Annotated in this window: 52 protein-coding genes (2 of these 52 cut by a window edge); 34 read left to right on the forward strand and 18 right to left on the reverse strand. The window is 72.8% G+C overall.

Going from position 1 to position 56,329, the window contains the following annotated elements; translation table 11 throughout:
- The 3 genes from sigJ to PUR56_RS31800 form a co-directional block, all read right to left on the reverse strand.
- Window positions 1–367, reverse strand: partial view of an RNA polymerase sigma factor SigJ gene (gene sigJ / locus PUR56_RS31790; RefSeq protein WP_329951499.1) — the 5' portion only. It extends 572 nt beyond the left edge of the window; the window shows 367 of its 939 coding nt (coding positions 1–367); its start codon is at window positions 365–367; the stop codon falls past the left edge of the window.
- A 203-nt stretch (window positions 368–570) separates the two neighbouring features.
- Window positions 571–2,469 (reverse strand): ABC transporter ATP-binding protein, encoded by a 1,899-nt coding sequence (locus PUR56_RS31795; RefSeq protein ID WP_329951650.1) that lies wholly within the window; start codon window positions 2,467–2,469, stop codon window positions 571–573.
- A gap of 215 nt (window positions 2,470–2,684) precedes the next feature.
- Window positions 2,685–4,418 (reverse strand): ABC transporter ATP-binding protein, encoded by a 1,734-nt coding sequence (locus PUR56_RS31800; RefSeq protein WP_329885172.1) that lies wholly within the window; start codon window positions 4,416–4,418, stop codon window positions 2,685–2,687.
- A 339-nt stretch (window positions 4,419–4,757) separates the two neighbouring features.
- On the opposite strand from PUR56_RS31800, the gene PUR56_RS31805 reads away from it, so the two are divergent.
- Window positions 4,758–6,680 carry an AMP-dependent synthetase/ligase gene (locus tag PUR56_RS31805; RefSeq protein WP_329951500.1) on the forward strand — a complete coding sequence of 641 codons (1,923 nt, stop codon included), beginning with the start codon at window positions 4,758–4,760 and terminating at the stop codon, window positions 6,678–6,680.
- Window positions 6,681–6,737: 57 nt separating this feature from the next.
- Window positions 6,738–7,967: a radical SAM family heme chaperone HemW gene (gene hemW / locus PUR56_RS31810; RefSeq protein WP_329885174.1), complete on the forward strand. Its 1,230-nt coding sequence runs from the start codon at window positions 6,738–6,740 to the stop codon at window positions 7,965–7,967.
- Window positions 7,968–8,018: 51 nt separating this feature from the next.
- On the opposite strand, the gene PUR56_RS31815 is transcribed toward hemW, so the two are convergent.
- The 3 genes from PUR56_RS31815 to htpX are packed head-to-tail and all read right to left on the reverse strand — an operon-like array spanning window position 8,019 to window position 10,412.
- A complete protein-coding gene (locus tag PUR56_RS31815; RefSeq protein WP_329951501.1) occupies window positions 8,019–8,846 on the reverse strand; it encodes a DUF3097 domain-containing protein in 828 nt (275 codons plus the stop codon).
- 30 nt (window positions 8,847–8,876) lie between these two features.
- A complete protein-coding gene (gene pspAB, locus PUR56_RS31820) occupies window positions 8,877–9,461 on the reverse strand; it encodes a PspA-associated protein PspAB (RefSeq protein ID WP_329885177.1) in 585 nt (194 codons plus the stop codon).
- A gap of 30 nt (window positions 9,462–9,491) precedes the next feature.
- Window positions 9,492–10,412, reverse strand: a complete 921-nt coding sequence (gene htpX, locus PUR56_RS31825) for a zinc metalloprotease HtpX (RefSeq protein ID WP_329885178.1) — start codon at window positions 10,410–10,412, stop codon at window positions 9,492–9,494.
- A gap of 259 nt (window positions 10,413–10,671) precedes the next feature.
- On the opposite strand from htpX, the gene hrcA reads away from it, so the two are divergent.
- From hrcA to PUR56_RS31900, 15 genes are all read left to right on the forward strand, one after another.
- Entirely contained in the window at window positions 10,672–11,706 is a 1,035-nt protein-coding gene (hrcA, locus tag PUR56_RS31830; RefSeq protein ID WP_329885179.1) for a heat-inducible transcriptional repressor HrcA, read from the forward strand.
- Window positions 11,707–11,774: 68 nt separating this feature from the next.
- Window positions 11,775–12,911 (forward strand): molecular chaperone DnaJ, encoded by a 1,137-nt coding sequence (dnaJ, locus tag PUR56_RS31835; RefSeq protein ID WP_329885180.1) that lies wholly within the window; start codon window positions 11,775–11,777, stop codon window positions 12,909–12,911.
- A gap of 89 nt (window positions 12,912–13,000) precedes the next feature.
- Window positions 13,001–13,750 (forward strand): 16S rRNA (uracil(1498)-N(3))-methyltransferase, encoded by a 750-nt coding sequence (locus PUR56_RS31840; RefSeq protein WP_329951502.1) that lies wholly within the window; start codon window positions 13,001–13,003, stop codon window positions 13,748–13,750.
- Between the two features lie 136 nt (window positions 13,751–13,886).
- Window positions 13,887–17,162 carry a S41 family peptidase gene (locus PUR56_RS31845; protein WP_329951503.1) on the forward strand — a complete coding sequence of 1,092 codons (3,276 nt, stop codon included), beginning with the start codon at window positions 13,887–13,889 and terminating at the stop codon, window positions 17,160–17,162.
- A 325-nt stretch (window positions 17,163–17,487) separates the two neighbouring features.
- Window positions 17,488–17,841: a histidine triad nucleotide-binding protein gene (locus PUR56_RS31850; protein WP_329885184.1), complete on the forward strand. Its 354-nt coding sequence runs from the start codon at window positions 17,488–17,490 to the stop codon at window positions 17,839–17,841.
- 4 nt (window positions 17,842–17,845) lie between these two features.
- On the forward strand, window positions 17,846–18,769 hold the full coding sequence (locus PUR56_RS31855; protein ID WP_329885185.1) for a ribonuclease Z: 924 nt from the start codon (window positions 17,846–17,848) through the stop codon (window positions 18,767–18,769).
- Window positions 18,770–18,999: 230 nt separating this feature from the next.
- Window positions 19,000–20,118 carry a PhoH family protein gene (locus PUR56_RS31860; RefSeq protein ID WP_380353965.1) on the forward strand — a complete coding sequence of 373 codons (1,119 nt, stop codon included), beginning with the start codon at window positions 19,000–19,002 and terminating at the stop codon, window positions 20,116–20,118.
- A gap of 14 nt (window positions 20,119–20,132) precedes the next feature.
- Window positions 20,133–20,627, forward strand: coding sequence for an rRNA maturation RNase YbeY (ybeY, locus tag PUR56_RS31865; protein ID WP_238741059.1), 495 nt, complete (start codon window positions 20,133–20,135; stop codon window positions 20,625–20,627).
- Between the two features lie 19 nt (window positions 20,628–20,646).
- Entirely contained in the window at window positions 20,647–21,972 is a 1,326-nt protein-coding gene (locus PUR56_RS31870) for a hemolysin family protein (RefSeq protein WP_329951504.1), read from the forward strand.
- Between the two features lie 33 nt (window positions 21,973–22,005).
- The gene (locus PUR56_RS31875; RefSeq protein ID WP_329885187.1) at window positions 22,006–22,242 is read left to right on the forward strand and encodes a hypothetical protein; all 237 of its coding nucleotides are present in this window, start codon (window positions 22,006–22,008) and stop codon (window positions 22,240–22,242) included.
- A gap of 12 nt (window positions 22,243–22,254) precedes the next feature.
- Window positions 22,255–22,794 carry a DUF4383 domain-containing protein gene (locus PUR56_RS31880; protein WP_329885188.1) on the forward strand — a complete coding sequence of 180 codons (540 nt, stop codon included), beginning with the start codon at window positions 22,255–22,257 and terminating at the stop codon, window positions 22,792–22,794.
- 35 nt (window positions 22,795–22,829) lie between these two features.
- Window positions 22,830–23,183, forward strand: coding sequence for a cytidine deaminase (locus PUR56_RS31885; RefSeq protein ID WP_329885189.1), 354 nt, complete (start codon window positions 22,830–22,832; stop codon window positions 23,181–23,183).
- A gap of 207 nt (window positions 23,184–23,390) precedes the next feature.
- Window positions 23,391–23,552: a hypothetical protein gene (locus PUR56_RS31890; protein WP_329951505.1), complete on the forward strand. Its 162-nt coding sequence runs from the start codon at window positions 23,391–23,393 to the stop codon at window positions 23,550–23,552.
- A 55-nt stretch (window positions 23,553–23,607) separates the two neighbouring features.
- Entirely contained in the window at window positions 23,608–24,537 is a 930-nt protein-coding gene (gene era / locus PUR56_RS31895; protein WP_329885191.1) for a GTPase Era, read from the forward strand.
- A gap of 46 nt (window positions 24,538–24,583) precedes the next feature.
- Window positions 24,584–25,297, forward strand: coding sequence for an alpha/beta fold hydrolase (locus tag PUR56_RS31900; protein ID WP_329951506.1), 714 nt, complete (start codon window positions 24,584–24,586; stop codon window positions 25,295–25,297).
- A 132-nt stretch (window positions 25,298–25,429) separates the two neighbouring features.
- Here the strand turns inward: PUR56_RS31900 and PUR56_RS31905 are convergent, their stop codons facing one another.
- Window positions 25,430–25,696 carry a protealysin inhibitor emfourin gene (locus tag PUR56_RS31905; RefSeq protein WP_329885193.1) on the reverse strand — a complete coding sequence of 89 codons (267 nt, stop codon included), beginning with the start codon at window positions 25,694–25,696 and terminating at the stop codon, window positions 25,430–25,432.
- Between the two features lie 67 nt (window positions 25,697–25,763).
- Window positions 25,764–26,783 (reverse strand): M4 family metallopeptidase, encoded by a 1,020-nt coding sequence (locus PUR56_RS31910; RefSeq protein ID WP_329885194.1) that lies wholly within the window; start codon window positions 26,781–26,783, stop codon window positions 25,764–25,766.
- Window positions 26,784–27,117: 334 nt separating this feature from the next.
- Between PUR56_RS31910 and leuA the strand changes: the two genes are divergently transcribed.
- The 4 genes from leuA (at window position 27,118) to PUR56_RS31930 (ending at window position 31,828) form a co-directional block, all read left to right on the forward strand.
- Window positions 27,118–28,914, forward strand: a complete 1,797-nt coding sequence (leuA, locus tag PUR56_RS31915; protein ID WP_329951507.1) for a 2-isopropylmalate synthase — start codon at window positions 27,118–27,120, stop codon at window positions 28,912–28,914.
- Window positions 28,915–29,205: 291 nt separating this feature from the next.
- Window positions 29,206–29,889, forward strand: coding sequence for a TerB family tellurite resistance protein (locus tag PUR56_RS31920; protein ID WP_329885202.1), 684 nt, complete (start codon window positions 29,206–29,208; stop codon window positions 29,887–29,889).
- A 318-nt stretch (window positions 29,890–30,207) separates the two neighbouring features.
- Window positions 30,208–30,954 (forward strand): DNA repair protein RecO, encoded by a 747-nt coding sequence (gene recO / locus PUR56_RS31925; protein ID WP_329951508.1) that lies wholly within the window; start codon window positions 30,208–30,210, stop codon window positions 30,952–30,954.
- Window positions 30,955–30,958: 4 nt separating this feature from the next.
- A complete protein-coding gene (locus PUR56_RS31930) occupies window positions 30,959–31,828 on the forward strand; it encodes an isoprenyl transferase (protein WP_329885197.1) in 870 nt (289 codons plus the stop codon).
- 98 nt (window positions 31,829–31,926) lie between these two features.
- Here the strand turns inward: PUR56_RS31930 and PUR56_RS31935 are convergent, their stop codons facing one another.
- From PUR56_RS31935 to PUR56_RS31950, 4 genes are read right to left on the reverse strand one after another with little or no spacing between them, the layout of a single operon-like run.
- The gene (locus PUR56_RS31935; protein ID WP_327676752.1) at window positions 31,927–32,337 is read right to left on the reverse strand and encodes a Fur family transcriptional regulator; all 411 of its coding nucleotides are present in this window, start codon (window positions 32,335–32,337) and stop codon (window positions 31,927–31,929) included.
- A 35-nt stretch (window positions 32,338–32,372) separates the two neighbouring features.
- Window positions 32,373–33,293, reverse strand: coding sequence for a metal ABC transporter permease (locus tag PUR56_RS31940; protein WP_329951509.1), 921 nt, complete (start codon window positions 33,291–33,293; stop codon window positions 32,373–32,375).
- The gene (locus PUR56_RS31945) at window positions 33,290–34,057 is read right to left on the reverse strand and encodes a metal ABC transporter ATP-binding protein (protein WP_329879026.1); all 768 of its coding nucleotides are present in this window, start codon (window positions 34,055–34,057) and stop codon (window positions 33,290–33,292) included. Before PUR56_RS31945 ends, PUR56_RS31940 begins: the two co-directional genes overlap by 4 nt.
- A gap of 17 nt (window positions 34,058–34,074) precedes the next feature.
- On the reverse strand, window positions 34,075–35,037 hold the full coding sequence (locus PUR56_RS31950) for a metal ABC transporter substrate-binding protein (RefSeq protein ID WP_329951510.1): 963 nt from the start codon (window positions 35,035–35,037) through the stop codon (window positions 34,075–34,077).
- 191 nt (window positions 35,038–35,228) lie between these two features.
- On the opposite strand from PUR56_RS31950, the gene PUR56_RS31955 reads away from it, so the two are divergent.
- Window positions 35,229–36,611, forward strand: a complete 1,383-nt coding sequence (locus PUR56_RS31955; RefSeq protein ID WP_329879024.1) for a glycine--tRNA ligase — start codon at window positions 35,229–35,231, stop codon at window positions 36,609–36,611.
- Window positions 36,612–36,764: 153 nt separating this feature from the next.
- Here the strand turns inward: PUR56_RS31955 and PUR56_RS31960 are convergent, their stop codons facing one another.
- Together PUR56_RS31960 and PUR56_RS31965 are read right to left on the reverse strand one after the other, a co-directional pair.
- Complete coding sequence (locus tag PUR56_RS31960) at window positions 36,765–38,186, reverse strand: hypothetical protein (RefSeq protein ID WP_329951511.1); 1,422 nt, start codon at window positions 38,184–38,186, stop codon at window positions 36,765–36,767.
- Between the two features lie 201 nt (window positions 38,187–38,387).
- On the reverse strand, window positions 38,388–38,969 hold the full coding sequence (locus PUR56_RS31965; protein WP_329951512.1) for an NADAR family protein: 582 nt from the start codon (window positions 38,967–38,969) through the stop codon (window positions 38,388–38,390).
- 203 nt (window positions 38,970–39,172) lie between these two features.
- Between PUR56_RS31965 and PUR56_RS31970 the strand changes: the two genes are divergently transcribed.
- Window positions 39,173–39,580 carry a VOC family protein gene (locus PUR56_RS31970; protein ID WP_329951513.1) on the forward strand — a complete coding sequence of 136 codons (408 nt, stop codon included), beginning with the start codon at window positions 39,173–39,175 and terminating at the stop codon, window positions 39,578–39,580.
- 39 nt (window positions 39,581–39,619) lie between these two features.
- On the opposite strand, the gene PUR56_RS31975 is transcribed toward PUR56_RS31970, so the two are convergent.
- Both PUR56_RS31975 and PUR56_RS31980 read right to left on the reverse strand, forming a co-directional pair.
- Window positions 39,620–40,402: an SMI1/KNR4 family protein gene (locus tag PUR56_RS31975; RefSeq protein WP_329951514.1), complete on the reverse strand. Its 783-nt coding sequence runs from the start codon at window positions 40,400–40,402 to the stop codon at window positions 39,620–39,622.
- 146 nt (window positions 40,403–40,548) lie between these two features.
- Window positions 40,549–41,907: a hypothetical protein gene (locus PUR56_RS31980; RefSeq protein WP_329951515.1), complete on the reverse strand. Its 1,359-nt coding sequence runs from the start codon at window positions 41,905–41,907 to the stop codon at window positions 40,549–40,551.
- A gap of 174 nt (window positions 41,908–42,081) precedes the next feature.
- On the opposite strand from PUR56_RS31980, the gene PUR56_RS31985 reads away from it, so the two are divergent.
- From PUR56_RS31985 to PUR56_RS31995, 3 genes are all read left to right on the forward strand, one after another.
- Window positions 42,082–42,519, forward strand: a complete 438-nt coding sequence (locus tag PUR56_RS31985; protein WP_329879018.1) for an ATP-binding protein — start codon at window positions 42,082–42,084, stop codon at window positions 42,517–42,519.
- A 277-nt stretch (window positions 42,520–42,796) separates the two neighbouring features.
- Window positions 42,797–43,360: an RNA polymerase sigma factor gene (locus PUR56_RS31990; protein ID WP_329879017.1), complete on the forward strand. Its 564-nt coding sequence runs from the start codon at window positions 42,797–42,799 to the stop codon at window positions 43,358–43,360.
- Window positions 43,353–43,619, forward strand: a complete 267-nt coding sequence (locus tag PUR56_RS31995) for a hypothetical protein (RefSeq protein ID WP_329951516.1) — start codon at window positions 43,353–43,355, stop codon at window positions 43,617–43,619. Before PUR56_RS31990 ends, PUR56_RS31995 begins: the two co-directional genes overlap by 8 nt.
- Before the next feature lie 190 nt (window positions 43,620–43,809).
- On the opposite strand, the gene PUR56_RS32000 is transcribed toward PUR56_RS31995, so the two are convergent.
- Entirely contained in the window at window positions 43,810–45,315 is a 1,506-nt protein-coding gene (locus PUR56_RS32000; RefSeq protein WP_443034601.1) for an MFS transporter, read from the reverse strand.
- 101 nt (window positions 45,316–45,416) lie between these two features.
- Here PUR56_RS32000 and PUR56_RS32005 point away from each other — a divergent pair, with 101 nt between their 5' ends.
- Window positions 45,417–46,364: a helix-turn-helix transcriptional regulator gene (locus tag PUR56_RS32005; RefSeq protein WP_329951517.1), complete on the forward strand. Its 948-nt coding sequence runs from the start codon at window positions 45,417–45,419 to the stop codon at window positions 46,362–46,364.
- A gap of 407 nt (window positions 46,365–46,771) precedes the next feature.
- On the opposite strand, the gene PUR56_RS32010 is transcribed toward PUR56_RS32005, so the two are convergent.
- Window positions 46,772–47,422 (reverse strand): hypothetical protein, encoded by a 651-nt coding sequence (locus tag PUR56_RS32010; RefSeq protein WP_329951518.1) that lies wholly within the window; start codon window positions 47,420–47,422, stop codon window positions 46,772–46,774.
- A gap of 134 nt (window positions 47,423–47,556) precedes the next feature.
- On the opposite strand from PUR56_RS32010, the gene PUR56_RS32015 reads away from it, so the two are divergent.
- The 7 genes from PUR56_RS32015 to PUR56_RS32045 all read left to right on the forward strand — a co-directional run.
- The gene (locus PUR56_RS32015) at window positions 47,557–48,786 is read left to right on the forward strand and encodes a sensor histidine kinase (RefSeq protein ID WP_329951519.1); all 1,230 of its coding nucleotides are present in this window, start codon (window positions 47,557–47,559) and stop codon (window positions 48,784–48,786) included.
- The gene (locus PUR56_RS32020) at window positions 48,774–49,418 is read left to right on the forward strand and encodes a response regulator transcription factor (protein WP_329879012.1); all 645 of its coding nucleotides are present in this window, start codon (window positions 48,774–48,776) and stop codon (window positions 49,416–49,418) included. The genes PUR56_RS32015 and PUR56_RS32020 overlap by 13 nt, the downstream gene beginning before the upstream one ends.
- 3 nt (window positions 49,419–49,421) lie before the next feature.
- A complete protein-coding gene (locus PUR56_RS32025) occupies window positions 49,422–50,306 on the forward strand; it encodes a DUF4097 family beta strand repeat-containing protein (RefSeq protein ID WP_329951520.1) in 885 nt (294 codons plus the stop codon).
- A 203-nt stretch (window positions 50,307–50,509) separates the two neighbouring features.
- The gene (dusB, locus tag PUR56_RS32030; protein WP_329951521.1) at window positions 50,510–51,679 is read left to right on the forward strand and encodes a tRNA dihydrouridine synthase DusB; all 1,170 of its coding nucleotides are present in this window, start codon (window positions 50,510–50,512) and stop codon (window positions 51,677–51,679) included.
- 563 nt (window positions 51,680–52,242) lie between these two features.
- Complete coding sequence (ppdK, locus tag PUR56_RS32035) at window positions 52,243–54,951, forward strand: pyruvate, phosphate dikinase (RefSeq protein WP_329879009.1); 2,709 nt, start codon at window positions 52,243–52,245, stop codon at window positions 54,949–54,951.
- A 364-nt stretch (window positions 54,952–55,315) separates the two neighbouring features.
- Window positions 55,316–55,867, forward strand: a complete 552-nt coding sequence (locus PUR56_RS32040; RefSeq protein WP_329951522.1) for a ribonuclease domain-containing protein — start codon at window positions 55,316–55,318, stop codon at window positions 55,865–55,867.
- Between the two features lie 157 nt (window positions 55,868–56,024).
- On the forward strand, window positions 56,025–56,329 hold the 5' portion of the coding sequence (locus tag PUR56_RS32045; RefSeq protein ID WP_329879007.1) for a hypothetical protein. 172 nt of this gene lie beyond the right edge of the window; only the first 305 of its 477 coding nucleotides appear in the window; the start codon lies at window positions 56,025–56,027; the stop codon falls past the right edge of the window.

A 56,329-nucleotide genomic window follows, 5' to 3' on the forward strand; every position in this document is an offset into this window, starting at 1 on the left:
CGGACTCGCCGAGTTCGGCGACCTCGGCGGGGGAGGCGGGGGCGTCCTGGTACGAGACGGCCGGTTCGGGCAGCCACTCGCCGAAGTAGGCCTCCCGGCGGGCGCGGGCGGAGCCGAGCTGGTCGTAGCAGAGGCGGGTGACGACCGTGGTGAGGAAGGCGCGGGGGTCGGCGACGGCGGAGCGGTCGACCGAGCGCCAGCGGAGCCAGGCTTCCTGGAGGACGTCCTCGGCGTCGGTGAACGAGCCCAGCAGCCGGTAGGCGACCGACCCGAGGTAGCGCCGGTTCACCTCGAAGGGGTCGGACAGCGGTTGGTCGGGCCCGGTGGCCGGGGCGTGCACGGTCGCGGTCGACGGGTCGTCACTCACGGGCCCTACCGTAGCGCCGGTCGTCGCGATCATGAAGACCCGACCGGGGCGGGAAACGTCGGCCCGGCCGTCCGGACGCGCGGCCACCGGGTCAGCCCGGACACCCGGACACCCGGACACCCGGACGCGCAGACGCGTGGGAGCCCGGGGCGGTACGGCCGTCGGGCCGTCCTCCCCGGGCTCCCGCCCGGCGTCCGCCGGGGTCATTCCCGCTCGGCGACCGCTTCGGCGAACTGCGCCTTGTAGAGGCGTCCGTACGCCGCGTCGGCGGCGATCAGCTCGTCGTGCGTGCCCTGCTCGACGATCGAGCCGTTCTCCATCACCAGGATCACGTCGGCGTCCCGGATGGTGGAGAGCCGGTGGGCGATCACGAAGCTGGTGCGGCCGCTGCGCAGCCGGGCCATGGCGCGCTGGATGAGCACCTCGGTCCGGGTGTCGACCGAGCTGGTCGCCTCGTCGAGGACGAGGATCGACGGCTGGGCGAGGAAGGCCCGGGCGATGGTGATCAGCTGCTTCTCGCCGGTGCTGACGCCGGCGCCGTCGTCGTCGATGACGGTCTCGTAGCCGTCCGGCAGGGTGCGGACGAAGCGGTCCACGTGTGCGGCCCGGGCGGCCTCGACGACCTGTTCGCGGGTGGCGCCGTCGGCGCCGTAGGCGATGTTGTCGGCGATGGTGCCACCGAACAGCCAGGTGTCCTGGAGGACCATGCCGATGCCGGAGCGCAGGTCCTCGCGGGACATGGCGGCGATGTCCACCCCGTCGAGGGTGATCCGGCCGGAGCTCACCTCGTAGAACCGCATCAGCAGGTTGACCAGGGTGGTCTTGCCGGCGCCGGTCGGGCCGACGATGGCGACGGTCTGACCGGGTTCGACCTTGAGCGAGAGGTCCTCGATGAGCGGCTTGCCCGGGTCGTAGCGGAACGCGACGTCCTGGAAGACGACCCGGCCGCGCAGGGCGTCGGGGCGTTCCGGCATGGCCGGCTCGGGGGTCTGCTCGGGCGAGTCGAGGAGTTCGAAGATGCGCTCGGCGGAGGCGACGCCGGACTGCACCAGGTTGGCCATGCTGGCGACCTGGGTGAGCGGCTGGCTGAACTGCCGGGAGTACTGGATGAACGCCTGGACGTCGCCGATGGACAGCGCGCCGGTGGCCACCCGCAGACCGCCGACCACGGCGATCAGCACGTACTGCAGGTTGCCGATGAGCATCATCGCGGGCTGGATGATGCCGGAGATGAACTGGGCCTTGAAGCTGGCGGCGTACAGGGCCTCGTTGTGCTCGCGGAAGGTGGCCGCGGACTCCTTCTGCCGGCCGAAGACCCTGACCAGGGTGTGGCCGGTGTACATCTCCTCGATGTGGGCGTTGAGCTGCCCGGTGGACCTCCACTGCTGGACGAACTGCGGCTGGGCGCGCTTGCCGACCCGGGTGGCGACGACGACGGAGAGCGGTACGGCGATCAGTGCGATCAGCGCGAGCAGCCAGGAGATCCAGAACATCATGGCGAGCACGCCGACGACGGTGAGCAGCGAGTTGATCACCTGGCCGGTGGTCTGCTGCATGGTCTGGCTGATGTTGTCGATGTCGTTGGTGACCCGGCTGAGCACCTCGCCGCGCGGCTGCTTGTCGAAGTAGCTGAGCGGCAGCCGGGCGAGCTTGGCCTCGGCGCTCTGGCGCAGCCGGTAGCCGGCCCTCTGGATGGCACGCGCGGCGAGCCGGCCCTGGACGACGCCGAAGACGGAGGACGCGACGTAGATCGCCAGGACCCAGAGCAGGATGCTGCCGATGGCGTCGAAGTCCATGCCCTGGCCGGGGGTGAAGTCGACCGAGGAGAGCAGGTCGGAGATGTCGGTGTCGCCGCGTCCGCGCATGGCGTCGACGACCTCCTGCTTGGAGGCCCCGGCGGGGAAGCGGCCGCTGACGACGCCGGCGAAGATCAGGTCGGTGGCGTGGCCGAGGATCTTGGGGCCGATGACGGCGCAGCCGATGCTGAGCACGCCGAGGGCGAGGACGCCGGCGATCAGGGCGCGCTCCGGGCGGAGCAGTTTGAGCAGGCGTTTGCCGGAGCCCTTGAAGTCCATGGACTTCTCGGCGCCCTGGCCGCCCATGAAGCGTCCGGGGCCGGCCGGGCCGCGGCGGGCGGCGGCGGCCTGGGAGTCGCCGGCGGCCTTCGGGGGCCCGCCGGGGCCGCCCCTGCCGGGGCCACCAGCGCCACCAGGACCGCCGGGACCGCCGAAGCCCCCGGGACCACCAGGGCCTCCGGGACCTCCCGGGCCGCCGGCGGGCGACTTCTTCGGGTCCGGCGCGGGCTTGTCGGGCGTGGTCACGCCGCCTCCTGCTCGGTGAGCTGGGAGAGCACGATCTCCCGGTACGTCGGGTTGCCGGCCATGAGTTCGCCGTGGGTGCCGCTGCCGACCACGGCGCCTTCGTCGAGGACGATGATCCGGTCGGCGTCGCGGATGGTGGAGACGCGCTGGGCGACGATCACCACGGTGGCGTCGGCGGTCTCGCGTGCGAGGGCCTTGCGCAGCCGGGCGTCGGTGGCGTAGTCGAGCGCGGAGAAGGAGTCGTCGAAGAGGTAGATGTCGGGCCGCCGGACCAGGGTGCGGGCGATGGCCAGGCGCTGGCGCTGGCCGCCGGAGACGTTGCCGCCGCCCTGGGCGATCGGCGCGTCCAGACCTTCGGCGAGCTGTTCGACGAACTCCTTGGCCTGGGCGATCTCCAGGGCCTTCCAGAGTTCCTCGTCGGTGGCGTCCGGCCGGCCGTAGCGGAGGTTGCTGGCCACGGTGCCGGAGAACAGGTAGGGCTTCTGCGGGACCAGTCCGACACTGTCGGCGATGGTCTCGGGGGCGAGTTCGCGGACGTCGACGCCGTTGAGCAGGACCTGGCCCGTGGTGGCGTCGAAGAGCCGGGGGACGAGGCCGAGCAGGGTGGACTTCCCGCTGCCGGTGGAACCGATGACGGCCGTGGTCTCGCCCGGGCGGGCGGCGATGTCGATGCCCCGCAGGACGGAGGCCTCGGCACCGGGGTAGCGGAACTCGACGTCGCGCAGTTCGAGGTGGCCGCGGCGGAGCACCTCGGTGACGGGCTCGGACGGCGGGACGACGCTGGAGCTGGTGGTGAGCACCTCCTGGATCCGTTCGGCGCACACCTCGGCGCGCGGCACCATCATGAACATGAAGGTGGCCATCATGACGCTCATCAGGATCTGCAGCAGGTAGGAGAGGAAGGCCGTGAGAGCGCCGATCTCCATGTCGCCGCTGTCGATCCGGTGGGCGCCGAACCAGAGCACGGCGACGCTGGAGACGTTCACGACCAGCATCACGCTGGGGAACAGGTAGGCCATCAGCTTGCCGACCTGGAGCGAGACCCCGGTGAGGTCCTCGTTGGCGCCGGCGAACCGGGCCTGCTCGTGGTCGTCCTTGACGAAGGCCCGGATGACCCGGATACCGGTGATCTGCTCGCGCAGCACCCGGTTCACGGTGTCGATCTTCTCCTGCATGCTGCGGAAGCGCGGGCGGAGTGCCCGCACCAGCACGATGACGACCGCGCCGAGGGTGGGCACGACGGCGAGCAGCAGGCCGGAGAGCGGTACGTCCTGGTTGAGAGCCATGATGATGCCGCCGATGCACATGATCGGCGCGGCCACCATCATGGTGAAGGACATCAGGACCAGCATCTGGACCTGCTGGACGTCGTTGGTGGTCCGGGTGATCAGCGAGGGGGCGCCGAACTGGCCCATCTCGCGGGAGGAGAAGCTCTGCACGCGGTCGAAGATGTCGGCCCGGACGTCCCGGCCGACTGCCATCGCGGTGCGTGCGCCGTAGTAGACGGCGCTGATGGCGCAGAGGGTCTGGAGCACGGTGATGCCGATCATCACCGCGCCCACGCGCAGGATGTATCCGGTGTCACCCTTCACCACGCCGTCGTCGATGATGTCGGCGTTGAGCGTCGGCAGGTAGAGCAGGCCGAGGGTGGAAATCAGCTGGAGCAGCACCAGCAGGGTGATCGGTCGGGTGTACGGGCGAAGGTACGCCCTGAGCAGTCTGATCAGCACTGGCTCACTCTTGTCGTCGGCGGCGGCTTTGGCATCCCAATTCTCGTTCTTCGGCGGGCTCGTTCAGGCCATTCCCGCCAAGCGAGCCGGATCTTTGTCCAGCCCTTTGCCGAACGTTCCGGTGGGCGGGGTGGTGCCGTGCACCGGGGGATCGGGAGGGTGCCAGCTGGCCGCTCCCTCTTACGGAATGACCGGTTTCCCCCTAGGCTGCTGATTGCCCCCTTGTTACTCACCGGTACCGGCCTGGTTGCCGAAGGGGGTCGGTGACCGCCCCCACGGACGCCGCGACAATCCCTCAGAGCCTTCCCTCAGACGGCCACCCGCTCCCGGAGGTCCTCGTTGAGTTCCGCGCACTCCCTGATCGACTCCGGCCGCGCCGACATCGTCGCCGGGCGTCCTGCCTCCGTCGCCCACCTGTTCCTGGAGCGGGTCGCCGCCACCCCGGGCGCCGAGGCCTACCGTTACCCGGCCCCGGTGGACGAGCAGGCGGCGGACAGTGCCCCGGGCGCCGAGCAGTGGCGTTCGGTGACCTGGGCGCAGGCCGCGGCCCGGGTGTACGCGGTGGCGGCCGGCCTGCTGTCGCTGGGCATCCGTTCGGAGGACCGGGTCGCCCTGTCCTCCTCCACCCGGCTGGAATGGATCCTCGCCGACCTCGGCAACATGTGCGCGGGTGCGGCGACCACCGCCGTCTACCCGAGCACCAACGCCGACGAGACCGCGTTCATCCTCTCCGACTCGGGCTCCCGGGCGATGTTCGCGGAGAACGCCGTGCAGCTGGCCAAGGTGGTCGCCGAGCGTGAGCGGCTGCCCGAGCTGCAGACCGTGATCCTGTTCGACGCGCCGGCCGAGACCCCCGACGCCGTCGGGCTCAAGATCGTCACCCTCGCCGAGCTGGAGCAGCTCGGGGCCGACTACCTGGCCGAGCACCCGGGCGTCGTCGAGCGGACCGTCGCCGCGCTCGACAAGGAGCAGCTGGCCACCCTCATCTACACCTCCGGCACCACCGGCCGTCCGAAGGGCGTGCGCCTGGTGCACGACTGCTGGGCGTACGAGGGGAGAGCGCAGGAGGCGAGCGGGCTGCTGGCCGCCGACGACGTGCAGTTCATGTGGCTGCCGCTGTCGCACGTCTTCGGCAAGACGCTGATCTCGGGGCAGATCGCCACCGGCCACGTGATGGCCGTGGACGGCCGGGTCGAGCGGATCATCCACAACCTGCCGGTCATCCGGCCGACCATCATGGCCTCGGCGCCGCGCATCTTCGAGAAGGTCTACAACGGCATCGCCGGCAAGGCCCGGGCCGCGGGCGGCGCCAAGTACAGGATCTTCCTGTGGGCCGCCCGGACCGCCCGCGAGTACGCCCGGACCGCCCAGGCCAACCGGATCGCCACCGGCAGCGACCGCGTCCCGTTCGCCCTCGGCCTGAAGCACTCGCTGGCCGACCGGCTGGTGTACGCGAAGATCCGGGCGGCGTTCGGCGGGCGGCTGCGCGGTGCGGTCTCCGGCAGCGCCGCGCTCGCACCCGAGATCGGGTACTTCTTCGTCGGCGCCGGGGTGCCGATCCTGGAGGGCTACGGCCTGAGCGAGACCAGCGCCGGTTCGAGCGTCAACCGGGCGGAGGACATCCGGGTCGGCACGGTCGGCCGCCCGCTGCCCGGCACCGAGGTCAGGATCGCCGAGGACGGCGAGATCCTGCTGCGCGGCCCCGGCATCATGCGCGGCTACCACAACCTGCCGGAGAAGACCGCCGAGGTGCTGGAGGCCGACGGCTGGTTCCACACCGAGGACATCGGAGAGCTGTCGGCGGACGGCTTCCTGCGGATCACCGACCGCAAGAAGGACATGTTCAAGACCTCCGGCGGCAAGTACGTCGCGCCCAGCGAGGTGGAGGGCAAGTTCAAGGCGGTCTGTCCGTTCGTCAGCAACATCCTGGTCATCGGCAACGGCCGCAACTACTGCACCGCGCTGATCGGCCTGGACGAGTCGGCGATCATGCCGTGGGCCGCCGAGCGCGGCCTGGCCGGCAGGTCCTACACCGAGGTGGTCGCCGACCCGCAGGTCCACCAGCTGATCGACGGGTTCGTGCAGCGGCTCAACGCCGACCTCCAGCGCTGGCAGACGGTGAAGAAGTTCCACCTTCTGCCGCGCGACCTGGACGTCGAGCACGGTGAGCTCACCCCGAGCCTGAAGATCAAGCGGCCCGTGGTCGAGCGCGAGTACGCGGACGCCGTCACCGCGATGTACGCGGGCAGCAACGAGGCCTGACCGCCGCCGTCCCGTACGGACCGGAGGACCACCCGGGCCGTACGGGACAATGGGGTCATGCCCTCCGCACTCCCCGACGGCGAACCGGTGCCGTCCGACGGTTCCCTGCCCGCATCCGCGCTCGACGGACTCGGCTCCCGGCCGTTCGGCTTCTACCTGCACGTGCCCTACTGCGCGAGCCGCTGCGGCTACTGCGACTTCAACACCTACACCGCCACCGAGCTGCGCGCCTCGGGCACCGTCGCCTCCCAGGAGACGTACGCCGACAACGTGGTGGCCGAGATCCGCCACGCCCGGAAGGTGCTGGGCGGTGCCGACCTGCCGGTGCGCACCGTCTTCCTCGGCGGCGGCACCCCCACGCTCCTGCCCGCCGGCGACCTGGTGCGGATGCTCGCCGCGATCCGGGAGGAGTTCGGGCTCGCCGACGGCGCCGAGGTGACCACCGAGGCCAACCCGGAGTCGGTCGACCCGGCCTACCTCGCCGAACTGCGCGCGGGCGGCTATAACCGGGTCTCCTTCGGCATGCAGAGCGCGCGGCCGCACGTCCTCCAGCTGCTCGACCGCCACCACACCCCCGGCCGCCCCGAGGCGTGCGTCGCCGAGGCCCGCGCCGCCGGCTTCGAGCACGTGAACCTCGACCTGATCTACGGCACCCCCGGCGAGTCCGACGACGACTGGCGGGCCTCCCTGGACGCCGCGATCGGCGCCGGGCCGGACCACGTCTCCGCGTACTCGCTGATCGTCGAGGACGGCACGAAGCTCGCCGCCCGGGTCAAGCGCGGCGAGCTGCCGATGATCGACGACGACGTGCACGCCGACCGCTACCTGATCGCCGAGGAAGCGCTCACCGCCGCTGGCTACTCCTGGTACGAGGTCTCCAACTGGTCCACCACCCCGGAGGGCCGCTGCCGTCACAACGAGCTCTACTGGACCGGCGGCGACTGGTGGGGCGCCGGCCCCGGCGCCCACAGCCACGTCGGCGGCGTCCGCTGGTGGAACGCCAAGCACCCCGCCGCCTACGCGCAGGCCCTCACCGGGCACCGCAGCCCCGCCCAGGGCCGCGAGCGGCTCACCGCCGAGGACCGCCGGGTCGAGCGGATCCTCCTGGAGCTGCGCCTCGCCGAGGGCATCCCGCTGGACCTGCTGACGGACACCGGCCTGAAGGCCGCCCGGCAGCACCTCGCCGACGGCCTCCTCGACGCCGGATCCCACTCCGCGGGCCGCGCCACCCTGACCCTCCGGGGCCGCCTGCTGGCCGACGCGGTCGTGCGTGACCTGGTGGACTGATCTTCGCTGGCGCCGGACACCGCCGACTTCCGGACGTACGCCTGACGCGCCTCAGTCCGGCAGGGTGACGAAGTCGATCAGCTCCTCGACCCGGCCGAGCAGCTCCGGCTCCAGGTCCCTGTAGGAGTCCACCGAGGCGAGGATCCGCTTCCAGGCGGCGGGGGTGTCCACCGGCCAGCCGAGACGGCGGCAGACGCCCTCCTTCCACTCCTCGCCGCGCGGGACGGCGGGCCAGCCGGGGATGCCGACACTGGACGGCTTCACGGCCTGCCAGACGTCCACGTAGGGGTGTCCCACCACGAGCACGGCCTCGCCGGTGACCCGGGCGGCGATCCGGTGCTCCTTGGTGCCGGGCAGCAGGTGGTCCACCAGGACGCCGAGACGCCGGCCGGGGCCGGGGGCGAAGTCGGCGACGATCGCGGGCAGGTCGTCGATGCCCTCCAGGTACTCGACCACCACGCCCTCGACCCGCAGGTCGTCGCCCCAGACCCGTTCGACCAGCTCGGCGTCGTGCCGGCCCTCGACGTAGATCCGGGACCCGCGGGCCACCCGGGCGCGGGCGCCGGGCACCGCGACCGAGCCGGAGGCGGTCCGGCCGGGCGTGCGCGCGGGGGCCGGCCCGGTGGGCCGGACCAGGGTGACCACACGCCCCTCCAGCAGGAAGCCGCGCGGGACCAGCGGGAAGACCCGGTGCTTGCCGAACCGGTCCTCCAGGGTGACGGTGAACCCCTCGGCGGTCTTCTCGCAGCGCACCACCGCCCCGCAGAAGCCGGTTTCCGCCTCCTCGACCACGAGGTCCCGCTCGGCGGGCACCTCGGGGGCGGGCTGCTGCCGCTTCCACGGCGGGGTCAGGTCGGGTCCGTACCCGCGGCTGTGCATGCAGCGACTATAGGGAAGACGGACGGAGGGTCAGAGCCCTGGCGCGCCCCAGACCGGGAACCAGCGGGTGAGGTCCTTCTCCAGCCGCAGGTCGTTCCCGAGCAGGGCGTTGACCTGCAGTTCCAGCGGGCTGTCGCGCTTCTCCCCGCCGCCCGCCGCCGGCGCGAAGGGGTAGAAGGTGCCGCGCTTGTACAGGTAGACCAGCGCCAGCGGCCGGCCCCCCTCGTCGCGGAAGGCGACGAGCGAGCAGAGCAGCTGCGGCCCGAAGCCGTTCGCCTCCAGCTCGCTGTTGACCGCGTGCAGGTCGTTGACCAGCTCCGGCAGTTCCCCGGGAGCGTGCCGGGCCAGCAGCCAGGAGTAGCCGTACGCGTCCTTGGACGCCTCGACGGGGACGCCGCCGCGCTCGGTGTCGGCGTCCAGGAGGGCCCGGACCTGCCGTTCGACCTCGCCGAAGGCCCCGCCCTCCACGGAGGCGAAGCAGACCGACCCGACCCCGGTGGGCCGGAAACCGGCCGCGGCCTCCAGGGTGATCGCGGCGGACGGCACGCCGAACAGCTGGTCGAGGTCGGGCCGCACGGGCTTGGTGCGGCCGAACAGGGCGTCCAGGATTCCCACGGTGGTCCCTTTCCCGGAGGAGGAGGCGGTTCAGTGGCCGAGCCGGGTGGAGATCTCGGCCAGCTGCTCCAGCCGCTGCTCCAGCGTCGGGTGGGTGGAGAGCAGCCGGCCGGCGGTCTCCCGGGCGCTCAGCGCGGGGGCGAAGTAGAAGGCGTTGTAGGCCTGCGCCTGGCGCAGGTCCCTGGTCGGGATGGCGGCGATCTGGCCGGTCACCTTGGTGAGCGCCGAGGCCAGCGCGCTGGGACGGCCGGTGAGCTGGGCGGCGGCCCGGTCGGCCGCCAGCTCCCGGTAGCGGGAGAGCAGCCGGGTCAGCAGGAAGCTGATCGCGTACACGACCACCGACACCAGCGGGACGATCAGGGCGGCGATCGCGGCGTTGGAGTCGTTGCTGTTGCGGCCGCCGCCCATGAACCCGCCGTACATGGCGATCCGGGTCATGGCTCCGGCGAGGACACCGAGGAACCCGGCGACGGTCATCACCGCGACGTCCCGGTGGGCGACGTGGGACAGCTCGTGGGCGAGCACGCCCTCCAGTTCCTCCGGCTCCAGCCGGCGCAGCAGCCCGGTGGTGACGCAGACCACCGCGTTCTTCGGGTTGCGGCCGGTGGCGAAGGCGTTCGGCATGTCGTTGTCGGCGACCGCCACCCGGGGTTTGGGCATGTCGGCCAGCGCGCAGAGCCGGTCGACGGTGCCGTGCAGCTGCGGGTACTGCTCGGGGGTGACCCGGTGCGCCCCCATGGCCCGTTCGGTGATCTTGTCGCTGAACCAGAACTGGGCGACGAACAGGCCGCCCGAGATCAGGACGACGATCGGCCAGGCGCCGCGCAGCAGCACGATCAACAGCCCGGTGAATCCGACGTACAGCAGCCCGATCACGAACATCGTGCCGACCATCCGGCCGGTCAGGCCGCGGTCCGGCGCGAAACGGGAGTGCTGGCCCGAGGTCGACATCGCTGGTCCTCCGTTCGCCGTCCGCTTCCGATGCTGCCACCAGGCCGGGCCCGCGGCATCACCCGCGCGCCGCGAACTGCGGGCAGGATCACTCCGGCCGGGCCGTTCCTGCCGTCGGACCCGGGCCTTACACTGGCAGGTAGGGTCCTGGCACTCGTATGTTCCGAGTGCCAAGCCCGGTTCCTCCCGGAACGGGCGAAGCGGCTCGAAACGGACACATGTCATATCGGACAACGCGTGAAGACGGAGGTGCGTGCCCATGGCCGGTGAGGTCCGCCAGCTGGACGACCGCAAACTCGCGGTGCTTCGCGCCATCGTCCAGGACTACGTGGGGACGGAGGAGCCGGTCGGCTCCAAGGCCCTCGTGGAGCGGCACAACCTCGGGGTCTCCCCGGCGACCGTCCGCAACGACATGGCCGCGCTGGAGGAGGACGGTTACATCCACCAGCCGCACACCAGCGCCGGGCGCATCCCCACCGACAAGGGGTACCGCCTGTTCGTGGACCGGCTGGCCGAGGTCAAGCCGATGAGCGCGCCCGAGCGGCGGGCGATCCGGCACTTCCTGGACGGGGCGGTCGACCTCGACGACGTGGTCGCCCGTACGGTGCGGCTGCTCGCCCAGCTGACCCGCCAGGTCGCGGTGGTGCAGTACCCCTCGCTCTCCCGGTCCACCGTGCGGCACATCGAGCTGGTCGCGCTGGCCCCGGCCAAGGTGATGCTGGTGCTGATCACCAACACCGGCCGGGTCGAGCAGCGGATGGTGGACTGCCCCGGGGCGGTGGGCGAGACCGTCCTGGCCGACCTCCGGGCCCGGATCAACGTGCGGGCCGCCGGACAGCGGCTCCCCGAGGTCCCGGGACTGCTGGAGGACCTTCCCGCGCAGTTCGAGGCGGGGGACCGGCCGACCGTCGCGACGGTCCTGGCGACGCTCTTCGAGGCGCTCGCCGAGCAGAACGAGGAACGGATCATGCTGGCCGGCACGGCCAACCTGACCCGTTTCGGCCACGACTTCCCGTTGACCATCCAGCCGGTGCTGGAGGCACTGGAGGAACAGGTCATCCTGCTCCGCCTCCTGGGTGAGACCGCGGACGCCGGGATGACGGTCCGGATCGGGCGTGAGAACGCCTACGAGGGCCTCAATTCCACCTCCGTCGTCTCGGTCGGTTACGGTTCGGGCGACGAGAGCGTGGCCAAACTGGGTGTGATCGGTCCGACCCGGATGGACTATCCGGGCACAATGGGGGCGGTGCGAGCGGTGGCACGGTACGTGGGCCAGATCCTGGCCGAGTCGTAGGAACGGCCACCGTCAGGACCCTGACGGTGTCGCAAGCACTTCTACAGGCGGAACAAGCGGAGCATTTGGTGGCCACGGACTACTACGCGGTACTCGGCGTCCGACGGGATGCGGGGCAGGACGAGATCAAGAAGGCGTTCCGGCGCCTGGCACGCGAACTGCACCCGGACGTCAACCCGGACCCGAAGACGCAGGAGCGGTTCAAGGAGATCAACGCCGCCTACGAGGTGCTCTCCGACCCGCAGAAGCGCCAGGTCTACGACCTCGGCGGTGACCCGCTGTCGCCGAACGGCGGCGCGGGCGGCTTCGGCGCGGGCGCGGCGGGCTTCGGCTTCTCCGACATCATGGACGCCTTCTTCGGCGCCGCCTCGGGCCAGCGCGGCCCGCGGTCGCGGACCCGCCGGGGCCAGGACGCCATGATCCGGCTGGAGATCACCCTGGAGGAGGCCGCCTTCGGCACCACCAAGGAACTCCAGGTCGACACGGCCGTCACCTGCACCACCTGCAGCGGCGAGGGCGCGGCCCCCGGCACCTCCGCGCAGACCTGCGACATGTGCCGCGGCAAGGGCGAGGTCTCCCAGGTCACCAGGTCCTTCCTGGGCCAGGTCATGACCTCCCGCCCCTGCCCGCAGTGCCAGGGCTTCGGCACCGTCGTGCCCACCCCGTGCCCGGAGTGCGCCGGCGACGGCCGGGTCCGCGCCCGCCGCACCCTCACCGTCAAGATCCCCGCCGGTGTCGACAACGGCACCCGGATCCAGCTGGCCGGCGAGGGCGAGGTCGGCCCCGGCGGCGGCCCGGCCGGCGACCTCTACGTCGAGATCGCCGAGACCGCCCACACGGTGTTCCAGCGGCGCGGCGACGACCTGCACTGCACCGTCACCATCCCGATGACGGCCGCCTCGCTCGGCACCCAGGTGCCGTTGCAGACCCTGGACGGGCTGGAGGAGGTCGACATCCGGCCCGGCACCCAGTCCGGACAGTCGATCCCGCTGCACGGTCGCGGCATCACCCATCTGCGCGGCGGCGGCCGGGGCGACCTGATAGTGCACGTCGAGGTGCAGACGCCCTCCAAGCTCGACCCCGAGCAGGAGGACCTGCTGCGCCGCCTCGCGGTGCTGCGCGGTGAGGAGCGGCCGTCCGGCCAGTTCGCGCCCGGGCAGCAGGGCCTGTTCTCCCGCCTGAAGGACGCCTTCAACGGCCGCTGACGGCTCCGGCGCCCGGCACTCCGCGACCTCCGTCGTCGGGTGCCGGGCGCCGTCGTTCCACCGCCCGACCCATTCCGGAGGAAGACCCCATGACCGCGCCCGTGTTCGTCGTCGAGACCGAGCGGATCGCCACCGCCGCCCCCGGCGTGCTGGTCCGGCTGGACGGGCCCGAGGGGCGGCACGCGGCGGCGGTGAAGCGGCTGGAGGCGGGCGAGGCCGTGACCCTGGCCGACGGGCTCGGCCTCGGGGTGGACGGCACCGTCGCGGCGGTGCACGGCAAGGACGCGATCGAGGTGACGGTGACGGCCGTCCGCCGCGAGGCCGAGCCGGCGCCCCGGATCGTCGTGGTCCAGGCGCTGCCCAAGGGCGACCGCGGCGAGCTGGCGGTGGAGACCATGACCGAGGTCGGGGTGGACGTGGTGATCCCCTGGTCGGCCTCCCGCTGCATCACCCAGTGGAAGGGCGACCGCGGCGCCAAGGCGCTCGCCAAGTGGCGCGCCACCGCGCGGGAGGCCGGCAAGCAGTCCCGCCGGCTGCGGTTCCCCGAGGTCCGCGAGCCGCTGACCACCCGGCAACTGGTCCCGGTGCTGGCCGGCGCGGCGTTCGCCGCCGTGCTGCACGAGGAGGGCGCCGAGCCGCTGGCCGGGGCCGTGCTCCCGGACTCCGGGGACCTCGTGCTGGTGGTCGGCCCCGAGGGCGGCGTCTCCCCGGAGGAGCTGGCGGCCTTCGCCGAGGCCGGGGCGAAGCCGTTCCGGCTCGGCCCGTCGGTGCTGCGCACCTCCACGGCAGGGGTGGCGGCCGGGGCCCTGCTGCTGGGCCGCACCGGCCGCTGGAGCTGAGCCGACCGCACCGGGCCGTTCGAGCGGGGCGGCGGGCCGGGTGGGCCGGGCGGCCCCGGATCCCCGGTCCCCCGACAGGGGGTCCTGGTCGGCGAAAACCGGGCGTGGGCCGGCCACGGGTGCCTAGGGTGGCGGTGTGAGCGAACCCGAAAGCACCCCCGCCGGCGCCTACCTGCGCCACCCGCACCTCCACGGCGACCTCCTCACCTTCGTCGCCGAGAACGACGTGTGGCTCGCCCCGCTGGACGGCGGCCGGGCCTGGAGACTGACGGCCGATCACCTCCCGGTGCGCCGCCCGAGATTCTCCCCGGACGGGCGGCACGTCGCCTTCACCTCCGCCCGCGACGGCGCACCCGAGGTGCACGTCGTCCCGGTGGACGGCGGCCCGTCCCGACGGCTGACCCACTGGGGCGACGCCCAGACCCAGCTGCGCGGCTGGACCCCGGACGGCCGGCCGATCGCCACCACCGCCGCCGGACAGGGCTCGCTGCGCCGCACCTGGGCCCACGCGGTGCCGCTGGACGGCGGTGAGCCGGAACGGCTGCCGTACGGGCCGGTCGGCGGGCTGTCCTTCGAGGCGGGCGGCTCGGGGGCGCCCCCGGCCGAAGGCGGGGGGAGGGTGCTGCTGGTCTCCGCGTTCGGCGTGGAGCCGGCCTGGTGGAAGCGGTACCGGGGCGGGCGGACCGGCAAGCTGTGGATCGGTACGGAGCGGTTCGACCGGATCCACGAGGAGCTGACCGGGAACATCGACTCGCCGCTCTGGGTGGGGGAGGCGGACCGGGCGAGGATCGCCTTCCTCTCCGACCACGAGGGCGTCGGCGACCTCTGGTCCAGCCTCCCGGACGGCACCGACCTGCGCCGCCACTCCTCCTCCCCGGACGGCTTCTACGCCCGCAACGCCGCCACCGACGGCACCCGCGTCGTCTGGCACACCGCGGGCGACCTCTGGCTGCTGGACGACCTGGCCGACGCGGCGCCGCGGCGCCTCGACGTCCGGCTGGCGGGTCCGCGCACCGGCCGCCGCCCGCGTCCGGTCCCGGCCGCGCACTGGCTGGAGACCGCCGCGCCCGACCGCACCGGCCGGGCCGGCGCCGTCGTGGTGCGCGGGACCGTGCACTGGCTGACCCACCGGGAGGGCCCGGCCCGCGTCCTGGACGAGTCGCCGGGCGTGCGCGGCCGACTCGCCCGCGTGGTGCCCGGTTCGGGCGAGGACGGCGGGCAGGGCGTGGTCTGGGTGACCGACGCCGAGGGCGAGGACGCGATCGAGTACGCCCCCGCGGTGCTCGGCACCGAGCGCCGCCGGCTGGCCGCCGGGCAGCTCGGCCGGGTCCGGTCGCTGCTCGTCTCGCCGGACGGCAAGCAGGTGGCGGTCGGCGCGCACGACGGCCGGGTCCTGCTGGTCGCCCTGACCGACGGCGTCGTGCACGAGCTGGCGCACAGCACCGACGGCGAGGTCAGCGGCCTGGCGTTCAGCCCGGACTCGGCCTGGCTGGCCTGGTCCCAGCCCGCCCTCGGGCCGTGGTCGCTGCGCCAGATCGTGCTGGCCAACCTGACCACCCGGACGGTGTCCGAGGCCACCCCGCAGCGGTTCATCGACACCTCGCCGGCCTTCACCACGGACGGCCGGCACCTGGCGTTCCTCTCGGTGCGCAACTTCGACCCGGTCTACGACTCGCACGTCTTCGACCTGTCCTTCCCGAACGGCTGCCGCCCGTACCTGATCACGCTGGCCGCCGACACGCCGTCCCCGTTCGGGCCGCGGCGGGCCGGTCGGCCGGTCGGCGGCGAGGACGACGAGCCCAAGGGCAAGAAGACGGAGGGCGAGGAGGGCACGGCCGACGCGCCGCCGGTCACCCGGGTCGACCTCGACGGCATCGCCGACCGGATCGTGCCGTTCCCGGTCGAGGGCGGCCGGTTCGGCTCGCTGCGGGCTGCCAAGGACGGCGTGCTCTGGACGCGCGTCCCGCTGGTCGGCGAGCTCGGCGACGAGGCGGCCTCGCTGGAGGACGAGCGGCCGCGCCCCACGCTGGAGCGGTTCGACCTCCGCAAGCGCCGGGCCGAGCAACTGGTGGACGGGCTGGACTCGTTCGCGGTGAGCGGCGACGGCACCCGGCTCGCGGTGCTGGACGAGGGCGAGCTGCGGATCGTGCCCGCCGACCACAAGGCGGTCGGCGAGGACGACGAGATCGAGGTCGACCTCGCCCGGCTCCGGGTGACCGTCGACCCGGCCGCCGAGTGGCGGCAGATGTTCGACGAGAACGGCCGCCTGATGCGCGACAACTTCTGGCGCCCGGACCTCGACGGTGTGGACTGGGCGGGCGTGCTGGCCCGGTACCGGCCGCTGGTGGACCGGATCGGCTCCCACGACGACCTGGTCGACCTGCTCTGGGAGGTGCACGGCGAGCTGGGCACCTCGCACGCCTACGTGCTGCCGCACGGCCTGCACACCGAGCCGGCCCGCCGACAGGGCCTGCTCGGCGCCGACCTCGTCAAGGACGGCGACGCCTGGCGGATCTCCCGGATCCTGCCCGGCGAGTCCTCCGACCCCCGGGCCCGCTCGCCGCTGGCGGCGCCCGGTGCCGCGATCCGCCCCGGGGACGCCGTCCTAGCGGTCAACGGGCGCCCGGTCGATCCGGTGACCGGCCCGGCGCCGCTGCTGGCGGGCACCGCCGGGCAGCCGGTCGAGCTGACCGTGGCCGGCAAGGACGGCACCGACCGGCGCCACCCCGTCGTCGTCCCGCTCGCCGACGAGGAGCCGCTGCGCTACCACGACTGGGTCACCGGCCGGCGGGCCGCCGTCCGTGAGCTGTCCGACGGGCGGCTCGGCTACCTGCACATCCCCGACATGCAGACCACCGGCTGGGCGCAGATCCACCGGGACCTGCGGTCGGAGATGGCCAGGGAGGGCGTGATCGTCGACATCCGGGGCAACCGGGGCGGGCACACCTCCCAGCTGGTGATCGAGAAGCTGGCCCGGCGGATCGTCGGATGGGGCATCGCCCGGGACATCGCCAGCCCGGCGCCGTACCCGGAGGACGCGCCGCGCGGGCCGGTCGTCGCGCTGGCCGACGAGTACTCGGGTTCCGACGGCGACATCGTCAACGCCGCCATCCAGGCACTCGGTATCGGCCCCGTGGTCGGCACCCGCACCTGGGGCGGGGTGATCGGCATCGACAGCCGGTACTCGCTGGTGGACGGCACCCTGGTGACCCAGCCCAAGTACGCGTTCTGGTCCGAGCGGTACGGCTGGGGCGTGGAGAACCACGGGGTCGACCCGGACGTCGAGGTGCTGTTCCCCCCGCACGCGTGGGCGGCGGGGGAGGACCCGCAGCTCGCCGAGGGCGTCCGGATCGCCCTGGCGGCGCTGGACCGGGCTCCGGCCAAGGCGGCGCCGGCGCTGCCCTGGGTGTAGGAACCGCCCGGCGGGGCGGGAGGCCGGCGGCGGGTCCGGCCTCCCGTACCCGTCCTCCCGCCCCCGGGTACCCGCCCCCGCGCACCCGCCCCTGGGGGCCCGTCCCGCCGAAGGTCGGCCTGCTCACCGAGGAGCCCGGAGTCGGAGGGCACCGCCGCCGGGGTCCGCGTGGTCCGCCGGAGGCGCCTGCGCGAGTACCAGCAGGCCGGGGCACGGCTCGGCTAGCATGCCGCCGTACGCCCCGACCGGCAGCGGGCCCGACGCCGGGCCCGGTTCCGGACCCGGGTCCCAGCCCCCCCCCGACCGACAGCGCGAGGAGACCCCGATGGCCGGCGAGCCGCAGCCCGACTGCCTGTTCTGCAAGATCGTGGCCGGCGAGATCCCGGCCACCGTGGTGCGCAAGACCGACCGCGTCCTGGCCTTCCGCGACATCGCCCCGAAGGCGCCGGTGCACGTGCTGGTCATCCCGCACGTCCACTACCCGAACGCCGCCGCGCTGGCCGACGCCGAGCCGGAGATCGCCGGTGAGCTGCTCGCCGAGGCCGGCCGGGTCGCGGCGGACGAGGGCATCGCGGACTACCGCCTGATCTTCAACACCGGGGCCGGCGCCGGGCAGACCGTCTTCCACGCCCACGTCCACGTGCTCGGCGGTACGTCGATGACCGAGCGCATGGTCTAGCCGCGTGTCGCAGCGCGAACTCGTCGTCCTCGGCACCGCCAGCCAGGTCCCGACCCGGCACCGGAACCACAACGGCTACCTGCTGCGCTGGGACGGCGAGGGGCTGCTCTTCGACCCGGGCGAGGGCACCCAGCGGCAGATGCTGCACGCCGGGGTCTCCGCCACCCAGCTCACCCGGATCGCCGTCACGCACTTCCACGGCGACCACAGCCTGGGCCTGGCCGGGGTGATCCAGCGGATCAACCTGGACCGCGTCCCGCATCCGGTCGACGTCTACTTCCCGGCCTCCGGCGAGGTCTACTTCGAGCGGCTGCGGCACGCCACCGCCTTCCACGAGACGGCCGTGCTGCGCCCCCGCCCGATCGAGGAGTCCGGGCCCGTGCCCGCGCCCGGCGCCCGGTTCGTGCTGGACGCCGTCCGGCTCTCCCACCCCGTCGAGTCCTTCGGCTACCGGCTGAGCGAGCCGGACGGCCGCCGGCTGGTGCCGGAGCGTCTCGCCGACCTGGGCGTCTACGGTCCGGCCGTCGGCCGGCTCCAGCACCAGGGCGAGACCGAGGTGGACGGCCGGCGGGTCACCCTGGACGAGGTCAGCGAGCCCAGGCCGGGCCAGCGGTTCGCCTTCGTGATGGACACCCGGCTCTGCGAGGGCGTCCACGAGCTGGCCGAGGGCGCCGACCTGCTGGTCATCGAGGCGACCTTCACCGACGCCGACGCGCGGCTCGCCGACGACCACGGCCACCTCACCGCCGGCCAGGCCGCCAAGGTCGCCGCCGAGGCCGGTGCGCGGACCCTGGTGCTGACCCACTTCTCCCAGCGCTACCCGGACCTCGGCCAGCACCTCGCCGACGCCCGCAAGCACTTCGAGGGCCCGATCGTGCTTGCCGAGGACCTCGTGCGGGTACCAGTACCGCCCCGGCACCGCGGGTGAGGGGCCGCGCGGACCGCCAGGGCCGCGACGGCGGTCGCGGTGATGTCGGGAGCGGCCCGTGAACGGCACGGAAAACCGCTCGCGCCGCCTCCCGATCTGCCGGAGCATCGTCGCGTGCGGCCCCGCCGCCCGCCGCGGCGATCACGTCCGCGGCGTACCCTGGTGCCCCGGAGAGACCGAGCGGCACCCACGAGACACGGATGGGATGAGGCAGGCCCCAGCGCCGACCTATGAGTGACACATCGCATACCCGTACCAACGGACAGTCGCGCCCCGAACCGGCGGACGACGGCGGCTCCGTCAGCGCCCGGATCGTCATCCCCGAGAAGCATCCGATGGTCACCCTGCTCGGCACCGCGGACTCGCTGCTGCGCGTGATCGAGCGGGGCTTCCCCGCCGCCGACATCCACGTCCGCGGCAACGAGGTGACCGCCACCGGGGAGCGGGCCGAGGTCGCGCTCGTCCGGCAGCTCTTCACCGAGATGATGCTGGTGCTCCGCACCGGCCAACCCCTGACGGAGGACGCCGTGGAGCGTTCCATCGCCATGCTCCGGAGCGGCGTCGACGACCCGGACAGCCCGGCGCCGTCGCAGGTGTTCACCGCGAACATCCTGTCCAACCGCGGCCGGACCATCCGTCCCAAGACCCTCAACCAGCAGCGCTACGTCGACGCGATCGACAAGCACACCATCGTCTTCGGCCTCGGCCCGGCCGGTACCGGCAAGACCTACCTCGCGATGGCCAAGGCCGTCCAGGCCCTCCAGGCCAAGGAGGTCAACCGGATCATCCTGACCCGTCCGGCCGTCGAGGCGGGGGAGCGGCTGGGCTTCCTGCCCGGCACCCTCTACGAGAAGATCGACCCGTACCTGCGCCCGCTGTACGACGCGCTGCACGACATGATGGACCCGGACTCCATCCCGCGCCTGATGGCCGCCGGGACCATCGAGGTCGCCCCGCTCGCCTACATGCGCGGTCGCACCCTCAACGACGCCTTCATCATCCTGGACGAGGCCCAGAACACCTCGCCCGAGCAGATGAAGATGTTCCTCACCCGCCTCGGGTTCAACTCCCGGGTGGTCGTCACCGGCGACACCAGCCAGATCGACCTCCCGGGCGGCACCCGCAGCGGTCTCAAGGTCGTCCAGGAGATCCTGGTCGACGTGCCCGACATCCACTTCTCCGTCCTCACCAGCACCGACGTGGTCCGCCACAAGCTGGTCGGCCGGATCGTGGACGCGTACGAGCGCTGGGACGCCCGGCAGGAGGCCGAGGAACACCCGGTCCCGGCCAAGCCGGCCCAGCGGCGCGGCTCGCGCGCACCCCGACAGTCCCATCGCACCGAAAGCTGAGTAACCAGCCCGTCATGTCGATCGACATCGCCAACGAGTCCGGTTGGGACGCAGACGAGGAAGCCATCCTCGACGTCGCCCGCTACGCCCTGGACAAGATGCGGATCCACCCGCAGTCCGAACTGTCCGTGATCCTGGTGGACGGAGCGGCGATGGAGGAGCTGCACATCCAGTGGATGGACCTCCCCGGCCCGACCGACGTGATGTCGTTCCCCATGGACGAGCTGCGTCCCGGCAAGGAGGGGGAGGAGCTGCCGCAGGGCCTGCTCGGCGACATCGTGCTCTGCCCCGAGGTCGCCGAGCAGCAGGGCAAGGCGGCCCCGTCCAAGCACTCGATGGACGAGGAGCTCCAGCTGCTCACCGTCCACGGCGTGCTGCACGTCCTCGGGTACGACCACGAGGAGCCGGACGAGGAGGAGGAGATGTTCGGCCTCCAGAAGGCGATCCTCGACGGCTGGCGGGCCGGGCGCGGCCTCGGCGGCATCTCGCCCGCCCCCACCACCCACTGAGCGCGGAGCCCGAACCCCTGTGAGTGGTGAGAGTACGAGTTTCATCCTCGGTGCCGTGCTGCTGGTGGTGCTCGGCTGGCTGGCCGCGTGCGCCGAGGCGGGCATCTCCCGGGTCTCCCGGTTCCGCGCGGAGGAGGCCGTCCGGTCCGGCCGGAAGGGGTCGGCCCGGCTGCTGGCCCTGGCGTCGGACCCGATCCGCTACCTCAACCTGGCGACCCTGATCCGGGTCGCCAGCGAGATGGCGGCGGCCGTCCTGGTCACCGTGGTCTGCGTGCGCAGCCTGGACTCGACCTGGCAGGCCGTGCTGCTGGCCTTCGGGGTGATGGTGCTGGTGTCGTTCGTCGCGGTCGGCGTCTCGCCGCGCACGATCGGGCGCCAGCACCCGCTCAGCACCGCGACGGCCGCGTCCTTCGTGCTGCTGCCGCTGGCCCGGATCCTCGGTCCGATCCCACGGCTGCTGATCCTGCTCGGCAACGCGCTCACCCCCGGCAAGGGGTACAAGGAGGGGCCGTTCGCCTCCGAGGCCGAGCTGCGGGCGCTGGTCGACCTCGCCGAGAAGAACGACGTCATCGAGGACGACGAGCGCCGGATGGTGCACTCGGTCTTCGAACTGGGCGACACCATCGTCCGCGAGGTGATGGTGCCGCGGACCGACCTGGTGATGATCGAGCGGCACAAGACCGTCCGGCAGGCGCTCACCCTGGCGTTGCGCTCGGGCTTCTCGCGGATCCCGGTGGTCGGCGACAACGAGGACGACGTGGTCGGCATCGTCTACCTCAAGGACCTGGTGCGGCGCACCCACATCAACCGGGACTCCGAGTCCGACGAGGTGGGTGCGGTGCTGCGGCCGGCCGTCTTCGTGCCGGACTCCAAGCCGGCCGCCGACCTGCTCCGCGAGATGCAGCAGATGCGCTCGCACGTGGCGATCGTGATCGACGAGTACGGCGGTACCGCCGGGCTGGTCACCATCGAGGACGTCCTGGAGGAGATCGTCGGTGAGATCACCGACGAGTACGACCGGGAGATCGCGCCGGTCGAGGACCTCGGGGACGGCTCGTTCCGGATCACGGCGCGGCTGCTGGTCGAGGACCTGGGCGATCTGTTCGGGATCGAGCTGGAGGACGAGGACGTCGAGACCGTCGGCGGCCTGCTCGCCAAGCACCTGGGACGGGTGCCGATCCCGGGTTCGTCCTGCGAGATCCCGGTGCCGGAGGAGATCCCGGGCGGGCTGACCGCGATCCGGCTGACCGCGGAGAGCTCGGCGGGCCGCCGCAACCGGATCGGCTCCGTGGTGGTCGCGCCGGTCAGGGCGCAGGCCGACGCGGCGCAGGCCGCCGGCGAGTAGCGCTCCCGTCCTCCGGGGGCGACGATTGGGGGTATGACTCACCAACTTCGCGCGGAGTACGGCCCGCAGGGGACGGCGGGCGGGGTCAAGGTCTGGCACGTGGTGCGGGACGGGGACCCGGCCACCGCCCTGTGCGGGCGCACCATGCCCGCCGACGCCGAGACACGGCCGGAACAGGAGTGGGGGACCGGGCTCCGGTGCTGCCAGCAGTGCGGCTCGCTGTACATGCACGAGGTGCCGCACATGCACGGAAGCCACCCCTACGCCTAGGCGGAGGTAGCCATGAAGTTGCAAGACGAACTGCCGGTGGACCACAAGCTCGCGACGGTCTGGCGGATCGGGGCGGGGCTCGGCGGGATCTTCCTGATCGTGTTCGGCTGCCTCGGGCTGGCCGACCATCCGGGCTTCCTGTCCACCAGCGGTGACGGCATCGCCGGGATGTCGACCAACGGGGCGTTGAGCATCCTGTCCATCGTGGTGGGCGCGATCCTGGTCGGCGGCGCGGTCGTCGGCGGTAACTTCGCGTCCAACCTCAACATGGTGGTCGGCGTGCTGTTCGTGCTCTCCGGCTTCTACGGGCTGACGGTGCTCGGCCGGCCGGACGCCAACATCCTGAACTTCCGGATGTCGAACGTGCTCTTCGCGTTCGTCTTCGGGCTGGTGATCACCACGTTCGGCATGTACGGGCGGGTCAGCAGCCACCTGCCGCACGACAACCCGTACTGGCGCCGGCGGGCCGAGGACGAGGAGCCGCTGCCGTCCGGTCCCAAGACCTTCGTGAAGGTGCTGCGGCCGGGGCCGCCGAACCCGATCGGGCACTGATCCGGGGCCGTGGACGGGCGCCTATGCTCCTGGGCATGAGTGACATCGTCGAACTCGACCCCGAAGACAAGAAGATCATCACCCTGGCCCGCTCCGCCCGCGCCCGCAACGGCGTCGCGGAGGGGGCCGCGGTGCGTGACGAGACCGGCCGGACGTACGTGGCCGGGACGGTCGCCCTGGAGTCGCTGCGGCTCAGCGCGGTGCAGACGGCGGTGGCGATGGCGGTGGCCAGCGGCGCGAGGTCGCTGGAGGCCGCGGCCGTGGTGAGCGAGGCGGAGCAGCCCTCGGAGGCCGATCTGGCCGCGGTCCGGGACCTCGGCGGCGCCGGGACGCCGCTGCTGCTGGCGGGGCCGGACGGGACGCTGCGGGCCTCGGTCGAGGCGCGCTGAGCGGTGCGCCGGACGCGGCCGCGGGGGCGGCCGGTCGACGCCGCTCCGGCGCCGTCCGGCCGGCGGTCCGCGGTCCGGTCCGCGGACCGGACCGCAGTCCGGTCGCAGTCCGCTCCGGGCGCTCGGGGAGGCGGCCCCCGGGCGCTCTGCCGTATCGGTTCAGCGGATAATCTCACCGGGGAGTTGCTGCGGTGAGGGGGCTTACCGATGGGGCCGTTCGCGTTCTTCGCGGGACTGCTGCTGGGCGTGATGGGGATGGGCAAATGGCAGGAGACCGGCTCGCCGTTCTGGCTCTGGGGTTCGGTCTCGTTCCTGCTGATCGTGCTGGTCTGGGGCCTCGCCTCGGTCCTCGGAGGGGGGAAGAAGTGACCGCCCGGGGCGGCCCGGTCCGTCCCGCTCCCCGTGATCAGGGAGAATGGGGCGCATGAGTGCCCCTTCCTCCTCGTACCGCTCCGGCTTCGCGTGCTTCGTCGGCAGGCCCAACGCGGGCAAGTCGACCCTGACCAACGCCCTGGTGGGGACGAAGGTCGCGATCACCTCCGACCGTCCGCAGACCACCCGGCACACCGTGCGCGGCATCGTGCACCGTCCCGAGGCCCAGCTCGTCCTGGTCGACACCCCCGGCCTGCACAAGCCGCGCACCCTGCTCGGCGAGCGTCTGAACGACCTGGTCCGCTCCACCTGGGCCGAGGTCGACGTGATCGGCTTCTGCCTTCCCGCCGACCAGAAGCTCGGCCCCGGTGACAAGTTCATCGTCAAGGAGCTCGCCGAGCTCAAGAAGACCCCCAAGGTCGCCATCGTCACCAAGACCGACCTGGTCGACTCCAAGCGGCTGGCCGAACAGCTGATCGCCGTCCACCAGCTCGGTGCCGAGCTGGGCTTCGAGTGGGCCGAGATCATCCCGGTGTCCGCCGTGGGCGACAAGCAGGTCGACCTGGTCGCCGAGCTGATCACCAAGCTGCTCCCGGAGGGCATGCCGCTCTACCCGGACGGCGACCTCACCGACGAGCCCGAGCAGATCATGGTCGCCGAGCTGATCCGCGAGGCGGCCCTGGAGGGCGTCCGGGACGAGCTGCCGCACTCGCTGGCGGTCGTCGTCGAGGAGATGCTGCCGCGCGAGGGCCGGCCGGCGGACCGTCCGCTGCTGGACATCCACGCCAACGTCTACATCGAGCGCCAGAGCCAGAAGGCGATCGTGATCGGGGCCAAGGGCGCGCGGCTCAAGCACGTCGGCACCACGGCCCGCAAGCACATCGAGGCGCTGCTCGGCACGCCGGTCTTCCTGGACCTGCACGTCAAGGTGGCCAAGGACTGGCAGCGCGACCCGAAGCAGCTGCGTAAGCTGGGCTTCTGAGCAGTCCGGACCAGCGGGGGCCGGACCGGACGGCAGGGGGCGGGAATTGAAGCTGCACACCTGTGAGTGGGGCTCGGGGGACCGGCTCGCCCTGCTGGTCCACGGGATCATGTCCGACCACCGCAGCTGGCGGTCGGTCGGTCCGGCGCTCGCCGCGCGCGGCTACCGGGTGATCGCCGTGGACCTCCGCGGCCACGGTGCCAGCCCGCGCGGCGTGGGCGCCACCCCGACCGACCGGTACGCGCCCGAGCGGCTGGCCGAGGACCTGGTGGACACCCTGCCGACCGGCGCGGAGCTCGCCGTCGGTCACTCGCTCGGCGGCCTGGCCCTGCTGCAGGCGGTCGAGCGGCTCCGACCCGCCCGGGCGGTCTACTCCGACCCGGCCTGGTGCTTCGCCCAGTCCGACCTGTTCGACCCGGGCGTCTTCACCCACTTCAAGCGGGCGACCCGGGAGCAGATCGCCGCGCTCGCCCCGCGCTGGGACGCGGCCGACGTGGACGTCGAAGTGGCGACGCTGGCCGCCTGGGACCCGGACAGCGCGCTGGGGCTCGCGGGCTTCTACGCGCAGGCGGTCCTGCCCGGCGCCCCCGCGGTGCCGTCGCTGCTCCAGCTCCCCGACCGGAGCTTCCTGACCGGGCCCGAGGACGCCGAGCGGCTGCGCGGCGTCGGGTACGAGGTCCGGAGGGTGCCCGGCGCCGGGCACACCATCCACCGTGACGACCTCACGGGCTTCCTGGCCTCGCTCGACGGCTGGCTCTGACCGGCGCGCGCCCCCGTACGGGGGCGCGGGCGGACGGGCGTGCTGCCGCCGCTGCGGGCCGTCCGGATGCCGCGCCGGTGCCCGGGGCCGGGCCCCGGCGCCCGGGGAGTGGCCCCGGGCACGCGGGCAGCGCTACGCGCCCTCGCGCAGCACCAGGGAGACCAGCTCGCGCTGCGACTCGGTGAGTTTCGGGTCGGCGCAGTGCACCGTCCGCCCGTCGACGGTGATCTCGTAGTGGAAGCCGTCGGGCACGCCGTACGAGGGGGACCGCAGCCCGCCCGCGACGGCCTCGCGGGCGAGTGCGTGCACATGCGGGGCGTCCGTCCGCTCGGTGGTGTCTAGCTCCGCGTGGCGGACGAGTCCCGCGAAGCCGCCGGTCCGGGTCACCTGGATGCGCATGGTGTCCATGGTGCTACCCGGGGAAGCCGTTTGCCGGGGTTTTCCCTGACCTTGACTTAAGCGCGGCTCAACCCGGACTGATGCCCACCTTCGCCCAGGCCGCGGTCACCGTGTCCGCCACCTCCGGTTCCGGGTAGCGGGCCGCGGCCGCGGCCACGGTGGACCGGGCGAAGGCGGTGAAGTCGGCGTCGGGGGGCAGCCGGCGGCCGGTGAGCGCGTCGTACCAGATCCGCCCCGCGCGTTCCCAGGCCGGACCGCCGAGTGCGGTGGCCAGCAGGTAGAAGGCGTGGTTGGGGATGCCCGAGTTGATGTGCACGCCGCCGTTGTCCCGGGTGGTGTGCACGTAGTCGCGCAGATGGGCGGGCTGCGGGTCCTTGCCGAGCCGGGGGTCGTCGTAGGCGGTCCCGGGCGCCTTCATCGAGCGCAGCGCGACCCCCTGCACGCCGGGGGCGAGCAGTCCGGCGCCGATCAGCCAGTCCGCGTCGGCGGCGTCCTGCCGCAGCGCGTACTGCTTGACCAACGAGCCGAAGACGTCCGAGACCGACTCGTTGAGCGCGCCGGACTGCCCCCGGTACTCCAGGCCGGCGGTGAACTGCGTGACACCGTGGGCGAGTTCGTGGCCGATGACGTCGATGCAGGCGGTGAAGTCGCCGAACACCTCGCCGTCGCCGTCGCCGAAGACCATCCGGTGGCCGTCCCAGAAGGCGTTGTCGTAGTCCCGGCCGTAGTGCACGGTGGCGTCGAGGCGCAGGCCCTGGTCGTCGACGGAGTGCCGCCCGTACACGTCGGAGAACAGCGCGTAGGTGGCGCCGAGGCCGTCGTAGGCGTGGTTGACGGACTGGTCGGGGAGGGCCGGCTCGCCCTCCCGCCGGACGACCCGGCCGGGCAGGCGCTCGCGGTGTCCGGCGTCCGAGATCACCCGCTCCAGACGGTCGGCGGCGGGCTGGCGGGGGACGGCGGTGAGCCGCGTGGTGCGGTGGACGGCGTCCAGGGCGAGGGAGCGGGTGGCGGGGGCGTGACCGTCCTCGGCGAGGCGGTCCAGGACGTACGGCGGAACGATCGCACAGAGCGGCGGTTCGGCTGTCATGTGGCCAAGCGTGACGCATTGATGACGTGTTGTCACCGGCGCGGACGGAACCGTGCGCCGTCTCAAGGGGTGGAATGTCCGCCCGGCTCACTTCGGGGGCGTGCGGCCCTGGGTTACGCTGGGGACCATCATGCGCAATGGGCTGCTTCTTCTTAGCTGCCGCGTCGAGGGCCTGTAGTCCACCAAGGGCCGGCTCCCTCGCCGCGGGGACTGTGCTGCGCGCTGAATCGGGCGACCGTACGACGGGTCGCGAGCGGCAGCAGGCCGGCCGAGTCGGGTGACCGTCCCACCCCGACCAGCCCCGCATCACCACAGGAAGCCGAGACTCACCTCCATGACCGAGCAGAGCTCCGCCGTGCCCGTCACCGCCGGTCGCGCGTTCGTCGACCGCCCCACCCCCATCACCGCCGGGTCCGTACGCCAGCAGCCGTCCGGCATGCGGTACGGCCGGTACCTGCCGTTCGGCACCGTCGACCTGCCGGACCGCACCTGGCCGTCGAAGGTGATCACCAAGGCGCCGCGCTGGCTCTCCACCGACCTGCGGGACGGCAACCAGGCGCTGATCGACCCGATGTCCCCGGCCCGCAAGCGGCAGATGTTTGACCTGCTGGTCCGGATGGGCTACAAGGAGATCGAGGTCGGGTTCCCCTCCTCCGGGGCCACCGACCACGCGTTCGTCCGCTCGCTGATCGAGGAGGGGGCGATCCCCGAGGACGTCACCATCTCGGTGCTGACGCAGGCCCGCGAGGAGCTGATCGAGAAGACCGTCGAGTCGCTGGTCGGGGCCCCGCGCGCGACCGTCCACCTGTACAACGCGACCGCGCCCCTGTTCCGCCGGGTGGTGTTCCGCAACGACCGGGCCGCCACCAAGGCGATCGCCGTCGACGGCACCCGGCTGGTGATGGAGTACGCCGACAAGCTGCTGGGCGACGAGACGGTCTTCGGCTACCAGTACTCGCCGGAGATCTTCGTCGACACCGAGCTGGACTTCGCGCTGGAGGTCTGCGAGGCGGTCATGGACGTCTGGCAGCCCGGCGAGGGCCGCGAGATCATCCTGAACCTGCCGGCCACCATCGAGCGGGCCACCCCGAACGTCCAGGCCGACCAGTTCGAGTGGATGTCGCGACACCTGTCGCGGCGCGAGTCCGTCTGCCTGTCGGTGCACCCGCACAACGACCGCGGTACCGCCGTCGCCTCCGCCGAGCTGGCCTACATGGCCGGCGCCGACCGGATCGAGGGCTGCCTGTTCGGGCAGGGCGAGCGGACCGGCAACGTCGACCTGGTCACCCTGGGCATGAACCTGTTCTCGCAGGGCGTCGACCCCGAGATCGACTTCTCCGACATCGACGAGGTCCGCCGCACCGCCGAGTACTGCAACCAGATGGAGGTGCACCCGCGCCACCCGTACGCCGGCGACCTGGTGTACACCTCCTTCTCGGGCTCGCACCAGGACGCCATCAAGAAGGGCTTCGACGCCCTGGAGGCGGACGCCGCGGCGGCCGGCGTGCCGGTCGGCGAGCACACCTGGGGCGTGCCGTACCTGCCGATCGACCCGAAGGACGTCGGCCGCACCTACGAGGCGGTCATCCGGGTCAACAGCCAGTCCGGCAAGGGCGGCGTGGCGTACGTCCTGAAGAACGACCACAAGCTGGACCTGCCGCGCCGGATGCAGATCGAGTTCTCCCGGATCATCCAGGCCAAGACCGACGCCGAGGGCGGCGAGGTCACCCCGGCCGCGATCTGGGCGGTCTTCGAGGACGAGTACCTGCCGACCACCGGCAACCCCTGGGGCCGCATCGCGCTGAGCGGCTCGCGCACCCTGACCACCGAGGACGGCCGGGACGCGCTGACCGCCGAGGCCGTGGTCGACGGCGTGCCGGTCCCCCTGTCCGGCACCGGCAACGGCCCGGTCTCCGCCTTCGCCGACGCGCTGGGGCAGATCGGCGTGGACGTCCGGGTGCTGGACTACGCCGAGCACGCGCTGAGCGAGGGCGGCGACGCCCAGGCCGCCGCGTACGTGGAGTGCGCGGTGGACGGCCGGGTGCTGTGGGGCGTGGGCATCGACGGCAACACCGTGCTGGCCTCGCTGAAGGCGATGATCAGCGCCGTCAACCGGGCGCAGCGCGGGTAGTTCGTACGGGTGGTGGCTGCCGGGCCGTCCTGCGGGGCGGCCCGGCGGCGTTCGCGGTGGTGTTCGCGGAGGCCGGGGCGGGGCTGCGGGCGGCCCGGTCTGGCAGGTTGTGGCCTGCGCCACATTTTTTCGGTGATCGAGCCGTTCGAGGTACTGACACGTGTCGGCAACCGTGGCAACATCGACCCACCGGTAAGCCGGGTCGGTGGGACGGCCCGGTGGCCGGTCGCGTGACCTGCCCATTGTTGTGCAGGCCGCCTGCCATGTCTGGGGAGTGGCGCCGTGACAGGGATGTGGGGTGTTCGCCCGAGGTGGCGGACTGACGTTCTCGGTGACTTCTACTGTCCGGGCTGCGGCGGCGACCGCAACTACCGCCGGCAGCACGGCCGGCGGTGGCTGCGGTTGTTGGGGACCCCGGTGCTTCCGCTCGGTCCGGTGGTCGGCAGCGTGCAGTGCACCAGCTGCCACGGCCGGTTCGGCGTGGAGAGCCTGGAGCAGCCCACCTGCGTGCGTCTGGGCGGGATGCTGCGCGACGCGCAGTACACCGTGGCGCTCGTCATGCTGGCGGCCGGCGGAACCGCGCACCGCGCGGCCCGCGAGGCGGCCTGCGCGGCCGTCCGGGACGCCGGCTTCGAGGACTGCGGGGAGGCCCAGGTGCTGGCCGCCCTGGCCGCGCTCTCCGGCCTCGGCGGGGAGCTGTACGAGGCCCACGAGGTGGGGGGAGCCCCCGGCGACAGGTTGGACGATTCCGGCGGCCTGGCCGTGGAACTGCACGCCGTGCTCGAACCGCTCGCCCCGCACCTGGCCCACCAGGGCCGTGAACGGCTGCTGCTCCAGGGCGCGGCGATCGCGCTGGCCGACGGCCGCTACCGGCCGCAGGAGCGGGACGCGCTGGCCGCCGTCGGGCGCTGTCTGGACCTGCCGCAGGCGCGGGTCGGGGTGCTGCTGGAAGCGGCGACCCGCACCTCGCACTAGACCCGTACCTGGTACTAGACCCGGACCCGACTGCCTTCCCGTCCGTCCTCGCCCGCCTCCGGCCCGCCCTCGGGTCCGTGTCCTCCCGCCCGCGCCTTCCCGTCCCCGCCCTTCCGTCCGCACCACCTGGCCGTGAGGAACGACTCCGGCCGACCCCGGACCCCCACAAACCGGGCCCTACCCCCCTCCAGGGCCCGCCGTGACCCGCACCGATCGGGCGTCCCCCCACGGCCCCGGTGCGGGCACACGGCTGTCCCCGCCGGTGGGGGACAATGGTGGGATGTCCACACTGTTCGACGGCCGCGGCGAGGCGGTGGCATGAGCCTGTTCCGGGACGACGGCGTGGTGCTCCGGGCACAGAAGCTCGGCGAGGCCGACCGGATCATCACCCTGCTCACCCGCCACCACGGCAAGGTCCGCGCGGTGGCGCGCGGGGTGCGCAAGACCAAGTCCAAGTTCGGTGCGCGCCTGGAGCCGTTCTCGCACGTGGACGTGCAGTTCTTCAGCCGGGGGAGCGACCTGATCGGCCGCGGGCTGCCGCTCTGCACCCAGGTGGAGACGATCTCCCCGTACGGCGGCTCGATCGTCACCGACTACGGCCGCTACACCGCCGGCACCGCCATGCTGGAGACGGCGGAGCGGTTCGCCGAGAACGAGGGCCAGCCGGCCGTCCAGCAGTACCTCCTCCTGGTCGGCGGGCTGCGCACGCTGGCCGCCGGGCTGCACGAGTCGCACCTGGTGCTGGACGCCTTCCTGCTGCGCTCGCTGGCGGTCAACGGGTACGGCGCGACCTTCGACGACTGTGCCAAGTGCGGCCTGGAGGGCCCCAACCGGTTCTTCTCGCTCCAGGCGGGCGGGGTGCTCTGTCCGGACTGCCGGGTGCCCGGATGTGCCGTACCCTCCCCTGAGACACTGGTACTGCTCGGGGCACTGCTGTCAGGGGACTGGCAGACGGCCGACGCCTGCGAGCCGAGGTACTGGCGGGAGGGCAGCGGCCTGGTCGCGGCCTACCTGCAGTGGCACCTGGAGCGGGGCATCCGCTCGATGAGATACGTGGAGAAGTGAGCACATGGCAGCGCGACGGCTCTTCGGTGGAGGCGAAAGCAGCTGGGGGTCCCCCCGGCCGAAGGCCGGGGGCGAGTACCTCCCCCCGACCCCGCACCCCAGCGGCGCCCGGCCCCCGCAGATCCCCGCCGAGCTGGTCCCCCACCACGTCGCGATCGTCATGGACGGCAACGGCCGCTGGGCCAAGGAGCGCGGGCTGCCGCGCACCGAGGGCCACAAGGTCGGCGAGGCCGTGGTGCTGGACGTCCTCAAGGGCGCGATCGAGCTCGGCGTGAAGAACATCTCGCTGTACGCGTTCTCCACCGAGAACTGGAAGCGCTCGCCCGACGAGGTGAAGTTCCTGATGAACTTCAACCGGGACGTCATCCACCGCCGACGGGACGAGATGGACGCGATGGGCGTGCGGGTCCGCTGGGCCGGCCGGATGCCGAAGCTGTGGAAGAGCGTCGTCCAGGAGCTCCAGGTCGCCGAGGAGCAGACCAGGGACAACGACGCCGTCACGCTGTACATGTGCGTCAACTACGGCGGCCGGGCCGAGATCGCGGACGCCGCGGCGGCTCTCGCGGCCGATGTCGCGGCCGGGAAGCTGGACCCGAAGAAGGTCAACGAGAAGACCCTCGGCAAGTACCTGTACCACCCGGACATGCCGGACGTGGACCTCTTCCTGCGCCCCAGCGGCGAGCAGCGGACGTCGAACTTCCTGCTCTGGCAGTCGGCGTACGCCGAGTTCGTGTTCCAGGACGTGCTCTGGCCGGACTTCGACCGCCGGGACCTCTGGCGGGCCTGCGAGCAGTACGCGAGGCGTGACCGCCGGTTCGGCGGGGCGGTGCCGAACGAGGTCGAGGCCGGGCCCGAGCTGCCGGCGCAGCGCTGAGCCCGCAGCGCTGCGCCACGGCGGTGGTGGCCCGGTCCTCCCGGGCGTGCGGAAGGGCCCGTGGGACGGTTCCCACGGGCCCTTCCGCGTCGGCCGGTTCAGGCCTTCTTGGCGCACTCCGCGCAGGTGCCGAAGATCTCCAGGGTGTGGGCGATGTCACTGAACCCGTGTTCGGCGGCGACCGAGTTGGCCCAGCGCTCCACCGCCGGACCCTCGACCTCGACGGTGGCACCGCACTGGCGGCAGACCAGGTGGTGGTGGTGCCCGCTGCTGCACCGGCGGTACACGGCCTCGCCGTCGGCGGTGCGCAGCACGTCGACCTCGCCGGCGTCGGCGAGTGACTGCAGGGTCCGGTAGACGGTGGTCAGGCCGACCGAGTCACCCCGGTGCTTGAGCATGTCGTGGAGCTCCTGCGCGCTGCGGAAGTCCTCGATCTCGTCCAGGGCCGCCGAGACGGCGGCTCGCTGCCGGGTCGAGCGGGCACGCGGCGACGGGCCTGCGGTGGTCACCGTGGGTCCTCCTGGGGTGGTGGGCGTCTCGCACCTCATTGTGCCAGCCCCGCACCCGACGTCGGAGCGGTCGCGTCGGACCGGTCCGGGCCGGGCAGTTGGACGTCGCAGACCTGCGGCCCCGCGTCGGGGGTGTCCCGGTGCCTGCGCCTGGCCAGGGGTGCGGCGATCGCGCTGAACAGGGCGAACACCGCGATGGCGAGCAGCACGATGGCCGGGCCGGAGGGCACGTCCAGGTGGTAGGAGCCGGTGACGCCGGCCAGCGCGACGAGCACGCCGACCGCGATCGAGCCGGCCTGGGTGGCGGCGAAGGACCGGGTGAGCTGCTGGGCCGCGACCACCGGGACCACCATCAGCGCGCTGACCAGCAGCAGGCCGACCACCCGCATGGCGACCGTGACGGTGACCGCCGCCATCACGGCGAGCAGCAGGTTGAGGAACCGCACCGGTACGCCGGTGACCTTGGCGAAGTCCTCGTCCTGGCAGATCGCGAAGAGCTGGCGGCGCAGGCCGAGGGTGACGGCGATGACGACGGCGCCGAGTGCGCCGATGGTGGCCAGGTCGGAGGGCGAGACGGTCAGGATGGAGCCCCAGAGGTAGCTCTCCAGCGAGCCGGCCCCGGCCTGGGCGGACTTGGAGACCAGCAGCTTCCCGCAGGCCATGCCGCCGTAGAAGAGCATCGCCAGGGCGATGTCGCCGCGCTGGTTGCCGCGCGAGCGGACCAGCTCCATGGTGACGGCGCCGAGCACGCAGACCAGGACGGCCATCCAGACCGGGCTGGTGTTGAAGATGAAGCCGAGGCCGACGCCGGTCATCGCGACGTGCCCCATGCCGTCGCCCAGCAGGGCCTGGCGCCGCTGGACCAGGTAGATGCCGACGGCGGGCGCGGTGATGCCGACCAGGACGGCGGCGAGCAGCGCCCGCTGCATGAAGTCGTAACTGAGCATCTCGGTCATGCCAGCAGTCCCCGGGTGTGGTGAAGATCGGCGTGCGGGTGGACGTGGTCGTGGCCGGGCAGGGCGTGCAGGCCGGTGTTGGGGACGGGCGGACCGTCGTGCGCGACGCAGCCGTCGCGGAGCACCACCGCGCGGTCGATCAGCGGCTCCAGCGGCCCGAGTTCGTGCAGCACGAGCAGCACGGCGGCGCCGCGGGCGACCTCGGTGCGCAGGGTGTCGGCGAGTACCTGCTGGCTGGCGGAGTCCACCCCGGCCATCGGCTCGTCCATGATCAGCAGGTCCGGGGTGCCGGCCAGGGCGCGGGCGATCAGCACCCGCTGCTGCTGGCCGCCGGAGAGGTCGGCGACGCCGTCCCGGGCCCGGTCCAGCATGCCGACGGCGGCCAGGGCGCGGTCGACGGCGGCGCGGTCCCGGCGCCGGAACGGCAGCAGGCGGTGCAGCGGCAGCCGCCCGGTGGAGACGACCTCCCGGACGGTGGCCGGGACACCGGAGGCGGCCGTGGTGCGCTGCGGCACGTACCCGATGCGGTGCCAGGAGCGGAACCGGGCGAACGGGGTGCCGAACAGCTCCAGCCCGCCGCGCTCCAGCGGGACGGCGCCGGTGACGGCCTTGACGGTGGTGGACTTGCCGGAGCCGTTGGCGCCGAGCAGCGCGACGACCTCACCGGGGCGGACGGTGAGGTCGACGCCGCGCAGCACCGGCCGGCCGCCGCGCGAGGCGACGGCGTCGTGGAGGCGGACGGCCGGGGGTGTCGGGGAGGTCATGGCGTGGTGTCGTCCCGTCAGCTGGCGGCGCTGGTGGTCGCGCCGAGGGCGGCCTGGAGGTTGGTGAGGTTCTGCTTCATGACCGTGAGGTAGGTGTCCTTGGCCGGGTCCTTGACGCCCTCCAGCGGGTCCAGGACGGCGGTCTTGAGGCCGAGGTCCTTGGCGACGGTGTCGGCGAGCTTGGGGCTGACCAGGGTCTCGAAGAAGATCGTGGTGACGCCGTTCTCCTTGGCGGCCTTCTGCACGTCGGCGAGGCGGGCCGGGGTGGGCTCGGACTCCGGGTCCACGCCGTTGATGGCGACCTGGGTGAGGCCGTAGTGCTCGGCGAGGTAGCCGAAGGCGGCGTGGCTGGTGACGAAGGTGCGGGTCCTGACGTCCTTGAGGCCGTCCCGGAACTCCTGGTCCAGGGTGGTCAGCCGGCCGACCAGCTCGTCGGTGTTCTTCTGGTAGTCGGCGGCGTGGGCCGGGTCGGCCTTGGCCAGTTCGGCGCCGACGCTCTTGGCGACCGCCGCGTAGCGGGTCGGGTCGAGCCAGATGTGCGGGTCGCCCGCGGCCTCGTCGTGGTCGTGGCCGTCGCCCTCGGAGTGGCCCTCCGCCAGGTGGTGGTCCTCCAGCGGGCTGGCGGCGGTGGCGTCGACCTTGTGCTTGGCGCCGGAGTCGGCGACCGCCTTGTCGACGGTGGGCTGGAGGCCCTTGAGGTAGACGACCGCGTCGGCCTTCTTGACGTTGGCGACCTGCTTGGCGGTGAGCTCCAGGTCGTGCGGCTCGACGCCAGCGGCGGTGAGGCCGGTGACCTTCACGTGCTCGCCGCCGATCTGGGTGGCGAGGAACTCCATGGGATAGAAGGACGCGACGACGTTCAGCTTGCCGTCCGAGCCCTGGGCGCTGCCGGTGCTGCCGCAGGCCGTCAGGGCGAGGGCGGCGGTGAGGGCGGTGGCGGTCAGGGCTATGGCACTGCGAGTACGTCGTCGGATCATCATGACAACCATTCTCAGATTAGATGGAAATGATTGTCAAATCACTCGGACGGGTGAACGGGTGGTGACGGTGGGTGGGCAGGTACCGGCGATACCGATTTGAACCCTGTACCCATATGGCCGGTAACCTGAGGTATTCGGGTACGCGCAACCAGCCGTGCCCTGACCGTGCCGTCCGTACTGAAGAGAGCACTGTGGCAGCCGACAAGATCGAGACGATCGTCAGCCTGAGCAAGCGCCGTGGCTTCGTCTACCCCTGCAGCGAGATCTACGGTGGCACGCGTGCCGCCTGGGACTACGGGCCGCTGGGCGTGGAGCTCAAGGAGAACATCAAGCGCCAGTGGTGGCGTGCGATGGTCCAGGCCCGTGAGGACGTCGTCGGACTCGACTCGTCGGTGATCCTGGCCCGCGAGGTCTGGGAGGCCTCCGGCCACGTCGCCACCTTCAACGACCCGCTGACCGAGTGCCTCTCCTGCCACAAGCGCCACCGGGCCGACCACCTGGAGGAGAAGTACGAGGCCAAGCACGGCTTCCCGCCGCCGAACGGCCTCCAGGACGTCAACTGCCCCGACTGCGGCGTCAAGGGCCAGTTCACCGCGCCCAAGGACTTCTCGGGCATGCTGAAGACCCACCTCGGTGTCACCGAGGAGGCGAGCGGCCTGGCCTACCTGCGCCCGGAGACCGCCCAGGGCATCTTCACCAACTTCAAGGCCGTCCAGACCACCTCGCGCAAGAAGCCGCCGTTCGGCATCGCCCAGGTCGGCAAGAGCTTCCGCAACGAGATCACCCCCGGCAACTTCATCTTCCGGACCCGCGAGTTCGAACAGATGGAGATGGAGTTCTTCGTCAAGCCGGGCGAGGACGAGCAGTGGCACGAGTACTGGCTCCAGCAGCGCTGGGACTGGTACGTCGACCTCGGTCTGCGCACCGACAACATGCGCCTGTTCGACCACCCGAAGGAGAAGCTCTCCCACTACGCCAAGCGCACGGTGGACATCGAGTACCGCTTCAACTTCGGCGGTACCGAGTTTTCCGAGCTGGAGGGCATCGCCAACCGCACCGACTACGACCTGACGGTGCACAGCGAGGCCTCCGGCCAGGACCTCAAGTACTTCGACCAGGAGTCCGGCGAGCGGTACTTCCCGTTCGTCATCGAGCCGGCGGCCGGCCTCAACCGCGCCATGCTGGCCTTCCTGATCGACGCCTACTTCGAGGACGAGGCGCCGAACGCCAAGGGCGTCCTGGAGAAGCGCGTCGGCATGCGGCTCGACCCGCGGCTGGCCCCGGTCAAGGTCGCGGTGCTGCCGCTGTCGCGCAACGCCGACCTCTCGCCGAAGGCCCGCGGCCTGGCCGCCGACCTGCGCACCGCGTGGAACGTCGAGTTCGACGACGCCGGCGCGATCGGCAAGCGGTACCGCCGCCAGGACGAGATCGGCACGCCGTTCTGCGTCACCGTCGACTTCGACACGCTGGAGGACAACGCGGTGACCGTGCGCGAGCGCGACACCATGGCGCAGGAGCGCGTCTCGCTGGACCAGGTGAAGTCGTACCTGGCGGCGCGGCTCATCGGCTGCTGACGTCCGACTGATGCCGGCCGTCGCCGGCCGTTCGTCGCGGGGAGCCCCCGTTCGCCTTCGGGCGGGCGGGGGCTCTTCGCGTGCGCCTGCGGCCGACGACCTCAGGCGCTGTCCGGACCCAGGGCCTGTCCGGGCCCCGGGCCCCGGGCGGGTCTAGCGGCGGCCCCAGCGGGAGCGGGGCGGCGGGGTCGGGGCCGTCGGCAGGCCCGCCGTGCGGAGGGCGGCGAGGGTGGCGCGGTGGCGGGCGTCGTCCGCGAGAAGTGTGGTCAACAGCTCGTCGTACAGCTGCCGGTGGGCGGCCGCGTGCAGCGCGGCGGCCAGTCCGACCAGTTCGGCCGGCGGGCGCAGCGCCGCCAGCTCGCCCAGCAGCAGGCCGGGGAGCGGCGGAGCGAGAGCGGTGACGAGGCCGACCAGGTCGGCGGTGGGCCGGCCCGCCGCCTGGCGGAGCAGCGTCCGAGCGTCGGCGGCGCGGTCCGACCGGTGCAGGTGGACGGCCAGGGCGGCCAGTTCTGCGGTCGGGGCGGAGCCCCACTCCCAGAGCAGGGTGGCGCTGTCGGCGTGCTGTCCGGCGCGTTCCAGCGCGTTCAGTAGGGCGGGAAGCGCGGTGACCGGGTAGGACCAGAGGGTGTGGAAGAGCTCGGTGGCCTCCTCGGCCAGCCCGGCCTCGCGCAGCTCGGCCAGGGTGGCAGCAGCGTGCTCCGGAGCGCCCTGGGCCGCGCTCCGGGCGAGTTGGCGGGAGGCGCCGGCCGAGCCGCGACGGGACAGCAGGGCGGCCAGGCGGGCGGTGTCGGGCGGGGTGAGGCGGGTGGCGGCCCGGGCGAGCAGGTCGGCGGCCTCCCGGGAGGCCGCCTGGCGGGGCGGCGCGTGGTGGTGGGGGGCCTGCTGGGGGGCGTGGCCGCCGGCGGCCTGCTGGTGGAGGGCGATGATGCGGTCGGCCAGGGTGGTGAGTTCCCCGGGGGAGCGGCGGCGGGGCGGTTCGGCGGCCGGGGGCGGCGGGGGTGGGGGCGCGGTTGCGGCGGCCCCCGGCACGGCTCCTGCCGGTCCGGTCGGTCCTGCCGGTCCGGTCGGGTCCGTCGGCCCCTTGGCTTTCTGCGTCTGGGCGGTGAACCGGCCGAACCGCGCACCGGTGGCGCGCGGCGGCGGGGGTGCGGGTGACATCGACGCGGCGGACGCCTCGTCGTACGAGCCCCCGCCGAACCGTGCCCCGGTGGGCTGACGGGGCATCCGCCGACGCGGAGCCGGTTGCCGCAGGTGGTCCTCCAGGATCTTCAACTGGTCGCTCAACTCCAGGCAGCGGGCCGAGAGTCCCTCGCGCAGCATCTGCGCCTGGGCCAGCTGTCGTGCCAGTTCCCCGTCCGGTTGCTGCCGTTCCGGCAGCGCCCGGACGGCCTCGACGAGCCGGCGTTCGCGCTGGCCCGCGTACTGGCGGGCGCGCAGCAGCTCGTCCAGCTCGGTGCGGAGTTCCAGCGCGTCCTGCTCCGTGCCGCCGCGCGCGCCCGCGTGCGCGTCGGTGTCCGCGCCGGCGCCGGCGTCGGCGTCCGGGAAAGGGGGTTGTTCTGTGTGCCGTGTATGCATGATCACCGCAACCTGTCCAACTAGACCCTGACTGCAAGCCATCCTGGCGTCGGTATACGGCAACCGCGTTACGGCAGTGCGTCCAGAGGTTTGCGAATGGAGTCCGGGAGCGCGGAGGGCGTGGGAACGGCGAACTCCGTAGCGCGCACGCGCCCCTCGGTGGGGCCTGCGCCCCGCCGTTCGGCACCGATGCGCCCGTGCTCACCCGGCCAGCCGCTCCCGGGCCTCCATCAGCGCGAAGCCCAGCAGGTTCTGCCCGCGCCAGGCCGCCGGCTGCTGCGCCCGCGCGTCGTCGGCGGCGAGCCCGATGCCCCAGATCCGGTCCACCGGGCTGGCCTCCACCAGGACGCGTCGTCGGGTCGACAGCAGGTACCCGCGCAGCGCCTCGTCCTGGGTGAACTTGGCGACGTTGCCGCGCACCACCAGCTCGAACCGCCCGGCCGTCCAGGCCGCGTCGTCGAACCCCCTGACCTGCCGGCCGAGCTTCTTCGCCTCGGCGGGGCTCGCAGCCCTGAGGATCCGCGCCAGCGTGCCCTCGTCCGCGAACATCCGCGCCTTGCCGGCCATCATCCAGTGCTCGGCGGTCGCGTACTCCACCCCGTCGACGGTGAACGGGTGCTCCGGCCACCACTGGCTCAGCACCCCGGGTCCGACGGACCCGTCCCGCTGCGCCCGGTGGCCCCAGAACATCAGCCACTTGGGCTGGACGCCGACGGCGACCAGGGCCGTCAGGTCGGCGCGGTTGCGGGTGTCGGCAGGGTCGTCGACGAGTTCGTTGCTCATATCGTCATGCTGACACAAAGGGGTGCTCGGCAGCCACGGCTTTTCCGGTGACGGGGCGGCGCGCGGGCCCCGTCACCGAGGAGGGAATCGGCTCGGGGGGTGGGAGGTTCACGGTTCGGTGGCGGTCGTCGCACACCGCGCCCGCGGTCCGCACCTCCGGGATCGCGCAACCTCGTCGCCCAACGTCATCGCAAGGAGCAGGCATGTCCGAGGAAGCCCCCGCCGTCCGTGAACTCCGCCTGGTGGTCACGGCGGCCGACTACGAACAGGCGCTCCACTTCTACCGCGACGTGCTGGGCCTGCCCGAGCGCGGCGCCTTCTCCTCCCCGGACGGCCGGGTCACCATCCTCGAAGCCGGCCGCGCCACCCTGGAGATCGCCGACCCGGGGCACGCCGACTACATCGACGACGTCGAGGTCGGGCGGCGGGTGGCGGGCCACCTCCGGGTCGCGTTCCAGGTGGACGACGCGACGGCCACCACCGCCACGCTCGTCGCCGCCGGCGCCGAGGTGATCGCCGAGCCCGTCCGTACCCCCTGGAACTCCCTCAACTCCCGCCTGGAGGCCCCCGGCGCCCTCCAGCTGACCCTCTTCACCGAACTCGGCGAGTAGCTCCCGGGGCCGGGTCGTCGGGAGGCCGGTGCCGCCGGCTCAGCCGGCGGCACCGGCCTCCTCCAGCCAGGTGAGCAGGTCGTCCGTCACGAGCTCGCCCTCCGTCTCGACGTTCTCGTCGATCGCGCCCAGACCGAGGCGGTACACGCGGGTGCGGTCGCGGCCGTGCCGGCGCATGAACAGTCCGGTGCCGCCGCTGTCGTCGCCGATCAGCACCCACTCGGGCGCGTAGCGGGACACCTCGAACGTCTCGTTGCGCTCCCGGATGCCGTGCGGCCCGTACACGAGCACGCCGCTGTCGAGCAGTACGCCGGGGGTCGACCGCCACAGCCGGGCGATCGTGGGGTTGGGGCCGTCGCCGAGTCCGCGCGATCGCGCCTCGTGGACGGCCAGGAAGCCCGCGAAGGACTCCGCCTCCGGGTACTCCTCGCCGTCGAGGCCGTCCCGGCGGACCACCGGGAACTCGCCCGCCCCGGCCTCTCCCGTCCGGTCGAGGGCGAAGTGGTACTCGTTGCCGCCGTCGGGCTCGCCGGCGAAGCGGAGCCGGTCGGCGGACCGCCGCCAGGGCGCGCTGACGGCCTCGTGGACGTCCTCGGCGCATTCGGGCGGGACGACCGTCGCGATGTCCGCCCCGAGCGTCCGCCCCCGGCCGTACTCGGCCAGCCACCACCGGTAGGACGGCGGCAGTGCCGTCCCGATCCGTGCCTCGGCGTCGCGGAGCCATTGTTCCGGCGCGGGGCGGGTCGGCCTCCGTCCGAGTTCCGGTGAGTCCTCGACGAGTTCGCGCAGCAGGGTCAGGTCCGGTCGCAGGGCGCGTCGCATGGCGCCGAGTCTGCCAGGAGGGTGCGTCACCGGACCCTGCCCCGATCCCCGGGTCTTGAGCACCGGGCCTTGAGCCCCGGGCCTTGAGCCCCGGTGGCGGTCGCCGGTCGCCGGTCGCCGGTCGCCGGCCGGGTGGGGCGGGGCCGCTACGCGGTCTTCTGGCGGGCCACCTCGTCGGTGCGCTGCCGAAGCCGGCGGACCACCCCGGGGCTGCCTGCGCGGGCGGCCAACGACGTGCCGAGCGCCCGGAAGTGCTCGTCGCCGCGGACGGAACTGAGGGTGACGTAGTCGTCCAGGAACGCGTGCCACGTCGCGCACGCCGCCTCGACGTGGCCCAGCTCCGTCTGCCGCCGGGCGAGCAGCCCGTTGGCGTGCACCCGGCCCTGCTTCTCGTTGGCCGGACGGACCCGGTTGGAGATCTGAAGTTCCTGCACGGACCCGGCGAGGTCGCCGAGTTCGTACAGGACGTGCGCGACGTGGAAGTGGTAGGCGGCCTGGTCGTAGCCGCCGACCGCGTCGTTGCGGCCGTCCGCCCTGGCGAGCGCGGCCTCGGTCTCGGCCAGCCGCGCGAACGCCTGGCGCCGGTCCTTCACCATGGCCGCGCCGTGCGCCTGCTGGCCGGCGAGGAAGGCACGCAGGCGCGGCCCTGCCGCAGGGGCGGCCTCGGCGGCGGAGTCGGCGAGTTCCAGCGCCCTGGGACCGTAGCCGAGGTTCGACGCCTGCAGGGCCATGCCGCGCAGCGTGCGGCAGTAGGTGACGTGGTCCCGGGCCTCGCGGGCGAGCCTGAGCGCCTGGACGTAGTACTGCTGCCCCAGCCCGTGCGCCGTCTCGTACATGGCCATCCACCCGGTCAGGTAGGTGAGGTCGGCCGCTGCCGCCAGCAGGTCGGCCTTCACCTGCTCGCTGCCGGACGCCCGGAGCCACGGCCCGACCGAGTTGACCAGGAACGCCGCGGCCATCGGCCGGGCGTGGGCGGCGCCCAGCTCGTCGAGGATGCCGGCGATCCGGCCCGTCATCGCCCGTACGGTCTCCACCTCGCCCGGCCCGATCCGGACGGTGCGCCCGGCGCCGGTACGGGTGACCCGGTCGGCGGCGTCCGGGTCGTCGAACCCCGGCAGGGCGAGCGCGACGGAGTAGAGCCCTGCGGAGAGCACTCCTCGGCGGGACGGGTCCACGTCGGCCTTGCCGATCGACATCAGATCGGACAGCGTGCTGCCGCCCGGCGCGCCGCCGCCCTGCTGGACCGGATCGCCGAACCCGGTCTCCTCCGGGGTCACGGGGCGCCCGAGCCGGCGCGCGAACGCCTCCCGGACCACCTCGCGCACCTCCGCACGCGGGCGCGCGCCGGAGAGCCAGTGCGAGACGGACGACTTGTCGTAGGTGAGGCCGAGCCCCTGTTCCCCGCCGACCCGGTTCACCGCCCGGGCGAGCTGGTCGTTGCCCCAGCGGGCCTGGAGGAGGAGAGCGGCCAGTCCGGTGTTGGGTGTGCGCGGTCGTCTCGCCATCGCGATCCCCGTCCTTCGTTCAACCGGTTCAACGCTCCGACCAGCATCGCCGGTTCTCCCGTCCTGTGTACCCGCGTTGAATGGATGTCAGCCTCACGGGTGGCGGAGCGGTCGGAATCGCAAGGGACTTCGCAGAGACGGAGAGCAACAGTGATCACAAGCGGTACGCCTTGCGTGAGGGACGTCCCGCCGGACCCTGCCGCGGTCCCGGCGGCGCGCCGCCATGTCGCGGACACCGCCCGCGCCTGGGACCTGCCGCTGTCGGACGACGCCCTGGCGGACGTCGAACTGTGCGCGGGCGAGCTCATCGCCAACGCCGTCGAGCACGCGGGCGGTCGCTGCACCCTCACCGTCCGGTGGTCCTCCGCCCTCCTCCGCATCGAGGTCGCCGACACCTGCCCGACCCTCCGCCGGCCCGCCCCGGCCCCCGAGCCCGACCAGGACGCCACCGACGGACGCGGCCTCCTCCTGGTGGAGGCCCTGGCGGCGGCGTGGGGCTGGGAGCCCGCAGGCACCGGCAAGGTCGTCTGGTTCACCTACGCCCCCGACCTCCCGCTCCCCGGTCCGGCCCCCGCACCGGCTCCCCGCACCCTCGCCGCCCAACCGGCCTGACGGCCCCGCCCCTCCGGGCCTTCCCGCGAGCCGGTGCCTCCGCCGAGCCCGAGACGTCGGCGGGCGGGACGCGGCCGGAAAGAAAGTGGGGGCGGGGCAGAATCCTTTGACCGGCGGCGGCTCTCCTATGAATGTCTTCGACGGACGGACGGACGTTCGGACAGGCGTCGGAGCAGGACTTGGGAGGTCGTCGTGGTCGTGGGAATCGCTGTCGGTGTCGTCGTGGTGCTGCTGTGCACGTGCAGCGTGGTCGTGCTGCGGAAGCGGGGGCGGGGCCGTGGCTGAGTCCGCCGCCTGGCCTGGGGAGGTGCTGGTCCGCGCGGCGCAGCGGGGCGACGTCGATTCGCTCGCCGCGCTGGTGTCGGGTGCGCACCCGCACGTGCAGCGGTTCGCGCGGTCGCTCTGCGCCTCGCCGCAGGACGCCGAGGACGCGGCGCAGGAGGCGCTGATCATCCTGTACCGGAAGATCGGGATGCTGCGGGCGTCCGGTGCGCTCGCGTCGTGGACCTTCCGGATCGTCCGCAACGAGTGCCTGCGCCGGGCACGCACGCTGCTGCGGGACCGGCCGCAGGTGGAGGAGGCCGTCGCCGTGTCGGCCGAGGACGAGGTGTTGAACCGCCTGGAGGCCGGCCGGGTGGCGGCGGCGATCGCCGCGCTCCCGGACGACCAGCGGCGCGTCCTGGTCATGCGGGACGTGCAGGGTCTCAGCGGGCGGACGGTCGCCGATGCGCTGGGCCTGAGCGGCGCCGCGATGAAGTCGCGGCTGCACCGTGCCCGCGCGGCGGTCCGGCAGTCGTTGTGGGACGCTGCCCGGTCTCCTGCGGGAGGTGGCGATGACTGACCGTCCGGACTTCGCGAGCGCCTCGCTGCCCCGTCATCTGCTGCGCGGTGCGGTGGGTTTCGGCTCGCTGGTCGGCGCGTTCGCGCTGGTCCCGGTGGTCGGACCGGTCGCCCTGCTGCTCCTCCCGGTCGGTGTGCTCGCCCTGCGGGGCTGCCCGATGTGCTGGACGATCGGGCTGCTGGAGACCGTCTCGCGGGGCCGCTTGAAGCGCTCCTGCGCGGACGGGAGCTGCACGCTCACCTCCGGGCGACCGGGCTGAGCGCGGCGGTCGGAGAAAGCGGCGAGGAGAAGGGACGGCGAAGAGGAGGGACGGTGAGGAGGGGCGGCACGGAGGAGGGCTGCGCGGAGGAGGGCGGCGCGGCTTGGGTGGTCTCACAGCCGCGTGCCCGCCTCCGCCGAGGCAGGCGGGCACGCCGCTACGAGGCGCCGCCGAACCCGGTCGTCCACCGTCATCCGATGGAGCGGGGGAGACGGAGGGTGAGGCAGAGGATGGCGAAGGAACCGAGGAGCTGGATGCCCAGGCAGAGGGCGAGGGCGCGGTCGAGGCCCAGCGTCGGGGAGAGGGCGAGGTAGAGGGTGCCGAGGGTGGCGACGCCGAGCGCCAGGCTGGACTGCTGGCTGGTGGCGAGGACGCCGCTGCCGACGCCGGCCCGGTCGGCGGGGACCTTGGAGAGGATGACGCGGAAGAGCGGGGTGCCGATCAGGCCCTGGCCGATGCCGGCGAGCGCGACGCCGGGGGCCATCCGGAGCGGGGAGAAGTGCGACCAGTCGGCGAGGACGGTCACGGCCAGGGTGGCGAGGCCGACCGCCTGGACGACGGCGCCGGCGGTGAGGACGCGGCTGCCGAAGCGGCCGATCAGACGAGGACCGGCGAGCGAGGCGGTGAAGTAGCCGACGGCCATCGGGACCAGCGCCCAGCCGGCCGCGACCGGGCCGAGGTGGAGGCCCTGCTGGAGGGCGACGGCGATGACGAACATGAAGCCGCCGAAGCCGCCGAAGTAGGGGAGGGCGATACCGAGGCCGCGCCGCATCTCGGGGATGCGCAGCAGGGTGGGCGGCACCAGCGGGGAGCCGCCGCGCCGTTCGGCCCGCAGCTCGACCAGGACGAACGCGGTGGCGAGGACGGGCGACAGCGCCAGCAGCAGCCAGGACCACAGCGGCCAACCGGCGGCGCGGCCCTCCATCAGGGGGACCAGCAGGGCGAGCATGGTGGCGGTGAGCAGGACGGTGCCGGCGATGTCGACCTTGGCGGCCTGCTCGGCCCGGCTCTCCGGGACGTAACGGAAGGCGAGGCCGACGGTGAGCAGGGCGAAGGGGACGTTCAGGAGGAAGACCGAGCGCCAGCCGGTGCCGAAGAGGTCGGCGGCGACCAGGATTCCGCCGAGGACCTGGCCGATCACCACCGAGATGCCCGCGACCGCGCCGTAGACGGAGAGTGCGCGGCCGCGCCGGGCGCCGTGGGTGGCGGCGGTGATGGTGCCGAGGACCTGGGGGACCAGCAGGGCGGCCGAGCCCCCCTGGGCGGCGCGGGCGGCGACCAGCGTCCAGGCACCGGGAGCGAGTCCGCAGGCGAGCGAGGTGACCGCGAAGGTCGCGGCACCGACGACGAAGAGGCGGCGACGACCGTAGATGTCGCCGAGCCGGCCGCCGAGGACCAGCAGCACGGCGAAGGCGATGCCGTACCCGGCCGCGACCAGTTCCAGGACGGCGGGGCCGGCGGCGAGGTCGTGGTCGATGGTCGGCAGGGCGACGTTGACGATGAAGAAGTCCAGCATCGGGAGGAATGCCCCGAGCAGGACGGTGACCAGTCCGGCGGTGCCGAGTGCGGAGTGGGCGGAGGAGACGGTGGCCCTGGACGCGGTGGCTGTGGAGACGGCGTCGGCCGGGGCGGCGGGGCGGGCGGATGCCGGGAGGGCGGCGGCGGTGGACTTGGCGACGGTGAGTTGGTGGGTCACGAGTCATACGATCCGACGCGCCGGACCCTGGTACCAGAGTGTGCTTATCCAGGTATAAGGAGTACCTGGCAACAGGATGGCGGGTGGCGCATGCTGGGGGGATGAGCCTGACGACTGCCGCCCCGACCGGTACGGCCACCGGCGGTACGGCCGCCGCGAACACGGGCAAGGTACCTGCCGCCGACGCTCGCCGCCACGAGCTGGCGGCCTTCCTGCGCAGCCGTCGCGAGCGGATCGCCCCGGAGCAGGTGGGCCTGCCGATGACCGGCCGCCGTCGGACTCCGGGCCTGCGCCGCGAGGAGGTGGCGCAGCTCGCCGCGGTCGGGGTGACCTGGTACACGTGGCTGGAGCAGGGGCGGGCCATCCAGGTGTCCGTCCAGGTGCTGGACGCGGTGGCCCGCGCTCTGCTCCTCGATCCGAGCGAGCGGGCCCACCTGTTCGCGCTGGCCGGTGCCGAGGATCCGACGCCGGTGGTGGAGTGCCCGACCGTGACACCGGGCGTGCGGACGGCCCTGGACCAGTTGGCCCCCTACCCGGCCGCGGTGATCAACTCCCGTTACGACGTACTCGCCCACAACGCGCCGTACGCCGGGATCGTGGGCGACCTGGGCGCGCTGCCGCACGAGGACCGCAACCTGATGTGGCTGGCCTTCACCCCCTCGCGGTTCCGCGACGTGCTGGTCGACCACGAGTACGAGCGGGACGTCATGGTGGCCCGGTTCCGCTCGGGCATGGGCGAGCACACCTCCGAGCCCGCCTGGCGGACGCTGCTCTGCCGGCTCCGCAAGGCCTCTCCGGACTTCGACGCGGCCTGGCAGCGGCACGACGTCCTGCGGCCGGGCAACGGGCTGAAGCGCTTCCTCGTGCCGGAGGTCGGGCTGCTGAGCTACGAGTACACGAGCCTCTGGCTCGGCCCGGGCCAGGGACCGCGCATGGTCGTCTACACACCTCGGGACGAGGAGACCCGCGCGCTGACGGCCCGGCTCCCGACCCGGACGGCGGCGACCCGGACGGCGGCGACCAGGGCGGCGGTGGTCGGGACGCTTTGACCGGTCGGCGGCCCGCGCCCGTCCGAGGGCCAGACAGAGGGCGGCCAGCGGCAGTTCGACGCAGCCGGCCATCATCAGCGCGACGAGCGTCTCGTGGCCGGGGCCGGCGGTGGCGAGATCGAGCAGGGCGTCGGTGGTGAGCAGCAGGGTCACCGCGGTCGCGGGCCGTGCGGCGGCCCGGCCGCGTTGGCGCAGCGAGGCGTCCAGCCTGAGCAGGGCGGCGAGTTCGAGCAGGTCGAGGACGACCCAGACCGGCTCGCCGGCGGCCACGAGCACGGCCAGCCAGGGCAGCAGCGCCAGCGCGGCGATCGCCGGTACCCGCTCGGCGCGGGCGCGGGTGCGGGCGCCGACGGCGAGGTGGAGGGACCACCGGGGCAGACCTCCCGGCCGGACGGGGAGGACGGCGCTCATCCGGCACCTCCGCACTCGGCGAGGGCGTCCGCCCCGGCCCGGTGGCGGACCCGCTCCAGTGGCCGTCGTTCGGACGCGGCGCCGTCCGGCGTCTCGACGAGCACGCCGCCGAACACCCCCTCGGCCCAGGCCAGCCACAACTGTCCGGCCACCGTGACCACCTCGGCCACCTCGACGACCGGGGCCGACCGCCCCGGCCGGCGCAGCAGTCGCCCGGCGGCCGGGGCGGCGGTGAACCCGACGGACGGCGCCGCGCCGCCGCGCGGCAGCCGCCCCCAGGCCAGCCCGTGCCGGACCCGGCGCCTGCCGCTGCCCGCGAACCGCCCGGCGCCGCCACGGCCGCCCGGCCCGGGGACCGTCCAGCACCGGGCGCCGCGCAGCAGCCCGGCGCCGAGCCGGGACGCGACGAGCACGTCCACCAACTCGCCGTACTCGTAGACCTCCAGGGCCGTCCGGCCACGGCTCCGGCCCGCCCGCACGCTGCGCACCGACCACGGCCCGGCCGGGCCGACGGGCACGCCCGGCAGGTCACCGGTCGGCCCGACCGGCAGCCGCCCCTCGGCGACGGCGGCCGCGGCGGAATGGGCCGGGCAGCAGACGGGGTACCCGTGTGGCGGGTGGGCGGAGTGCGGTGCGAGGCTCGTCATACCGACAAGCGTGGCGTCGGCGGGCGTCGCTGTCGGTAGTGCGCCGAACCGAATCGAGGGTGTACCCAGGTACACCCTTTCTCGGCAGCCCCCTTCATGGTGGGTGACGATCATGCCGCCCTAGGCTGTCGGCCATGCCCTCCACGACGCTGCGCCGCGCGCTCGCCAGGGGCGCCGCCCGCCCCCCGTGGTCGGCCGCCGCCCGGCGTGACACCCTCTTCATCGCCTCCGGCATCCCGCCGGCCCTCCCGGTCCTGACCGCCGCCGTGACACCGAAACTGACCTTCCTCCTCCTGGGTCTGGTCCTGCTCTGCCTGCGCCCGCTGACGACCGCCCAGCGCAGCCGACTGCGGGTGCTGCGCGGCGTGGAGGTGCGCCCGCTGCTGCGGCCGGTCGGCGTCCCGTCCGGCCTCCTGACGAGGCTGCGCACCGGGGTCAGCTGGCGTCAGGTCGGCTACCACCTGGTGGCCGGCCCCCTGCTCGCCGTCGGTGCGATGGGGGCCGTGTACGCCTGGGGCGCGGCCCTGGTGGCGAGCACCGTGTTCGGCTGGGCCTGGCTGATGCCGCACTCCACCCCGGTCCGGCAGAAGTGGTTCCAGCTGGACGTCCCGCTCACCGTGGGCGGTCTCGTGATCCTCGCCGTGCTGCCCTGGGCGGTGGCCCTGCTGGCCCGGCTGGAGAAGGTCGCGGCGGTGCGGTTGCTCGGGCCGGGTCGGGCGGAGGCACTGGAGCACCGGATCGAGGAGGTGGTCGAGAGCCGGGCCGGCCTGGTGGACGCCGTCGACGCGGAACGCCGCCGGATCGAGCGCGACCTGCACGACGGCACCCAGCAGCGCCTCACCTCGCTCGCGATGAACCTGGGCCTGGCCCGGCGCACGCTCAAGGACGTCCCGCCCGAGGCCATGCAGGTGATCGTCGAGGCGCACGAGGAGGCCCAGGCGGCCATCGACGAGCTGCGCGACCTCGTCCGCGGCCTGCACCCGGCGGTCCTGGAGGACCGCGGCCTGGACGCGGCACTCTCCGGTATCGCGGCCCGCGCCCCGCTCCCGGTGCGGGTGGACGTCGACCTGGCCGAGTACATAGCGCCGACCGTCGAGGCGGTCGCCTACTTCACCGTCTCCGAGGCGCTGACCAACGTCGCCAAGCACGCCAAGGCCTCCCGGGTGCAGCTCTCGGTGCGGACGGCCGGCGGTCGGCTGCGGTTGGTCGTCAGCGACGACGGCGTCGGCGGGGCGGACGCCTCGCGGGGCACCGGGCTGACCGGTCTGCGCAAGCGCACCGCCTCGGTCGACGGCACCCTTTCCGTTCTCAGCCCCCTCGGGGGCCCGACCACCATCTCCGTGGAGTTGCCGTGCGTGCTGTGATCGCCGAGGACTCGGTCCTGCTCAGGGTCGGCCTCGTCAAGGTGCTGGAGGCGGTGGGCTTCGAGGTGGTCGCCGCGGTCGGGGACGCCGAGGCACTGCTCGCCGCGGTGGAGGAGCACCGCCCGGGGGTGGTGGTGGCGGACGTACGGATGCCGCCGGGCTACAGCGACGAGGGCGTCCGGGCCGCACTGCTGATCCGCCGGCAGTGGCCGGAGGTGGCGGTGCTGCTGCTCTCCCAGTTCGTGGAGGAGCGGTACGCCGCCGATCTGCTGGCCACCAACACCAGCGGGGTCGGATACCTGCTCAAACAGCGGGTGGCCAACGTGGACGACTTCGTGGACGCGCTGCAGCGGGTCGCCGACGGCGGTACCGCGCTCGACCCGGAGGTGGTCGCCCAGCTGCTGGTCCGCCGTCACCGCGATCCGCTGGAGCGGCTGACCCCGCGGGAGCGGGACGTGCTGGGCCTGATGGCGGAGGGCCGGTCGAACACCGCGATCGCTGCCGCTCTTGTGGTCAGCGACAGCGCGGTGGCCAAGCACATCAACTCGATCTTCGCCAAGCTCGACCTGCCGCCGGCCGACGACAGCCACCGCCGGGTGCTGGCGGTGCTGCGGTTCCTGGAGGTCGGGTAGTCCATGGCGGGGAGGCGGCGCGACCAGGAGCAACGAGAGCAGCACGAGCAGCACGAGCAGCGCGAGCCAAGGGAGAAGGGGACGGGGAACGGCACCGGGAGGCGGGTGCACCGGATGTGGCGGGTGCTCGGCGTCCTGGCTCTGGCCGTGACGCTGGTCATCGGCGCGGTACAGACCTGGGCGATGGCGGTGCAGCAGCGGACGGAGTCGGAGAAGTCCTACCCGGTGGCGGTGAGCAAGGTGGTGCTGGACACCGGTTCGGCGACGGTCCGGATCAGTCCGGGGCGGGAGGGCGAGGTGGTGGTCCGCCAGGAGCTGGACTGGATGATCAGACCGCCCGTCATCTCGGTGCTCTTCGACCGCGGCGACCTCAGGGTGGAGATGCGCTGCAGCCAGGTGATGCCGGTGGCGAAGCTCGGCTGCGGCGCGGAGATCGAGCTGGAGGTGCCGGTCGGTGTCTCGGTGGAGGGCACGGGATCCTCCGGCAGCCTGTCCGTGCGGGGGGTGACGGGGGAGGTCCGGCTGGATTCCACCTCGGGGTCGATCCTGCTGGCCGACCTCTCCGGCCCGGTGGTCGCCGGCACCACCTCCGGTGCGGTGAAGGGCGCCGGTCTCACCTCCGCCGCGGTGGAGGTGAGGGCGACCTCGGGCTCGGTCGACCTCTCCTTCGCCCAGGCGCCGCGCACCGTGGACATCGGCGCCACGTCGGGGTCGGTGACCCTGGGCCTGCCGCGCGGTTCGGTCTACCGCTTCAACGGGGGCACCGTCTCGGGGAGCCGCCACATCGATCCGCTGCTGGCCGACCAGTCCAGCACCAACCAGGTCCGTGTCTCGGTGACCTCCGGTTCGGTGACGGTCCTCTCCTCTCCCGGCGCGTCGGGCGGCTGACCCGGCCCGTGCCCCCGCAGCTCGTGCCCCCGCGGCCCGTGTCTCGCGGCCCGCGGCCCGCGGCCCGCGGCCCGGCCACGGGGGCTCCGCCAACGCCGCCGTCCGCCGGCCGTCCGGGCCCCGCGGCGGCCTACTCCCGGTCCCGTCCGCCGGGTGGGGGACAATGAAGAGTCCCGAACCCCCTTCCCCGAGGTCAGCCGCGCATGACAGTCACGCCCGCACCCACCGCGACCAGCACCGAGTTCGCGCCGCTGAACATCGGTCCGATGCAGGTCTGGCCGCCCGTCGTGCTGGCGCCGATGGCCGGCATCACCAACGCGCCGTTCCGCACCCTCTGCCGTGAGCAGAGCGGCGGCAAGGGGCTGTACGTCTCCGAGATGATCACCACGCGGGCTCTGGTGGAGCGCAACGCCAAGACCATGCAGCTGATCAAGTTCGACCCGAGCGAGAAGCCCCGCTCGATCCAGCTGTACGGCGTGGACCCGGTGACCGTCGGCAAGGCGGCGCGGATGATCGCCGACGAGGGCCTGGCCGACCACATCGACCTGAACTTCGGCTGCCCCGTCCCCAAGGTGACCCGCAAGGGCGGCGGCTCGGCGCTGCCGTACAAGCGCAACCTGTTGCGCGAGATCCTCCGTGAGGCCGTGGCCAACGCCGGCGACCTCCCGGTGACCATGAAGATGCGCAAGGGCATTGACGACGACCACCTCACCTTCCTCGACGCCGGGCGGATCGGCGCGGAGGAGGGCGTGTCGGCGATCGCCCTGCACGGGCGCACCGCCGCCCAGCACTACGGCGGCACCGCGGACTGGTCGGCGATCGCCCGACTGCGCGAGGCCGTTCCGGCGGACGTCCCGGTGCTCGGCAACGGGGACATCTGGTCGGCGGACGACGCGCTGCGGATGATGCGCGAGACCGGTTGCGACGGTGTGGTGGTCGGGCGCGGTTGCCTGGGCCGTCCGTGGCTGTTCCGGGACCTGGTGTCGATCTTCGAGGGCGAGGTGGACTACGCCCGTCCGACCTTCGCCGACGTGGCGCGGGCGATGGTCCGCCACGCGCAGCTGCTCGGTGAGTGGCTGGGCGACGAGGCCCGCGGTGTGATCGACTTCCGCAAGCACGTCGCCTGGTACACCAAGGGCTTCTCGGTCGGTTCGGAGCTTCGCGTGAAGCTCGCCAATTCCTCCTCCCTGGCCGAACTGGCCGAAACCCTCGCCCTGGTGGAGCAGTCGCAGGCCTGGCCGGCCGGTGCCGACGGCCCCCGCGGACGGACGAGCGGCAACAACCGGGTGGTTCTGCCCGAGGGATGGTTGGACGATCCGTATGACTGCGCCCGCCCGGGTGTAGACGCCGAATCGGACACATCTGGCGGATGATCTGTCCATAGCGGCGAAATGGCCCCTCGAAGGCCTCTCGCCACCCTGTCCCAGCCCTCTTGGCCAATCTGGCCAAGAGGGCTCCCTTTTGGCAACCGAACATCACGGAGAGAGCACGTTTCTGGACGGAGTGCGACGATCGGCGGATCCGGTCTACGCTCAAGCGGTGAGATGCGCTGGTGACGCTTGCCACATACGGTGCCGGTAGAAGGCGGCCGACAGGACGAAATGAACAAGTCGCCGGCGAATCGCTTCCCGAAGGGGGTGGCGGCGGATCGCGCGCTCAGGGTGCAGGAAATCAAGCCGAGGCGTCAGCTTGCACGGCCGACCGCTACCCTGCGTCCCGCCTGTGTGATCTTCCTGTTTCGTAGCGTTCAAGACTTGAACACTAGCTCGCGTCATCCGGACGATTTCGCCAACAGAGGTGAACGCCTTTAGGTGCATTCGATCTATCGGGTTACCCCTGGGTACCAGCCTCGTACGGCCTATTGGCGGCGCAGAAGTGCCTTCGAAATGGGTATGTTCTCCGGCGTCAGGGCAACCGTGTGCGAGGAGACCGACCCGTGTCGTCCCAGCAGAAGTTTGTTTACTCCTTCACTGAAGGAAACAAGGACCTCAAGGACCTTCTCGGCGGCAAGGGCGCGAACCTGGCCGAGATGACCAACCTGGGGCTCCCCGTCCCTCCGGGGTTCACCATCACCACCGAGGCCTGCAAGGTCTTCCTGGAGACCGGCAGCGAGCCCGCCTCCCTCCACGAGGAGATCGGCGCCCACCTGGACGCCCTTGAGCAGGAGATGGGCAAGAAGCTCGGCCAGGCCGACGACCCGCTGCTCGTCTCGGTCCGCTCGGGCGCCAAGTTCTCCATGCCCGGCATGATGGACACGGTCCTGAACATCGGCCTCTCCGACGCCTCCGTGGTCGGCCTGGTCGCGCAGTCCGGCAACGAGCGGTTCGCCTGGGACTCCTACCGTCGCCTGGTCCAGATGTTCGGCAAGACCGTGCTGGGCGTCGACGGCGAGCTGTTCGAGGAGGCCCTGGACGAGGCCAAGCACGCGAAGGGCACCACCAACGACCTCGACCTGGACGGCGCCGACCTCCGGCAGCTCGTCGAGGTGTTCAAGGCGATCGTCGAGCGCGAGACCGGCCGGGCCTTCCCGCAGGACCCGCGCGAGCAGATGGACCTCGCGATCCACGCCGTCTTCCACTCCTGGAACGGCGACCGGGCGCGCCTCTACCGCCGCCAGGAGCGCATCCCGAACGACCTGGGCACCGCGGTCAACGTCTGCAGCATGGTCTTCGGCAACCTCGGCGAGGACTCCGGCACCGGTGTCGCCTTCACCCGTGACCCCTCCACCGGCACCCAGGGCGTCTACGGCGACTACCTCTCCAACGCGCAGGGCGAGGACGTCGTCGCCGGCATCCGCAACACCCTGCCGTTGGCCGAGCTGGAGAAGCTCGACAAGAAGTCGTACGACGAGCTCATGGCGATCATGCAGAAGCTCGAGAACCACTACCTCGACCTCTGCGACATCGAGTTCACCATCGAGCGCGGCAAGCTCTGGATGCTGCAGACCCGGGTCGGCAAGCGCACCGCCGCCGCCGCGTTCCGGATCGCCGTCCAGCTGGTCGACCAGGGCCTGATCGACCTGGACGAGGCCCTGATGCGGGTCACCGGCGGCCAGCTCTCGCAGCTGATGTTCCCGCGCTTCGCACCCGACTCCACGTCCAAGCAGATCGCCTGGGGCCTCGCCGCCTCGCCCGGCGCCGCGATCGGCAAGATCGTCTTCGACTCCTACACCGCGGTGAAGTGGTCCCGCTCCGGCGAGAAGGTCATCCTCGTCCGCCGCGAGACCAACCCGGACGACCTGGACGGCATGATCGCCGCCGAGGGCATCCTCACCTCGCGCGGCGGCAAGACCTCGCACGCCGCCGTGGTCGCCCGCGGCATGGGCAAGACCTGTGTCTGCGGGGCCGAGGAGCTGGAGGTCGACACCAAGCGCCGCCGGATGACCACCGCCGACGGCCTGGTGCTGGAGGAGGGCGACGTCGTCTCGATCGACGGCGCGACCGGCAAGGTCTACCTCGGCGAGGTACCCGTGCTCCCCTCCCCGGTGGTGGAGTACTTCGAGGGCACCCTGCACGCGGGCGCCGACGTCCAGGGCGGTCTGGTCCAGGCCGTGCACCGGCTGATGTCGCACGCCGACGGCCGTCGCCGGCTCGCCGTGCGTGCCAACGCGGACAACGCCGAGGACAGCGGGCGCGCCCGCCGGTACGGCGCCCAGGGCATCGGCCTCTGCCGCACCGAGCACATGTTCCTCGGGGAGGAGCGCCGCAAGGAGGTCGAGCACCTGATCCTCGCGGACAACGACAAGGACCGCGAGACCGCGCTCTCCACCCTGCTGCCGCTGCAGAAGGGCGACTTCCTGGAGCTCTTCCAGGCGATGGACGGCCTGCCCGTCACCGTCCGGCTGCTCGACCCGCCGCTGCACGAGTTCCTGCCCGACATCACCGAGCTGTCGGTGCGCGTCGCCCTCGCCGAGGCCCGCAAGGACCCGAACGAGAACGACCTGCGCCTGCTCCAGGCAGTGCACAAGCTGCACGAGCAGAACCCGATGCTCGGTCTGCGTGGAGTCCGCCTCGGCCTGGTCATCCCCGGTCTGTTCGGCATGCAGGTCCGCGCCATCGCCGAGGCCGCGGCCGAGCGGAAGCTGGCCGGCGGGGACCCGCGCCCCGAGGTGATGATCCCGCTGGTCGGCACCGTCCAGGAGCTGGAGCTGGTCCGCGACGAGTGCGAGCGCGTCCTCGCCGAGGTCGCCCAGTCCACCGGCGTCCAGCTGGACATCAAGCTGGGCACCATGATCGAGCTGCCGCGCGCCGCCGTGACGGCCGGCCAGATCGCCGAGGCCGCCGAGTTCTTCTCCTTCGGCACCAACGACCTCACCCAGACGGTCTGGGGCTTCTCCCGCGACGACGTCGAGGCCTCCTTCTTCACGGCCTACCTGGAGAAGGGCATCTTCGGGGTCTCCCCGTTCGAGACCATCGACCGCGACGGCGTCGGCGCGCTGGTCAAGCACGCCGTCGAGGCCGGCCGGGCCACCCGCCCCGACCTCAAGCTCGGCGTCTGCGGCGAGCACGGCGGCGACCCGGAGTCGGTGCACTTCTTCCACGAGGTGGGGCTGGACTACGTCTCCTGCTCCCCCTTCCGGATCCCGGTGGCGCGTCTGGAGGCAGGCCGCGCCGCCATCGAGACTGCGGGCAGCGACTCGCGCTGAGGGCTCTGAGCCCCTCGGCACGGTCGAATCGCTGACCGTATCCCCTCCACCCGGGAGGGGCGTACACCGGAGCTCGGCGCAGGAGAACCGGCGTACGTGAGGCGGCCGGGGCGGGAACGGACAACGGCGTCCGTCCCCGTCCCGGCCGCTGCTTTTTCCACGGCCGGGCTCGGCCGGCCCTCGGCCGGGCCACCACGGCCGGACCGCGAGCGGACGACCGCCGGGCCGGGCGGGTCGGGCGGGCCGGCGGGCCCGCCACCCCCTCACCCCGCAGACCTCCTCGGAACAGCGGTGCCGGCGGGTGTGTCGGCGGCCACGCGCGAGGTTGCCCGGTCCGCGCCCGGGCGGCTGCCAAGCTGGGCCCATGACCAGCAGAAACCGCCTGTTCACCGCCCTGGCCGTGCTGCTCTGCGTGCTCGCCGCCGCAGTCGGGTACGTCCTGTCGGACGACGCCGGCGACAGCACGCCCGAGGCCTCCGTGACGTCCTCGACCGGTCCGGCGACGCCGAAGTCCACCGGGCCCAGGCCCACCGCACCGAGGTCCACCGCACCGAAGCCGTCCCCGCCCGCGGGCACCGCGTCCGCCCCGGGCACGCCCGCGCCCGCCGGCACCTGGGTGCCGACCGACCCGGCGATGGCCGACGTCTGCCGCACCGGGCTGCCGGTCCAGGCCCGTGACACGCTCGGCCTGATCGCCAAGGGCGGCCCGTACCCGTACCGCTCGGACGGCATCGTCTTCGAGAACCGTGAAAGCCGCCTGCCCCGCAAGACCTCCGGCTACTACCACGAGTTCACCGTCGTCACCCCCGGCTCCGCCGACCGTGGCGCCCGTCGCGTGGTCACCGGCGAGTCCGGCGAGCAGTTCTGGACCGCCGACCACTACGCGACCTTCCAGGAGATCGACGTCCGCTGCTGACGGTGCCGCCACCGGCGGTCCGGCCGCCGACCGGTCCGGCCGCCGACGGGCAGTGCCGAGCGGTCCACCAGCGAAAGTACTTTCCAGCTCGGAAAGTAGATGCCATAGTGAGAGCATCACGGCGCTCTCCCGGAGGGCCGCACCGCAGGGGGATCCCATGAGCAGCTCCGAGCCCGTCCGACCCGCGCTTCCCGCAGCCGAGGCGCTGCGCCTCGCCGACCGCGCCAAGGCGGCCGCCCAGGCCTCCGGCCGGCTCCCCGGCTGGTACGGCCCGGCCTTCGCGGTGGCGTTCACCGTCTACGGGACCGGCGTCGGTCAGGCGATCGGGGCCGGGGTCTCCTGGCTGAGCGGCGTGTTCGGCGTGGTCTTCGCCGCCCTGACCGGTGCGCTCGCCCGGATCGCGATGCGCGAGGCGGGCATCGTGCACCGGCCGGCTCCCGGTTACGGCGGCCTGATCGTGCT

It is taken from the genome of Streptomyces sp. BE303, assembly GCF_036290945.1.
Taxonomy (GTDB): Bacteria; Actinomycetota; Actinomycetes; order Streptomycetales; family Streptomycetaceae; genus Kitasatospora.

Coding starts and splice junctions, on each gene's coding strand:
- PUR56_RS31910 (WP_329885194.1), bottom strand. CDS start 26,783: ATGACAGCCGAACCGCCGCTCTGTGCGATCGTTCCGCCGTACGTCCTG.
- PUR56_RS31995 (WP_329951516.1), top strand. CDS start 43,353: ATGACTGACCGTCCGGACTTCGCGAGCGCCTCGCTGCCCCGTCATCTG.
- PUR56_RS31960 (WP_329951511.1), bottom strand. CDS start 38,186: ATGCATACACGGCACACAGAACAACCCCCTTTCCCGGACGCCGACGCC.
- PUR56_RS31975 (WP_329951514.1), bottom strand. CDS start 40,402: ATGCGACGCGCCCTGCGACCGGACCTGACCCTGCTGCGCGAACTCGTC.
- PUR56_RS31920 (WP_329885202.1), top strand. CDS start 29,206: ATGTGGGGTGTTCGCCCGAGGTGGCGGACTGACGTTCTCGGTGACTTC.
- dusB (WP_329951521.1), top strand. CDS start 50,510: ATGACAGTCACGCCCGCACCCACCGCGACCAGCACCGAGTTCGCGCCG.
- PUR56_RS31965 (WP_329951512.1), bottom strand. CDS start 38,969: ATGAGCAACGAACTCGTCGACGACCCTGCCGACACCCGCAACCGCGCC.
- hemW (WP_329885174.1), top strand. CDS start 6,738: ATGCCCTCCGCACTCCCCGACGGCGAACCGGTGCCGTCCGACGGTTCC.
- PUR56_RS31880 (WP_329885188.1), top strand. CDS start 22,255: ATGAAGTTGCAAGACGAACTGCCGGTGGACCACAAGCTCGCGACGGTC.
- PUR56_RS31980 (WP_329951515.1), bottom strand. CDS start 41,907: ATGGCGAGACGACCGCGCACACCCAACACCGGACTGGCCGCTCTCCTC.
- PUR56_RS31815 (WP_329951501.1), bottom strand. CDS start 8,846: ATGCACAGCCGCGGGTACGGACCCGACCTGACCCCGCCGTGGAAGCGG.
- PUR56_RS32040 (WP_329951522.1), top strand. CDS start 55,316: ATGACCAGCAGAAACCGCCTGTTCACCGCCCTGGCCGTGCTGCTCTGC.
- PUR56_RS31795 (WP_329951650.1), bottom strand. CDS start 2,469: ATGGGCGGCCAGGGCGCCGAGAAGTCCATGGACTTCAAGGGCTCCGGC.
- PUR56_RS31950 (WP_329951510.1), bottom strand. CDS start 35,037: ATGATGATCCGACGACGTACTCGCAGTGCCATAGCCCTGACCGCCACC.
- PUR56_RS32010 (WP_329951518.1), bottom strand. CDS start 47,422: ATGACGAGCCTCGCACCGCACTCCGCCCACCCGCCACACGGGTACCCC.
- hrcA (WP_329885179.1), top strand. CDS start 10,672: ATGGCCGGTGAGGTCCGCCAGCTGGACGACCGCAAACTCGCGGTGCTT.
- era (WP_329885191.1), top strand. CDS start 23,608: ATGAGTGCCCCTTCCTCCTCGTACCGCTCCGGCTTCGCGTGCTTCGTC.
- ybeY (WP_238741059.1), top strand. CDS start 20,133: ATGTCGATCGACATCGCCAACGAGTCCGGTTGGGACGCAGACGAGGAA.
- PUR56_RS31930 (WP_329885197.1), top strand. CDS start 30,959: ATGGCAGCGCGACGGCTCTTCGGTGGAGGCGAAAGCAGCTGGGGGTCC.
- PUR56_RS31945 (WP_329879026.1), bottom strand. CDS start 34,057: ATGACCTCCCCGACACCCCCGGCCGTCCGCCTCCACGACGCCGTCGCC.
- PUR56_RS31860 (WP_380353965.1), top strand. CDS start 19,000: ATGAGTGACACATCGCATACCCGTACCAACGGACAGTCGCGCCCCGAA.
- PUR56_RS32025 (WP_329951520.1), top strand. CDS start 49,422: ATGGCGGGGAGGCGGCGCGACCAGGAGCAACGAGAGCAGCACGAGCAG.
- htpX (WP_329885178.1), bottom strand. CDS start 10,412: ATGTCGACCTCGGGCCAGCACTCCCGTTTCGCGCCGGACCGCGGCCTG.
- PUR56_RS32015 (WP_329951519.1), top strand. CDS start 47,557: ATGCCCTCCACGACGCTGCGCCGCGCGCTCGCCAGGGGCGCCGCCCGC.
- PUR56_RS31970 (WP_329951513.1), top strand. CDS start 39,173: ATGTCCGAGGAAGCCCCCGCCGTCCGTGAACTCCGCCTGGTGGTCACG.
- leuA (WP_329951507.1), top strand. CDS start 27,118: ATGACCGAGCAGAGCTCCGCCGTGCCCGTCACCGCCGGTCGCGCGTTC.
- PUR56_RS32005 (WP_329951517.1), top strand. CDS start 45,417: ATGAGCCTGACGACTGCCGCCCCGACCGGTACGGCCACCGGCGGTACG.
- PUR56_RS31940 (WP_329951509.1), bottom strand. CDS start 33,293: ATGACCGAGATGCTCAGTTACGACTTCATGCAGCGGGCGCTGCTCGCC.
- PUR56_RS31875 (WP_329885187.1), top strand. CDS start 22,006: ATGACTCACCAACTTCGCGCGGAGTACGGCCCGCAGGGGACGGCGGGC.
- PUR56_RS31850 (WP_329885184.1), top strand. CDS start 17,488: ATGGCCGGCGAGCCGCAGCCCGACTGCCTGTTCTGCAAGATCGTGGCC.
- PUR56_RS31890 (WP_329951505.1), top strand. CDS start 23,391: ATGGGGCCGTTCGCGTTCTTCGCGGGACTGCTGCTGGGCGTGATGGGG.
- recO (WP_329951508.1), top strand. CDS start 30,208: ATGAGCCTGTTCCGGGACGACGGCGTGGTGCTCCGGGCACAGAAGCTC.
- PUR56_RS31905 (WP_329885193.1), bottom strand. CDS start 25,696: ATGCGCATCCAGGTGACCCGGACCGGCGGCTTCGCGGGACTCGTCCGC.
- PUR56_RS31840 (WP_329951502.1), top strand. CDS start 13,001: ATGACCGCGCCCGTGTTCGTCGTCGAGACCGAGCGGATCGCCACCGCC.
- PUR56_RS31885 (WP_329885189.1), top strand. CDS start 22,830: ATGAGTGACATCGTCGAACTCGACCCCGAAGACAAGAAGATCATCACC.